Genomic DNA, 43,559 nt, shown 5'->3' with positions numbered 1-43,559 from the left:
CCCCTACACCCGCTATCAAGCTACGCATCCTTGCGCCTTTGCCTACAACTAAGCCAGAATCCGCCCGCTTGTGCGCCTTGTCCCTGGGTTTTATTGTCTTCCTGCCACTGCCCATCAGTGGTCGGGTTTAGTAGCCCAGATGACATCCGGTTGCATGAGTCTCATCAGTTAGGCATTCGCCTGCACTCGATGGTGGCTGTGCGCATGGCGCCCTCGGGCGCGCCGGTTTTAGGTATGTCACCGGTCTACTAACCTGCGCACAGCCGCCACCCATCGTTTAGTAGCGAAATGGTTGCGGCCTAACTGAGAAGACATACCTATGTTCAAAATAACTCCGAATCCGCCAGACGCAGATTCCAGTTCTACCTCCGCAAAATCCAAAGCCAAGCAGCAAGACGAGACCACCAAACGGGTGCTCGATCATTACTTGCTACCGAAACCGGATAAATCCAAAGACGAGCCCAAACCGGGGCAGCTGTACGCCGTCGTGAAAGGCCTCGATAACGAATGCCTGCTCGCCAACCTCACTGAGACGTTGGCTTCGGCTGATGCGATGGTGAGTGATTTGGCGTTTGACCTGGAGGGATCAAGGCGTCACGTGGCGCAGGGGATTCAGCAGTTGATTGAGTTGAGTTCGTTGCTGGCGAATCGGGTGTTGGATAACGTGGAGCCGCGGCAGTAGGATTTTTCCGCCAACGAAAAACCCGACGTTTTGCGTCGGGTTTTGGTTCTTGGACGATTGAGTTTTCTCATGACGATTGAATATCACGATGCCCCTCGGATTTTCAGGCATCCGGAATTTGTAGCAATGCGACGGCGGATGCTCTATGAACCTCACATTGCTCCACTGACGGCCTATGTAGAGAGCCTTCGCGCCAAACACCCTGACTGGGAGTTTCAAGACTTTGACCCCATGGACGGCGGGGTAAATGCGGACACGCTCTTTTTGCTGGAAAAGCCCGGCCCCATGACGTCCCCTCAAGCGAAACGAAAGGGTTCTGGCTTTATCTCGCGTAACAACGATGACTCAACTGCAGAAGCTCTCTTCACCTTCTCCGAAGAGGCGGGAATCGACCGCGAGAGAAGGTGCTGTGGAACGTCATACCCGGATGGAATGGCACTATCAAGATAAAAGCTGGCGAAAGACGTGCTGGTATAGAGGAGCTGGCAAACCTCTTGACCCTGCTACCCAGACTCAAAACGGTGGTGCTGGTAGGCCCTCAAGCAGGAAAGGCTGCAAAGTTCATGCAATTAATGAGCGTGAAAATATTTACGTCTGCACATCCTTCACCCAAAGTCCGGAGTATGAGCCGGGCAATGTGGGATCTAATACCAGGAACATGGGCGGAGGCGAGCCGGGGTCAACGAGATAACGATTCGTAAACGAGTGTCGCGACCGGTTTGAAGGCCTCTTTTCCTAAGATTTTTGCTGTCGACGAATCAGAGCAAAGGGGATTTATACCTCAGATGACCCGTTCGTCTTCCTCGTCTGGCACCACCACGGCGCCAAAAGCATCATCCATGGCTTGATCGGAAATGTAATTGAACGTGCCGCGAGTTATTTTGTTGGCGCGGTTGGTTCGCGCTTCGATAAGGACGGCTTCATTGAGAATCATCCAAATCTGCTCGGCATCGTACCAACTGAAATGATTCATAAAGTGCGGAAAACCAAACTTCTGGTCTTGGGGGATCTGCCCTTGTCCCGTTCTGCTGCCGATTCTCGGCCCCCTAATGTTCGAGGACATAGGACTCCAAAAACTGTAGTGTTCATTGTTGTGTGCCCGACCTAGGCACACAAAGTAGTGCGGGGAGTTACCCCCCAGCACAGTAAATTCTCGCGCGGCGGTGTTGTAAGTGTTGAGGTCTTCGCTGGTCGAGGAAAACTCGGCGATATTTTGCGGGTTTAAGAAAAAAACCCGGCCACGTTTAATGTCTGCAAGTGTCGGCAGTGCCATACAAACTCCTGTGAGTTTAATCACCACACGTCTGGCGTGGCTCATTCAAGGCAAAACAACGCAGAAATCAGCCTAGTAGGCATTTCCTAAAACACAACATGAGGAATAAGGGGACAGGCATAAGGGGATTTATTTTCCGTAGCTTTGCCCCTTCAATAGCATTCGCATGGATGCTTGCTCCTGCTTGTCCACCTTCTGCGGGCCAAGCCAGAACCTGACCACCGCACCTCCAAGCCACGTATCCTCGCGCCTTTGCCTACAACTGCATCAGAATCCGCCGGCTTTGCAGCCTTGCCCTCGGGCGCTATCGTTCCTTACCACTGGCCGAGCCGGTATCGATGACACTCAGGAACGCTAGGAGCCCTCGAAAGTCATTGGCCCGGGAAGTGGGAGGAGGTCCACTCTCTTATCCGTGAAGGACGCTAATGTGGTCTAGCTCGGGCAAAGAAGCGCTGCTATCCACTCTCGTACACCGCCAATCTGCGGCCTTAATACCTGTAGTAAAAAGGAGGTTTACATCGCCATGGAAATCCAGGAAATCAAGCAACGCCTGGCCCGCCCCGCCGTGAAGCTCATTGCCGGCGGCTTTCGTCCTGCGGGCACCGATGAAGAAAGCTGGCTGGGCAATGTCTTCCTGTTCCGACCGGATGAAGAGGTGCCCACTAATCAGGCGGGGCAACAGTTGCTCCCCTATGCGCAGTTTTACCTGCCCGCCCTGCCCATCAACAGCCCTCTGCTAGCAGGCGTTCGTGTGCTGACGGTGTTCATTTCAAACCCGTTCCCCGAGCACTTTGAGCCGATGGGGGATAATTGGGTTATCCGCGAGTACGGGCCGGATGATGTGTTGGTGCGCAAGTCTCTGTCGGTGGCAGGCACATTCCTCAAACCCTTCCCACTGACAGCGCAAGCGGTGCCGGAGGACTTTCCATTGTGGGATGGCGGTGGTGTCCCGGAAGACCTTGAGCAAGCAATCCTCACGCTGGAACGCGCGGGCAAGATCCAGAGCTATTACGACTTGGTCACCCACACCTATGAACACAAGATCGGCGGTTACCCCTCGTTCTGCCAGTCGGGTGTTGATCCGGGTGAAGGCTTCGAGTTTGTGTTCCAGATCTCATCGGACTCGAAGATCAATCTGAACGTGGTCGACAGTGGGAGCCTGATGTTCTGGAAGCATAATGAAACTGGAGAGTGGGCGCTTTATTACGACTTTTACTAGGCGTCGGGGGGCGGATTTATTTTCAGGTTCAATCAGCCCCTTTCTTCCCTACACCAACCTCCTCAAACCGCCGCCGCTTCATGAACAACCCCATCCCTATCGGCACGGCAAAAACCGACAGCAACCCCAGATCAAACCCCAACAAGCGGGTCTGACCGGCCAAAACGCAGCCAACCGCACCCGCGACCACCATCACCACGCCTAGCCACTTGCGTAGCAGATACGGCTTGAGAAACTTATCGAGCAAAAAGGACAACACCAAGGCAATAACCAATTGAGTAATTTCGGACATGTACGGTTCCAGTCAGGTCTTGATGATCAGTATCGAGAGGGTGCGTTAGGGGCCGATGCCGCCGTTTACCTGCGCCTCGATGCTGACTAGCGCGTCACTACAGCGAGCGGATTGGGTTCAGATTGTTTCATTTTACTGGACCAGGGAGCGGGGAATGCCGGTCAGTTCAGCCGCAAAACCTGTGGGAGCAAAGCTTGCTCGCGATTGGGGCAGGTCTGTCGATAACGGGTTTGGCTGGTCTATCGCTATCGCGAGCAAGCTTTGCTCCCACAGATTTTGCGCTGGCTGAGCTTTTGGCGGATTGGCAGTGGATTGGGGGGCTTTTTTGTGAGTGCTTCGCACTGGAGCGCCAGCCCGGTCAAGCGGGAGCAAGCTCCCTCGCCACAAAAGCAGTTTTGTGTGAAGTCAGGGGTGGCGGTCCAGTTTTTTGAGGAACACGGTCATTTCTTTTTCGGCTTGTTTGTCGCCGTGGGCTCGGGCGGCTTCCAGGCCTTGTTGCCAGGCTTGGCGGGCTGCCGGTAGGTTGCCTTGGCCTTGGTGGGCCTTGCCTAGGAGTTTCCAGGCGGCTGAGTATTTGGGGTCGAATTCGACGCAGCGTTGGAGGTGTTCGGCGGCGCGGGGGAATTCGCCTAGGTCGAGGTAGCCCTTGCCCAGGCCGAAGCGCAGGAGGGCGTTGTCCATGCCCTTGGCGAGCATTTTTTCCAGGGAGTCGAGCATGGGGGCGTCCTTATCGGTTGTGTCAGGGGGTGATCGGTTGGCTGTTGGATAGCTATCGCGGGCAAGCCTTGCTTCCACAGAGACCCCCACAGGGACTTCCACAGAGGCTGGGCTGTGGAACATCTGTGGGAGCAAGGCTTGCCCGCGATGAGGCCCGATCCATCACCGCAAAGCCTGGATCAGAAGAAACTCAACCCCACATGGAACAGCTTCTCGACGTCGCGAATGTGCTTTTTGTCCACCAGGAACAGGATCACGTGGTCGCCGGTCTGGATCACGGTGTCGTCGTGGGCGATCAGCACTTGTTCGTCGCGGATGATCGCGCCGATGGTGGTGCCTGGCGGTAGGCCGATGTCGCGGATGGCTTTGCCGATCACTTTGCTGGACTTGGCATCGCCGTGGGCGATGGCCTCGATGGCTTCGGCCGCGCCGCGGCGCAGGGAGTGGACGCTGACGATGTCGCCGCGGCGCACGTGGGCCAGCAAGGTGCCGATGGTTGCCAGTTGCGGGCTGATGGCGATGTCGATGTCGCCGCCCTGGATCAGGTCGACGTAAGCCGGGTTGTTGATGATGGTCATGACCTTCTTCGCCCCCAGGCGCTTGGCCAGTAGCGACGACATGATGTTGGCTTCGTCGTCGTTGGTCAGGGCCAGGAAGATGTCGGCGTCGGCGATGTTTTCTTCCAGCAGCAGGTCGCGGTCCGAAGCACTGCCCTGCAGCACCACGGTGCTGTCGAGGGTGTCGGAGAGGTAGCGGCAGCGCGCCGGGTTCATCTCGATGATCTTGACCTGGTAGCGGCTTTCGATGGCTTCGGCCAGGCGCTCGCCGATCTGCCCGCCGCCAGCGATGACAATGCGCTTGTAGTTCTCGTCCAGGCGGCGCATTTCGCTCATGACCGCGCGAATATTCGCCTTGGCGGCGATGAAAAACACTTCGTCGTCGGCTTCGATGACCGTGTCGCCCTGGGGCAGGATCGGCCGGTCACGGCGGAAAATCGCCGCAACGCGGGTATCCACATTCGGCATGTGCTCGCGCAACTGACGCAGTTGCTGGCCCACCAGCGGCCCGCCGTAGTAGGCCTTGACCGCCACCAGTTGCGCCTTGCCTTCGGCAAAGTCGATCACCTGTAAGGCACCGGGATGCTCGATCAGGCGCTTGATGTAGTTGGTCACCACCTGCTCGGGGCTGATCAGCACGTCCACCGGGATCGCTTCGTTGTCGAACAGGTCGGCGCGGGTCAGGTAGGACGCTTCGCGCACCCGGGCGATCTTGGTCGGGGTGTGGAACAACGTGTGGGCGACCTGGCAGGCGACCATGTTGGTTTCGTCGCTGTTGGTCACGGCCACCAGCATGTCGGCGTCGTCGGCGCCAGCCTGGCGCAGTACCGTCGGCAACGAGCCGCGACCTTGCACGGTGCGGATGTCGAGTCGGTCGCCCAAGTCGCGCAGGCGTTCGCCGTCGGTGTCGACCACGGTGATGTCGTTGGCCTCGCTGGCCAGGTGTTCCGCCAGCGAACCGCCGACTTGTCCTGCGCCGAGGATGATGATTTTCATCCAGTCACTCCTATCGAATCGGTCTTAACCGCGTGCGGCGGCGATCTTGATCAGCTTGGCGTAGTAGAACCCGTCATGACCGCCTTCCTGGGCCAGTAACTGGCGGCCATGGGGCTGCTTCAGGCCGGCCTGGCTGGCAATGTCCAGCTCCCGGGCGCCTGGGGTGCGGGCGAGGAAGGCTTCGATCACTTCGGTGTTCTCGGTCGGCAAGGTCGAGCAGGTGGCGTAGAGCAGCATGCCGCCCACGTCCAGGGTTGGCCACAGGGCATCGAGCAGTTCGCCCTGCAACACGGCCAGCGCGGCAATGTCGTCCGGCTGGCGGGTGAGCTTAATGTCCGGATGGCGGCGGATCACGCCGGTGGCCGAGCATGGGGCGTCGAGGAGGATGCGCTGGAACGGCTTGCCGTCCCACCAGGTCGCGGTGTCGCGGCCGTCGGCGGCGATCAGCTCGGCCTCCAGGCCCAGGCGTTCGAGGTTTTCCTTCACGCGCACCAGGCGCTTGGCTTCCAGGTCCACCGCCACCACGCCGGCCAGCTTCGGCTCGGCCTCGAGGATGTGACAGGTCTTGCCGCCCGGTGCGCAGCAGGCGTCCAGCACCCGTTGGCCGGGCGCCAGTTCCAGCAAGTCGGCGGCCAGTTGGGCGGCTTCGTCCTGGACGCTGATCCAGCCCTCGGCAAAGCCCGGCAAGGCCCGTACGTCGCCCGGGGTTTCCAGGACGATGCCGTCGCGGCTGTACTGGCACGGGATGGCCGGGATGCCCGCCTCGCCCAGCAACGCCAGGTAGGCGTCGCGGGTATGGTGGCGACGGTTGACCCGCAGGATCATCGGCGGATGGGCATTGTTGGCCGCGCAGATGGCTTCCCATTGCTCGGGCCAGAAGGCCTTGAGGGATTTCTGCAACCAGCGCGGGTGCGCCGTGCGGACCACCGGGTCGTGCTCCAGCTCGGCCAGCAGGGTTTCGCTTTCCCGCTGGGCACGGCGCAACACGGCGTTGATCAGGGCCTTGGCCCAGGGCTTTTTCAGCTTGTCGGCGCAGCCCACGGTTTCGCCGATGGCGGCATGGGCCGGGACGCGGGTGTAGAGCAGTTGATAGAGCCCCACCAGCAGCAGCGCTTCGACGTCGGCATCGGCGGCCTTGAACGGCTTCTGCAGCAGCTTGGCCGCAAGGGCCGACAGCCGCGGCTGCCAGCGGGCGGTGCCGAACGCCAGGTCCTGGGTGAAACCGCGATCACGGTCTTCGACCTTGTCCAGTTGGGTCGGCAGAGAACTGTTGAGGGAGGCTTTGCCGCTGAGGACGGCGGCAAGTGCCTTGGCGGCGGCCAGACGTGGGTTCATGAGGCGTCCGTCGCTTGGCCGAGAACGGTGCCGACGGCAAATTTCTCACGGCGGCTGTTGAACAGGTCGCTGAAATTCAGTGCCTTGCCACCGGGCAGTTGCAGGCGCGTCAGGCACAGCGCCTGCTCGCCGCAGGCCACGATGAGGCCGTCCTTGCTGGCGCTGAGGATCTCACCCGGTGCGCCCTTCCCTTCGGCGTAACTCGCCGCCAGCACTTTCAGGGCTTCGCCGTTCAAGGTGCTGTGGCAGATCGGCCAAGGGTTGAAGGCCCGCACCAGGCGCTCCAGCTCAACGGCTGGGCGGCTCCAGTCGATGCGGGCTTCGTCCTTGTTCAGTTTGTGTGCATAGGTGGCGAGGCTGTCATCCTGCACTTCGCCTTGCAAGGTGCCAGCGGCCAGGCCGGCAATCGCCTCGACCACCGCTGGCGGGCCGATCAGCGCGAGGCGGTCGTGCAGGCTGCCACCGGTGTCGTCGGCGCTGATGGGCGTGCTGACCTTGAGCAGCATCGGCCCGGTGTCCAGGCCGGCTTCCATGCGCATCACGGTCACGCCGCTCTCGGCATCGCCCGCTTCCACGGCGCGCTGGATCGGCGCGGCACCGCGCCAGCGCGGCAGCAGCGAGGCGTGGCTGTTGATGCAACCCAGGCGCGGGATGTCCAGCACCACTTGCGGCAGGATCAGGCCGTAGGCGACCACCACCATCAAGTCCGGCTTGAGCGCCGCCAGTTCGGCCTGGGCTTGCGCATCGCGCAGGGTCGGCGGCTGCAACACCTCGATACCGTGCTCCAGGGCCAGCTGCTTGACCGGGCTGGGCATCAGTTTTTGCCCGCGACCGGCCGGCCGGTCCGGCTGGGTGTAGACCGCGACGATTTCATGGGGGCTGGCCAGCAGGGCCTTGAGGTGTTCGGCGGCAAATTCGGGAGTGCCGGCAAAGACGATGCGCAGTGGCTCAGTCATGGGTAGCTCTCAATTACAAAGCAGTCGCAAAAAGAAAAAGGCTTGCCGCGGCAAGCCTTTGAAGGGGGGCATCAAGCATTCTGGCGATGAAGTTTTTCCAGTTTTTTCTTGATGCGGTCACGCTTGAGGGTAGACAGGTAATCCACGAACAACTTGCCGTTGAGGTGGTCACACTCGTGCTGGATGCACACCGCCAGCAAACCTTCGGCGATCAGTTCATAAGGCTGGCCGTCACGGTCCAGGGCCTTGATCTTGACCTTCTGTGGGCGGTCGACGTTTTCGTAGAAGCCCGGTACCGAGAGGCAGCCTTCCTGGTATTGGTCCATCTCGTCGGTCAGGGTTTCGAACTCGGGGTTGATGAACACCCGCGGCTCGCTGCGGTCTTCGGAGAGGTCCATGACGACGATACGCTTGTGCACGTTGACCTGGGTCGCGGCGAGGCCGATGCCTGGCGCTTCATACATTGTTTCAAACATGTCATCGACCAACTGACGCACTTCGTCGTCCACTACGGCCACCGGTTTGGCGATAGTGCGCAGGCGCGGGTCCGGAAATTCGAGAATGTTCAAAATGGCCATAAGCTTGATAAATGCACGTGTGAGGTAAAGTCGGGTGGCTGGCCTGGCGTGTCTTGGGATGCAGGCTACCGTTGTAAAACGATGCGCTTGTGGAGAATAGCTCCTTAAGCAGCGAGCCACGGGGGCTCTGGCGTTTTACGCGAACGCACATAATAAAGGGATTCACCGCATGAGGAAATCACTACTCGCCCTGCTGCTCCTGGCCTCGGCCGGTATCGCGCACGGGCAAGTGCAACTTCGGGAAGGTTTTCCCCAGCAATACACGGTGGTGACGGGGGACACACTGTGGGACATTTCCGGCAAGTACCTGCGTGAACCGTGGAAATGGCCGGAGCTGTGGCAGGCCAACCCGCAGATCGAAAACCCCAACCTGATTTATCCGGGCGACACCCTGTCGCTGGTCTACGTCAACGGCCAGCCGCGCCTGACCCTCAATCGCGGCACCTCGCGCGGCACCATCAAGCTGTCGCCGCGCATTCGCAGTTCGCCAGTGGCCGACGCCATCCCGAGCATTCCGCTGCAAGCCATCAACAGCTTCCTGCTGAGCAACCGCATCGTCGACACGCCTGAAGATTTCAACAAGGCTCCCTACGTCGTCGCCGGCAATGCCGAACGGGTGCTCAGCGGCATGGGGGATCGGGTCTTTGCCCGTGGCTCGTTCGATACGAACCAGACGGCGTACGGCATCTTTCGCCAGGGCAAGGTCTACACCGACCCCGAGACCAAGGAATTCCTGGGCATCAACGCCGACGACATCGGCGGCGGCGAAGTGGTCGCCAGCGAGGGCGATGTCACCACCCTGGCCCTGCAACGCACCACCCAGGAAGTGCGCCTGGGTGATCGCCTGTTCAGTGGCGAAGAACGCTCGATCAACTCGACGTTCATGCCCAGCGCGCCGAAATCGGACATCCATGGGTTGATCCTGGACGTGCCGCGAGGCGTGACCCAGATCGGCGCGCTGGACGTGGTCACCCTGAACAAGGGCCGGCGCGACGGGCTGGCCGAAGGCAATGTGCTGGCGGTGATGAAGACCGGTGAAACCGTACGCGACCGTATCACGGGCGAGCGGGTGAAGATCCCCGACGAGCGGGCCGGCCTGCTGATGGTTTTCCGCACCTACGACAAGCTCAGCTATGGCCTGGTGCTGTACGCATCGCGCTCGTTGGCGGTGCTCGACAAGGTCCGTAATCCGTAACGGGTCTCACAAGTTACCAACAGAGTTATCCACAGCTTGTTCCCGTTTGAACGGGGCTCATAACGATCAAGGATTGATCACATGCCACTGCCTGAATCTGCGCCGGTTTCCCCTGCGGAACTGGAGGCCCGGCTACGCCTTCACCGCTTGCCGGAGCTGGGACCCAAACGTTTCATGACGCTGATGGAGGCCTTCGGCTCGGCCTCCAAGGCCATCAGTGCACCGGCCAGCGCCTGGCGCACGCTGGGCTTGCCGCTGGCCTGTGCCGAGGCGCGGCGCAACCCGGATGTGCGTGACGGCGCCGCCCATGCATTGGCCTGGCTGGAGCGTGCGGGCCAGCATTTACTGATGTGGGACCAACCCGACTACCCGGCGCTGCTGGCGCAGATCAGCGACGCGCCGCCGCTGCTGTTCGTCGCTGGCGACCCCTCGATCCTGGAAAAACCCCAGCTGGCGATGGTCGGCAGTCGCCGGGCATCACGCCCCGGCATGGACACTGCCGCGGCGTTTTCCCGCAGCCTGGCCGGGGCCGGTTTTGTCATCACCAGCGGCCTGGCCCTGGGCATCGATGCGGCGGCCCATCAGGCGGCGTTGGACGTTGGCGGGCGCACCGTCGGCGTGTTGGGCACCGGCCTGGAAAATTTTTATCCACAGCGCAATCGTCGGCTGGCGGACGCGATGATTGCCCAGGGCAGCGCGGTGTTGTCGGAGTTCCCGTTGGACGCGCCGCCCCATGCCAGCAACTTTCCGCGGCGCAACCGGATCATCAGCGGTTTGTCCCTGGGCGTGCTGGTGGTGGAGGCCAGTGTCGCCAGCGGTTCGCTGATCACCGCGCGACTGGCGGCGGAACAGGGCCGCGAGGTGTACGCCATTCCCGGATCGATCCATCACCCCGGGGCCCGGGGCTGCCATCAGTTGATCCGCGACGGTGCGGCGCTGGTGGAAACCGTCGAGCACATCCTCGAAGCGCTGCGCGGTTGGCAGCGGTTGTCGCCGGCCTCGGAGCCCGTGCCCGTCACCCATCCGCTGCTGCGCCTGCTGCATGCCGCGCCGCTGAGCAGTGAGGCGCTGGCCGACGCCAGTGGCTGGGGCTTGCCCAAAGTGCTGGCGGCGTTGACCGAACTGGAGATGGAAGGCCGCGCCACCTGTGACAACGGACGCTGGTTTGCGCGCTAGGTTTTATGGGGAAGATCGGTAAACTGCCCACAGCCTTATTTGCGTTGCGGGAGAATCTTTCATGGTCAACAGTTGGCGTGTGCAACAAGCCGCGCGAGAAATTCGCGCCGGGGCGGTGATTGCCTATCCAACCGAAGCGGTCTGGGGCCTGGGTTGTGACCCATGGAACGAAGAGGCGGTGGAACGCCTGCTGGCGATCAAGTCGCGGCTGCCCGACAAAGGCCTGATCCTGGTGGCTGACAACATCCACCAGTTCGACTTCCTGTTCGAAGACTTCCCCGAAACCTGGATGGACCGCATGGCCAGCACCTGGCCGGGACCCAATACCTGGCTGGTGCCGCACCAGAACCTGCTGCCGGAATGGATCACCGGGGTGCACGACACCGTCGCCCTGCGGGTCAGCGATCACCCCACCGTGCGCGATTTGTGCTCGCTGGTGGGACCGCTGGTGTCCACCTCGGCCAACCCCCAAGGACGCCCGGCGGCGCGCACGCGGATTCGCGTCGAGCAGTATTTCCGCGGACAGATCGACCTGGTGCTGGGCGGCAACCTGGGCGGGCGCAGGAACCCCAGCGTGATTCGCGACCTGGCTACTGGCAAGGTCGTGCGCCCGGACTGATACCGCGTCATCGTTCATCGCGGGCAAGCCTTGCTCCCACAGAGTAAAACCTGTGGGAGTGAGGCCTACTTTCACAGAGCATGGCCTGCGGGAGATCTGCCTCCACAGAGCATGGCCTGTGGGAGGCCTACCTCCACAGAGCATGGCCTGTGGGAGATCTACTTCCACAGAACATACCCTGTGGGAGATCTACTTCCACAGAACATACCCTGTGGGAGATCTACTTCCACAGAACATACCCTGTGGGAGATCTACTTCCACAGAACATACCCTGTGGGAGATCTACCTCCACAGAGCATGGCCTGTGGGAGATCTACTTCCACAGAACATACCCTGTGGGAGATCTACTTCCACAGAACATACCCTGTGGGAGCAAGGCTTGCCCGCGATGAGGCCATCACAAACACCCTGTAACTCAAGGCAGGAGAGTGGTCGACCCCGTCGTGCGCCGCGCCGACAACTCGGTATGGGCCTTGGCCGCTTCCGCCAGTGGGTAACGCTGGTTGATGTCCACCGTGAGTTTGCCGCTGGTGATCATTGCGAACAGTTCATCGGCCATGCGCTGCAGGTTTTCGGCGTTGTTGGCGTAAGTCGCCAGGGTCGGGCGGGTGACGTAGAGCGAGCCCTTGGCCGAGAGAATTCCCAGGTTCACCCCGTCCACCGCACCCGAGGCGTTGCCGAAGCTCACCACCAGGCCACGGGGGGCGACGCTGTCCAGCGACGTCAACCAAGTGTCCTTGCCAACCCCGTCGTACACCACGGGCACCTTTTTACCGTCAGTCAGTTCCAGCACCCGCTGTGCGACGTTTTCCTTGCTGTAGTCGATGGTTTCCCAAGCGCCGTGGGACTTGGCGATGGCGGCTTTTTCCGGCGAGCTGACGGTGCCGATCAGCTTCACACCCAAGGCCTTGGCCCACTGGCAGGCCAGGGAACCCACACCACCAGCGGCGGCGTGGAACAGAATGGTTTCGCCACCCTTGAGTTCATAGGTCTGGCGCAGCAGATACTGCACGGTCAGGCCCTTGAGCATCACGCCCGCCGCCTGTTCGAAACTGATGGATTCGGGCAGATGCACCAGGTTGGCCTCGGGCAACACATGCACATCACTGTAGGCCCCCAGCGGGCCGCTGCCGTACGCCACTCGATCGCCGACCTTGAACCGCGTGACGTCCGAGCCGATCGCTTCGACCACGCCCGCGCCTTCGGCGCCCAGGCCCGATGGCAATGCCGGTGGCGGATAAAGGCCGCTGCGGTAGTAGGTGTCGATGAAATTCAGGCCGATCGCCTTGTTGCTGACGCGCACCTGCTGCGGGCCGGGCTCGGCAGGCGAGTAATCGACGTACTCGAGCACTTCGGGACCGCCGTGGGAATTGAACTGGATACGTTTGGCCATCTTCACTTTCTCCTTGTCGCAGGACTTTTACCAAGCCCGCTATCGGACTCCTAAGCTTGACCGTCGTCAACTGTGGTGTGGGCAAGTGCGGTGGTATCCTGTGCGCCCATTTGCCACCGGCCCGCCATACGCCGCGTAGCGTAGCCCTGATCAAGGTGATGTCATGTCCACTCGCACCGAGGCCGTGAAAGCCTACCTGCTCGACCTGCAAGACCGTATCTGCACCGCCCTGGAAACCGAAGACGGCGGCACGCGCTTCGTCGAAGATGCCTGGACCCGGCCGGCCGGTGGTGGCGGTCGCACGCGGGTGATCGAGAACGGCACGGTGATCGAAAAGGGCGGCGTCAACTTTTCCCACGTCTTCGGCAGCGGCCTGCCACCCTCGGCCAGCGCCCATCGGCCAGAACTGGCCGGGCGCGGCTTCGAAGCCTTGGGCGTGTCGCTGGTGATCCACCCGCACAACCCGCACGTGCCAACCTCCCACGCCAACGTGCGTTTCTTCATCGCCGAAAAGGAAGGCGAAGAGCCGGTCTGGTGGTTTGGCGGCGGCTTCGATCTGACGCCTTACTACGGCGTCGAAGAAGACTGCGTCCATTGGCACCGTGTCGCCGAGCAGGCCTGCGCGCCGTTCGGCCCCGAGGTGTACCCGCGCTACAAGGCCTGGTGCGACAGCTATTTCCACCTCAAGCATCGCAACGAGCCCCGGGGCATCGGCGGCCTGTTTTTCGACGACTTGAACGCGTGGGATTTCGACACCTGCTTCGCCTTCATCCGCGCCATCGGCGACGCCTACATCGACGCGTACCTGCCGATCGTGCGCCGCCGCAAGCATGACGCGTTCACCGCCAAACAGCGGGAATTCCAGGAGTTTCGCCGTGGGCGCTACGTGGAGTTCAACCTGGTCTACGACCGCGGCACCCTGTTCGGGCTGCAATCGGGTGGACGTACCGAATCGATCCTGATGTCCCTGCCACCGCAAGTACGCTGGGGCTACGACTGGAAAGCCGAGCCGGGCAGCGAAGAAGCGCGGCTGACCGAGTACTTCCTGCAAGATCGCGATTGGCTGGCGACGGCCTGAACGAGGATTGTCCATGGACCGCTACGTTGTAATGGGTAACCCGATCGGCCACAGCAAGTCGCCGTTGATCCATCGCCTGTTTGCCGAGCAGACCGGGCAAACCCTGGACTACAGCACGCTGCTGGCGCCCCTGGAGGATTTCGCCGGTTGCGCCCGAGAATTTTTCCGCGAGGGACGTGGGGCAAACGTCACCGTGCCGTTCAAGGAAGACGCCTTCCGCCTGGCCGACAGCCTGACTGAACGGGCCCAGCGGGCCGGGGCGGTCAATACGTTGAGCAAACTGGCCGACGGTAGTCTGCTGGGTGACAACACCGACGGCGCCGGGCTGGTCCGGGACCTGACCGTCAATGCCGGCTTCAGCCTCAAGGGCAAGCGCATCCTGTTGCTCGGGGCCGGCGGCGCGGTGCGCGGCGCCCTGGAACCGCTGCTGGCCGAAGCGCCGGCCTCGGTGATCATCGCCAATCGCACGGTGGAAAAAGCCGAATTGCTGGCCGAGTTGTTCGCCGACCTGGGCCCGGTCTCCGCCAGCGGGTTCGACTGGCTGCAAGAGCCGGTGGACCTGATCATCAACGCCACTTCCGCGAGCCTGTCGGGGGATGTACCGCCGATTGCCGCCAGCCTGATCGAGCCCGGCAAGACGGTTTGCTACGACATGATGTATGGCAAGGAACCGACCTCGTTCTGCCGTTGGGCCAAGGAACACGGCGCGGCGGTGGCGATGGATGGCCTGGGCATGCTCGCCGAACAGGCGGGCGAAGCGTTCTACCTGTGGCGCGGGGTACGCCCGGACACCGCGCCAGTGCTGGCCGAGCTGCGCCGCCAGTTGGCGCTTTAAGCTGTTGTGGGAGCAAAGCTTGCTCGCGACGCAGGCGCCTCGGTTTCCAAAAGACCGCGTCGTATTCATCGCGAGCAAGCTTTGCTCCCACAAGTCCTCTTGCACCAAGTTTTGTGTACCTGAGCCCTTTCAGTCTTCGAAGTGAATCGGGCACTTCTGCGCCCCCTCCAGCTTCAACAACTCCTCCACCACCTGCGGCCGGGCCATGCGCAAGGTCAGGCTACGTCCTTGGCTGCGCAGGCGCCGGGCTTCCTGGTGGAGCATTTCCACCCCGGAATAATCGATGAAGTTGATCTGCTGGGCATCGATGACCACCCGCTGCGCCTGCAACCGTTGCAGGCGTGCTTGCAGGTAATGGCTGGCGCCGAAAAAGATCGAGCCGCCGACCCGCAGGATCTCCGCCTCCCCTTCGCGAAAATGCTGCACCCGCGGCTGTGAAGTGCGCTTGAGGTAAAAGAACAACGAGGCCAGTACGCCAGCGTAGATAGCGGTTTGCAGCTCCAGCAGCAACGTGGCCAGGCAGGTCAGGCCCATCACCACGAATTCGGCGCGGCTCACGCGGTACAACGCCCGGATACCGCGGTGGTCCACCAGCCCCCAGGCGATCAGCAAAATGCTGCCGGCCATGGCCGGAATCGGGATGTGCGCAATCAGGTTCGCCCCGGCGACCGCAAACAACGCCACCCACAAGGCCGAGAACACCCCGGCCAGGGGCGAGCAGGCCCCGGCTTCATAGCTGAGGCCGGAACGGGTAAAGGAACCGGCCGACAATGATCCGGAGAAAAATCCTCCAACAATGTTGGAAAGCCCCTGCGCCCTCACCTCCTGGTTCGCATCGAGCAATTGCCCGGAACGTACCGACAGCGAGCGGGCGATGGACAGGCTGGTGACCAGCCCGAGCATGCCCACCGCAACCGCACCGGGCAGCAGGCGCAGGATCAGCTCCAGGTCCAACGGCAACAACGTGAGCGGCGGCAGGCGCCCGGCAAAGGCACTGACCAGCGCCACATGCGCGAACATCGCCGGCCACAACCAGACCACCAGGCTGCTGATGACCAAAGTTATCAACAGGCTCGGCCAGCGCGGCAGCAAGCGCTTGAGCACCACGCCCAGGAGCAGGGTCCCCAACCCCAACAGCAGTGACGGCTTATCCACAGCCCCGATGTGGTCGACGAGCATCAGCAGCCCCCTCAGTGCCGTGGCTTCATTCGGCAGGTCGAGACCCAGCAGGTTCGGCAACTGCCCCAGGGCGATGACCACCGCCGCGCCCAGGGTGAACCCCAGCACCACCGAATGGGAGACGAAGTTCACCAGCGCCCCGAAACGCAACAAGCCCAGCAACCATTGGAAAATGCCTGCCAACACCGTCAGCAGCAGGATCAAGGTGATGTAGTCCTGGCTGGCGGGCACGGCCAGCGGACTGACGGTGGCGTACAAGACGATGGAAATCGCCGCCGTGGGCCCGCAGATCAGGTGCCACGACGAACCCCACAGGCAGGCGATCAGCACCGGCACGATCGCCGCGTACAAGCCGTATTCCGGTGGCAAACCGGCAATCAGGGCGTAGGCAATGGACTGCGGCAACGCGAGAATCGCGCCGCTCAGGCCGACGATCAGGTCACGGCCGACACTGGCGCGGGTCTGCCGGGGCAGCCAGCTCAGGAAAGGCAAGAGTGAACGGCGCGTGGGGATTGCCATGGGGCCTCAGGGATGGGGTTTGCAAACAAGGGTATCAGGACAAGGCACCGTTCTCCCTGTGGCGAGGGGATTTATGTGGGAGCAAAGCTTGCTCGCGAAACAGGCACCTCGGTCTCTGAAAGACCGAGTCGTCTTCATCGCGGGCAAGCCTTGCTCCCACAATAATCCCCTTGCAACAGTGCTCCGCCGTCAGAGCTTGGCCTTCACCGCCACCAGCGCATCCTTGCCATCGAGGGTCTTGACACCGTCCAGCCATTTATCCAGGACCGCCGGGTTGGCCTTGATCCAGGCCTTGGCCGCATCGGCGTTGCTGACCTTGTTGTTCACCACCTCAGACATGATGCTGTTTTCCATGTCCTGGGTGAAGCTCAGGTTGGTCAGCAGCTTGCCCACATTCGGGCAGGCCTGTGCATAACCCTTGCGCGTCAGGGTGTAGACACTGCCCGTGTCGCCGAAGTATTTCTCGCCGCCCTTGAGGTAGTGCATTTTCAATTGCACGTTCATCGGGTGCGGGGTCCAGCCGAGGAAGGTCACGAACTTCTGTTTCTTCACCGCCCGAGAGACTTCCGCCAGCATCGCCTGCTCGCTGGATTCCACCAGTTTCCACTCGCCCATGCCGAAGTCATTGGTCTTGATGATTTCTTTCAGGGAGAGGTTGGCCGGAGCGCCAGAGCCGATACCGTAGATCTTCTTGTCGAACTTGTCGGCGAATTTGTTCAGGTCGGCAAAGTTATGCACACCGGCGTCCCAGACGTAGTCCGGGACCGCCAGGGTGAACTCGGTGCCGTCCAGGTTCTTGGCCAATTGCGTGACGTCGCCATTGGCGACGAACTTGTCATAGAAACCCTGCTGCGCCGGCATCCAGTTACCCAAAAACACATCCACCTGGCCATCCTTGAGGCCACCGAAGGTGATCGGCACCGCGAGGGTGTCGACCTTGGCCTTGTAGCCCATCCCATCCAGCAGGAAACCGGTGATGGCATTGGTGGCGGCGATATCGCTCCAGCCCGGGTCGGCCATCTTCACCGTTTCGCAGCTTTGCTCGGCCCAGGCCGAAACACTGCTCAACGCCAACAGCCCAGCGGTCAGTACTGTGGATAACTTTTGCATGGCTTGCCCCTTACGTTATTGGTTTTGGCAGGGTTGTGGATAACGGGCCTTGCGCTCCAGATCGTCGAGGTCGATGTGGTTACGCATGTACTGCTGGCTGGCGTCCACCAGCGGCTGGTGATCCCAGCTCTTGAGTTTGCCCAGGCTCAACGCCTGGGCGACAAAACGGCGGCGTCGCTGGCTGGCGAGCACCTGTTGATGAATCGTCGGGATGTCCCACTTGGCACGCGCCTCGGCGAGAAAATCGGCGAACAAGGATTGATGCTCAGGGGATTGGCGGAGATTTTCCAGTTCCTTGGGATCGTTGCGTACGTCGAACAGCAGGCACGGGTCATCTTCGCTGTAGATGAATTTCCACGGGCCGCGACGGATCATCATCAACGGGCTGATGGTGCCTTCGGCCATGTATTCACCGAAGACTTCGTCATGCCCGCCCTGCCCTTGCAGATGCGGCACCAGCGAACGGCCATCCAGCGGCAGGCCCGGTTCCAGCGTGCCACCGGCCAGCTCGACCAGGGTCGGCAGTAAATCGGCGGTGGACACCGCCGCGCCCACCCGGCCGCTGGCGAACTGCCCCGGCGAACTGATCAGCAACGGCACGCGGGCGGCCATTTCGAACCAGTGCATTTTGTACCAGAGGCCCTTTTCGCCGAGCATGTCCCCGTGATCGCCGGAGAATACGATGATCGTGTCGTCCAGTAGACCGGTGTCTTCCAGGGTTTGCAGGAGCTTGCCGACGTTGCTGTCGATGTAGCTGCACGCGCCGAAATAGGCGCGGCGGGCATCGCGAATCTTATCCACAGGCAGTGGTTTGTCCCACAGGTCATAAACCTTCAGCAGCCGCTGGGAATGGGGATCGAGCGCCGTTTGCGCCGGGGTCTGCGGCAAAGGGATGTCGTTGTCGTCATACAAATCCCAGAACGCCTTGGGAATCGTGTACGGGTCGTGTGGGTGGGTCATCGATACGGTGAGGCAAAACGGCTGGTCACCGTCCTCGCGAATGTGGTCGAACAGGTACTGCTGGGCCTTGAACACCACTTCTTCATCGAAATCCAGCTGGTTGGTGCGCACGCACGGCCCGGCCTGCAACACCGACGACATGTTGTGGTACCAACTCGGCCGCACGTCCGGTTCGTCCCAGTTCACCGCCCAGCCGTAATCGGCCGGGTAAATGTCGCTGGTCAGGCGCTCCTCGTAGCCGTGCAGTTGGTCCGGCCCGCAAAAGTGCATCTTGCCGGACAACGCCGTGCGGTAGCCGAGGCGGCGCAGGTAATGGGCGTAAGTCGGCACGTCCGCCGGGAAATCCGCCGCGTTGTCGTACGCACCGATCTTGCTCGGCAACTGGCCGCTCACCAGGGTAAAACGCGACGGAGCGCACAGCGGGCTGTTGCAATAGGCGGCATCGAACACCACGCCCTCAGAGGCGAGGCGCGACAGGTTCGGCAGCTTGATCGGCGAAGGACCGTAGATCGGCAACATTGGCGCGGCCATTTGATCGGCCATGATGAAAAGAATGTTCTTGCGCTTCATGTATTCGCGGCATTCCATAGTAGGCAGTTATGCGACATTGCTGCGATTGAGCATGTAGCCCCCGGGTTTTGGGGTAAAGCCCATGCAGGATAATGACTAGGATAAGCACAGCTTATGTATGACGCCCTGGGTAACCTGTCCCTGGAACTGTTCCGTGCCTTTGAAGCCGCAGCTCGCCAGCAAAGCTTTACGGCGGCAGCGATTGAGCTGGGCACCACGCAACCGGCCATCAGCCAGCAGATCAAGCGCCTGGAAGAGCAACTGGGTACGCGGTTGTTCGACCGCATCTACCGCGGCATCGAACTGACCGAGGCCGGGACGATCCTGTTCGAGCAGGTCCAGGCCGGCTTGCAAAGCATCGATGCCGGGCTGAGCGCAATCACCGCCCAGCACCAGCATGAAGTGCTGCAAGTGGCCACGGACTTCGCCTTCGCCGCCTATTGGCTGATGCCGCGCTTGCATCGCTTTCACGCCGCCAACCCCCAGGTGGACGTCAGCCTGGTGACCAGCGAACGCAACCACAACATGCTGCGCACCGATATCGACGTTGCGGTGCTGTTCGGCGACGGTCGCTTCAAACAAGGTGAAAGTCGTTGGTTGTTCAGCGAAGAAGTCTTTCCTGTGTGCAGTCCGCTGCTGCTCAAGGATCGTCCCCTGCCCTTGTCCGCCCAGGCCTTGGCGGAGTTTCCGTTGCTGCACCTGCGCGCGGGCAACAGCAACAGCTGGTTCGACTGGAGCGGCGTATTCCGCGAGCTGGGCATCACCTCACCGCCGGCGCCCGGGCAACTGCGCTTCGACAACTACACACTGCTCATCCAGGCGGCGATTGGCGGCCAGGGCGTCGCCATCGGCTGGCGGCACCTTGTGGATAACTTATTGGCCCAGGGGCTGCTGTGTCGTCCTATCGCTGAAACGGTGCTGTCGCGGCTGGGGTATTACGTGGTCTTGCCCCAACGTAAACGCCGCGGTGTGTTGATCAGGCAATTCGTCGATTGGCTGATGGAAGAACAGGCCAACAGTGCAGAATCGCTCACGGGGCTGCCGTTGCCGTCGATTGCTGTTTGAGTGCGTGGGTAGATGATGGTTTTTTTGGGGCCGCTTCGCAGCCCAGCGGGGCGGTGCGACGTTTCGCTAAATCCCCTCGCCACGGGATGTCCACAGCTAGTTGGCGGCGACGAAGCTGACGTGCTCGCCCACGTGCAGGTTCAGGCGCAGCTCATCGGCGATGCCGACCGCCACCCGGCTGAGCCGCTCCAGGGATTCGGCCATGCCGGGTTCGAGGCTGGTACTGACCTGGCTGAAATGTTCGATACCCAGGCCAGGCGCGGCATAGGGGGCGTTGATCAAGGTCCATTGCAGGGTGCTGTTCTTCAGGGCATCGAGGACTTCTTCGGCGGCATGGCGCTGCAAATCATCGTCCGCCTGCTCTTCGTCGAGCATCGCAAAGTCGCCCACCAGAAACAGCCGGGGAATATTCACCGCCTGCATGCCAGCGATCAGGGCATCCACGGCCAATACTTGCTCCACCGGGCCGGGAATCAAGGTGCGCTCCACGTGTTCGCTGTTCATCGGCAACCCCGGCGCGTTGAGCAGACACACCACGGCGCTGGCACCGGCAACACTTTGCTTGACCCGCTCGGGATCGAAAAGATCACCAGTCTTGGTCCGCAGGCCCGGGCGTGGAGCCAGGGCGGTAAGATCGTCGAGAATGGCGATGACTTCGTGCTGGCGCCGCAGCATTTCAGCCATCAACGCACTGCCGAGGCTGCTCATGGCACCATAGAGCACCACTTTGGTGACCGGGGTTTCGGCGTTTTTCATGGCTGCTTTCCTCTTTATCCCGCGTGTAAAGGCTCTGACCTGCGGCAAACGGCGAGGGTTCGGCCTCTTTTCAAGGAGTGACAGATGCAGCGGATCAAGGGCTACCACGCCCACGTGTATTTCGACGCCAGCACCCTGGACCAGGCGCGGGCCTTGTGCGAGGAAGCGGCGCAGCTGTTCCCGCTGAAAATGGGCCGCGTTCATCAACGCCCGGTCGGCCCGCACCCGGACTGGAGCTGTCAGTTGGCGTTCGATCCGCAGTACATCGGCGTGGTCCTGCCGTGGCTGGCGCTCAATCGCAAGGGCCTGGTGATTTTCCTGCACCCGGAGACCGGCGATGACCTGATCGACCACACCGAGCATGCGATCTGGATGGGCGCGGTGCGGCCGTTGAATCTTTCAGCATTTTGATTGACCGGTGGAGCACCGATTTTCTGTGGGAGCAAAGCTTGCTCGCGATAAAGACGCCGCGGCTCTCAAGTGGGAATGTGTCAGCTTCATCGCGAGCAAGCTTTGCTCCCACAGGTGAGCTGTGCCCCACAGATAAATTTTGCTCCCACAGGTGAGCTTTACCCCACAGATAAATTTTGCTCCCACAGGTGAGCCTTGCCTCACAGAAAAACTCCATTGCCTGCAACGAAAGCTGACTGAAAGCTTGCGCGATTAGGATCACCCCACTTCCGGCAAAAGACCGGTCGGCCAAAAGCGAGTTTTCAAGGCTCGCTCGGCCCTTTTAACAACAACAATGGTGATTCTGATGTCCGCTGCTACCCGTCCCGCTGCACCCACTCCATCCGTTCCCCTCGTGCTCTGCATCCTGCGCTGACCTGTCCGGTTCGCCTTTCATAGCCGCGCCACGCCTGGAGTATTTCCCATGCTGACTTTCCTTGGCTTCGCCATGGTCATCACGTTCATGTTCCTGATCATGACCAAGCGCCTGTCCGCGCTGATCGCCCTGATCATCATCCCGATCCTGTTCGCCCTGTTCGGTGGCTTTGCGCCGAAAATCGGCCCGATGATGCTCGAAGGCATCACCAAGCTCGCCCCGACCGGGGTGATGCTGATGTTCGCGATTCTGTATTTTGCCCTGATGATCGACTCCGGCCTGTTCGACCCGGCCGTGCGCAAGATCCTCAAGCTGGTCAAGGGCGACCCGTTGAAAGTTTCGGTCGGTACCGCCGTTCTGGCGCTCGTCGTTTCCCTTGATGGTGACGGCGCGACCACTTACATGATCTGCGTGGCCGCGATGCTGCCGCTCTACAGCCGCATCGGCATGAGCCCGCGCATCATGGCTGGCCTGATCATCCTCGCCGGCGGCGTGATGAACATGACCCCATGGGGCGGCCCGACGGCCCGTGCGGCCAGTGCGCTGCATGTGGACCCGTCCGACATCTTCGTGCCGATGATTCCCGCGATGCTGGCCGGTGTGGTGGCGATCCTGGCGATTTCCTACATGTACGGTAAGCGCGAGCGTGCGCGCCTGGGTGAACTGCACCTGGTCGGAGATGAAATCGACCACAGCGAAATCAGCGTTTCCCAGTTCCCGGACGCTCGTCGTCCAAAGCTGATCTGGTTCAACGGCGCATTGACCCTGGGCCTGATGTGCACCCTGATCGCCGGCCTGTTGCCGCTGCCGGTGCTGTTCATGGTGGCGTTCAGTATTGCGATGATCGTCAACTACCCGTGCCTGCAACAGCAGAAAGACCGCGTTGCGGCCCACGCCGGCAGCGTGTTGGCAGTGGTCGGGCTGATTTTCGCGGCCGGTATCTTTACCGGCATCCTGTCCGGCACCGGCATGGTCGACGCCATGTCCAAGAGCCTGCTGGCGGTCATCCCGGAGTTCCTCGGTCCTTACCTGGCGGTCATCACCGCCCTGGTGAGCATGCCGTTCACGTTCTTCATGTCTAACGATGCATTTTATTACGGGGTGTTACCGGTTCTCGCCGAGGCAGCCAGCCATTACGGCATCACCGCCGTTGAAATGGCCCGTGCCTCCATCGTCGGCCAGCCCGTCCATCTGTTGAGCCCACTGGTTCCGTCGACCTACCTGCTGGTAGCCTTGGCCGGGATCGAGTTCGGCGATCACCAGCGCTTCACCTTGAAGTGGGCAGTACTGGTTTGCCTGTGCATAATGTTCGCCGCCTTGCTGATGGGGATTTTTCCGCTGTTCAGCACTCTATAAAAGCAACGCCCGCTGCGCCGCCATCAGCGGCGCGGCCTAACACTCGCTCAAAGGAACTCACATGGAATGGCTGACCAACCCGGAAATCTGGGTTGCCTTCTTTACCCTGACCGCCCTGGAAATTGTCCTGGGCATCGACAACATCATCATGATCTCGATCCTGGTCAGCCGCATGCCCAAGCACATGCAGGCGCGCACCCGGATCTTCGGCCTGGCGCTGGCCATGGTCACGCGGATCCTGTTGCTGCTGTCCATCACCTGGGTCATGCGCCTGACGGCCGATTTGTTCGAAGTGTTCGGCCAGGGCATCTCCGGTCGTGACCTGATCCTGTTCTTCGGTGGCCTGTTCCTGCTGTGGAAAAGCTCCCAGGAGATGTACCACGCGCTGGAAGGCGAAGATGAAACCAACGACGAACCTTCGGGCAAGGGCGGCAACTTCATCTACACCATCATCCAGATCGCGATCATCGACATCGTGTTCTCCCTGGACTCGGTCATTACCGCCGTCGGCATGGTCTCCCACGTGCCGGTCATGGTGGCAGCGATCATCGTCGCCGTGCTGGTGATGATGCTGGCTTCGGCCACCATCAGCGAGTTCATCGACAAGCACCCATCGCTGAAGATGCTGGCGCTGTCGTTCCTGCTGGTGGTCGGTACCGTGCTGATCGCCGAGTCGTTCGACGTGCATGTGCCAAAAGGCTACGTCTACTTCGCCATGGCATTCTCCCTGGCGGTCGAAGCCGTCAACATCAAGATGCGTACTGCCATGGCGCGCAAGCGCAAGCAGCAGGATCCGGTGAAACTGCGCAAGGACATGCCGGGTCAGTAACGGCATAGGGCAATGAATGAAGGGGCTCTTGGAGCCCCTTTTTCATGCCCGCAGAAAACTGGCCGCTCGATCAGCTTGATTGAGCAACTGTGGGAGCGAGCCTGCTCGCGAAAGCGGTCTGTCTGAACCGGTGATGTTGGATGTGCTGCCGCCATCGCGAGCAGGCTCGCTCCCACAGGGGGTTGTGGTGTTTTTGATGAAGCGGATTTTATGACGGATTTGTTTCAAACGATTCTTTAGCTGTGCAATGCTGGCGCCCGAACCGTTCGCCAACTACAGCTTAAGTACAAGAACGAAGAATGTGGCATCGCCAATTTGTCCCTTTGGGACGCTAACAGGGGGCTCCTCATGCTGACCCTGCTGAATTTGCTCTCCGCCGTCGCCCTGCTGATCTGGGGCACGCATATCGTGCGTACCGGCATCTTGCGGGTCTATGGCTCTAACCTGCGCCATGTCATCGGCCAGAACATGTCCCGGCGCTGGCTGGCGTTTGTCGCCGGCATCATGGTCACGGCCATGGTCCAGAGCAGCAACGCCACGGCCATGCTCGTCACCTCGTTCGTCGGCCAGGGTCTGATGGCGCTGACCCCAGCCCTGGCGACCATGCTCGGCGCCGATGTCGGCACCGCGCTGATGGCACGGGTGCTGACCCTCGACCTGTCGTGGCTGTCGCCGCTGCTGATTTTCCTCGGGGTGATTTTTTTCCTCTCGCGCAAACAGACCCGCGTCGGGCAAATGGGTCGGGTCGGCATCGGCCTGGGCCTGATCATCCTGGCCCTGCAATTGATCGTCGAAGCCGCGGCGCCCATCACCCACGCCCAGGGCGTGAAAGTGATCTTCGCCTCGCTGACCGGCGACATCCTGCTCGATGCCTTGGTCGGCGCGTTGTTCGCGATGATCTCCTATTCCAGCCTCGCCGCCGTGCTGTTGACCGCGACACTGGCCGGCGCCGCGGTGATCAGCCTGCCGGTGGCCATCGGCCTGGTGATCGGCGCCAACATCGGCAGCGGCATACTGGCGTTCCTCAGCACCAGCATGCAGAACACCGCCGGGCGCCAGGTGGCACTGGGCAGCCTGCTGTACAAGTTGATCGGGCTGTTGTTGATCATTCCAGTGCTCGACCCGCTGGTGGGCTGGCTCGACAGCCTGGATTTCAGCCCCCAGGAAACGGTGATTGGTTTCCATCTGCTCTACAACACCGTGCGTTGCCTGGTGCTGCTGCCCAGCGTCGGCCCCATGGCGCGGCTTTGTGCCTGGTTGCTGCCGGAACGTCCAGACACCAACGGCACGGCCAAGCCCCGCCACCTGGACCCCGCGGCCCTCGCCACCCCGAGCCTGGCGCTGGCGAACGCGGCCCGGGAAACCTTGCGCATTGGCGACCTGATCGAAAACATGCTCGAAGCCATGCTGGACGTGCTGCGCGGTGCGCAAACGGCGGTGACCCAGGACGTGCGGCGCATGAGTGACGACGTCGAAGCGTTGTGCAGCGCAATCAAGTTGTACATGGCGCAAATGCCCCGCGAGGACCTCAGCGAACAAGACAGCCGCCGCTGGGCGGAAATCATCGAGCTGGCGATCAACCTGAAACTGGCCAGCGACCTGATCGAGCGCATGTTGCGCAAGGTCCAGCAGCAGAAGACCTCGCAACGTCGCTCCTTTTCCGAAGTAGGCCTGGAAGAGTTGGCGGGGCTGCACAGCCACCTGATCGCCAACCTGCGCCTGGGGCTGTCGGTATTCCTCAGTGCCGACCGCGAAAGCGCCCGTCAGTTGCTGCGTGAGAAACGTCGCTTTCGGGCGCAGGAACGGCGCATGGCCCATGCCCATGTCAGCCGCTTGCAGCGCAAGGTCGTGCAAAGCCTGGAGACCAGTTCCCTGCACCTGGAGCTGATCGCCGACATGAGGCGCCTCAATTCGCTGTTTTGCGGCAGCGCCTATGTGGTCCTGGAGACCGCCGAGATCGGCGCGCTGGCGGCGGATGAAATTAGCGACATTACCCATTCGCCGTGAACGACTGGCGCATTGGTCAGTCAGTAACAATGTCAGTCAATAACAATGGCTCGGGCCTGAAAGCGTTCGCCGGCCCGCCTGCTCCCGTTGTCATGAAAAACGCATAGATTCGATAGGGGAGCGAGCCGACTCCGGGCAGCGATCCGCCGATGACGGCCTGCCCGGCACCATGGACCCCACTCAGTCGCCAGGAAGCCCTTATGCGTTGTCTGTTGTTCGCCTTTCTTTTGCTCGGCTCACTGCCCGTGGTCGCCCTGGACCGGTTCCAGGTCGAAGGCTATATGTTGCCCAACGGCATGCAACTGCTGCTCAAGCCCGGCACCGAGCGCGGGCATGTGGCGATCCGCTTGGTGGTCGGCGTGGGCCTGGACGACTTCAGTTGCGCCGACAAGGAACTGCCGCACCTGCTCGAACACCTGCTGTTCAGCGGCGTCGATGAGAGCGGTGAAGGCGGCCTGGAGGAGCGCATGCAGGCTTTGGGGGGCGAGTGGAATGCCTTCACCAGCAATGCCGACACCACGTTCGTCATCGAGGCGCCGGCACGCAATCAACGCAAGGTCCTGGAGCTGCTGCTGGCGCTGTTGACCCGCACCCGCATCGATGAAAAAGCCCTGGAGGCAGCCAAGCGGGTGGTGGAACGCGAGGACGGTGGCCACTACACCCACCTGCAACGCTGGCTCGATCACCAGGACCTGGGCCACAAGGCCAGCAACCAGCTGGCGGTTGAGTTGGGCCTGCGGTGCGCGGAACGGGCCGAGGTCGAGCGCCATACCCTCGCCCGCCTCGAACAAGTGCGCAAGGCCTGGTATGCGCCGAACAACATGACGCTGATCGTGGTCGGCGATCTCGACCGACTGCTGCCGGCCTATCTGGAACGTGCCTTTGGCGAACTCGAGCCGGTGGAGCCCAGCGCGCACGAGGCGTTGCCGCAGATCCGCTACAAGGCGGTCACCAAGCGCAACCTGATCCGTGGCCTGTCCGGCGACAGCGCCAAGCTTCATTGGCTGTTCCCGGAACCGGTGCTGGACGAGCAGCATGACGAAACCTTCGACCTGCTCAAGGATTACCTGGACTGGGCGCTCTATCGCCAATTGCGCCTGGCCCATGGCCTGTCCTACGGGCCGTGGACCGAACGCGAGGTGCTCGGCGGCGTCGGCTTCTTCAGCCTGAACGCCGACCTGTCCCGCGAAGACTTGCCCGAAGCCGAACAGGCGCTGGAAGCGCTGCGCAAGACCTTGCTCAAGGATGGCCTGGACCCCGCCGATTTCGTGCGCATCAAGCGCGCGGCCATTGCCCATCAGTCTTGGGCGGTTCAAGGCAACAGCGCACTGGCCGATTACTACTGGGGCGCCCTGGGCGATTATGAAGACGGCCGTTTCGCCAACCCGGCCCTGCGCCTGCAGGGGGTGAGCCTGGAACAAGCCAACGTGGCCCTGCGCGAACTGCTCAAGGACCCGGGTTACCTGCGCATCGAGAAGCCGTTGCTCAGTGACGATGAGCTCGTCTGGGGGCTGGGCGGTTTGCTGGGGGTGCTGTTGCTCGGGTTGGTGGTGTGGCAGGTGCGACGCAAGGCTCGACCGAACGAAGAATGATCTCGGGGCGGCACACATTTGTGGCGAGGGCATCTGTCTGCTGTGTGGGAGCAAGGCTTGCCCGCGATGGACGCGACGCGCGTCTTTCAGAAACCGAGGCGCCTGTTTCGCGAGCAAGCTTTGCTCCCACAGCAAATCCCACTTGCCACAGAGCACTCGTCACATCGATGTCCTGACGATACTCTGTCAGGGATATTTCCTACGACTTACTGTGAAACCACCGAATGCAGAACCTGACTCTCTACATCCAGCGCATCCTTGAACTGATGAAGCGCTATCCAGGGGTCATTGCGCTCGGTGGTTTCATTTCCGGGGTCGGCAGTTTCATGCTGGTGGACCGCCAGCAGGGCCTGGCGACCTGGATCGCCATCATGATGCTGGTGAGCTGGCTCTGGCTGATGGTCGAAAACAGCATGACCCGGCTGTTCACGCGGATTTTCAAACGGGAAATCCCCCAGCCGCTGCTGCGCTACGCCACGCAGATGATTCACCAGGAGAGCCTGTTTTTCGTCCTGCCGTTTTTCTTCATCACCACCACCTGGAACAGCAGCCAGTTGATTTTCACCGGCCTGCTGACCGTCGCGGCGCTGATTTCGATCACCGACCCGCTGTACTACAAATGGCTGGCGCCCCGGCGCTGGGCATTCCTGGCGTTGCACACGCTGACGCTGTTCGCCGCCCTGCTCACCTCTTTGCCGGTCATCCTGCACCTGACCACCGACCAGAGCTTCAAGCTGGCGCTGGGCATTGCCATGCTGCTGTCGTTCCCCAGCCTGGCCTCGATCTTCCCGATCCGCACTGTACGCAACGCCTTGGCGATCCTCTGCATCACCCTGGGGATTGGCGCCGCCGGCTGGGTGCTGCGCTCCTGGGTGCCACCGGCCACGCTGTGGATGACCGAAGTGGCGATCAGCACACAACTGGAGGACCGCACGCCGGGCGCCAGCCTCAAGGAGGTCAGTGCGGCCCAGATCCGCGGCAGCGGCCTGTACGCCTACACCGCCATCAACGCGCCGCGAGGGCTCGATGAGCGGATTTATCACGTCTGGCAGTTCAACGGCAAAGAAGTCGACCGCATCGCCCTGGACATCCATGGCGGACGCAAGGAAGGCTATCGCGCCTGGACCCACAAGCAGAACTTCCCGCAAGACCCGACGGGCAAATGGCAAGTGCGGGTGCTGACGGAAAATGGCCAGATGATCGGTGTGCTGCGTTTCACTGTGAACGCCGCCACACCCGAAGCAAAATAACGGCGGTCGTGCTATTAGGTAGCGCTGTTCAAGTCGAACGAGCATGGAGCTTATGACCCCCGGATCCCCCACCGGCACTGCCCGGCTGGACACGTCTAGCGCCCCCGCGCAGCTATGGGTCAGCGGCGACTGGACGCTGGCCCACTACGCGCAGCTCAAGCGCTTGAGCGAATCCTTGCGCGGCCAATACGACGAGAACACCCTGATCGACCTCAACGGCCTCGGCGCCCTCGACACCGCCGGGGCTTCGTTGCTGGTGGAACTGCTGGGCTCCGAACGGCTGGGCAAGACCGCCGAGCACCCCGATTGCAGCTTGCCGGCCGCCGAGCGGGCGCTGTTGCAGACGGTCTATTGCTCGCTGACGGACTTCTGCGTGCCGGTGAAAGAGCAGCCCGTCAGCGTGATGACACAGTTGCTGACGCGTATCGGCCGCGCCGTGGACAAAGTCTGGCAAGACACCCTGCAACTGCTGGGTTTTGTCGGCCTGATCCTCGAAACCCTGGCCCGCAACCTGTTTCGCCCCAGGCGCTGGCGCATGACAGCGATGGTCGTTCACATCGAACAGACCGGCCTGGACGCGGCTCCTATCGTCGCCCTGCTGACGTTCCTGGTCGGCGCGGTGGTGGCGTTCCTCGGCGCGACGGTGCTGGCCGACTTTGGCGCCAGCATCTTTACCGTGGACCTGGTGGCATTCTCGTTCCTGCGTGAATTCGGCGTGTTGCTCACAGCGATTCTCATGGCGGGCCGCACCGCCAGCGCGTTCACCGCGCAGATCGGCTCGATGAAGGCCAACGAAGAAATCGACGCGATCCGCACCCTGGGCCTTGATCCGGTGGAGTTGCTGGTGGTGCCACGGGTGCTGGCGCTGTTGGTGGCGCTGCCGATGCTGACCTTCCTGGCCATGCTCTCGGGCATTATCGGCGGCGGTGTCGTGTGTGCCCTGTCGCTGGGTATTTCCCCGGCCATGTTCCTGTCGCTGTTGCAGTCGGACATTGGCGTGCAGCATTTCCTGGTGGGGATGGTCAAGGCGCCGATCTTTGCCTTCCTGATCGCCGCCGTGGGCTGCCTGGAAGGTTTCAAGGTCAGTGGCAGTGCCGAATCGGTCGGGGCTCACACCACGTCCAGCGTGGTGCAGTCGATTTTCGTGGTGATTGTGCTCGATGCCGTGGCCGCGCTGTTTTTCATGGAGATGAGCTGGTGAGCCAACCCCCGCGGCCGCCCACCGAGGCGGTGATTCAAGTGCGCGGCCTGTGCAATCGCTTCGGCCGCCAGAGCGTGCATGAAAACCTCGACCTGGACGTGTACAAGGGCGAGATTCTCGCCGTGGTCGGCGGCTCCGGCAGCGGCAAATCGGTGCTGCTGCGCAGCATTGTCGGCCTGAACCGGCCCAGCGAGGGTTCCGTGCGGGTGTTCGGCCAGGACTTGCCGAGCCTGCCTGCGGAGCAACGTTCGCGGGTGGAACGGCGCTTTGGCGTGCTGTTCCAGAAAGGCGCGCTGTTTTCGTCACTGACCGTGACAGAAAACGTCGCCCTGCCACTGATCGAACACGCCGGGCTCAGCCGGGCCGACGCCGAGCACCTGGCAGCGGTGAAACTCGCGCTGGCCGGGCTGCCACTCTCGGCCGCAGACAAGTACCCCGCCTCGCTGTCCGGCGGCATGATCAAGCGCGCCGCCCTGGCCCGTGCGCTGGCCCTGGACCCGGACATCCTGTTTCTCGACGAACCCACCGCCGGCCTCGACCCCATCGGTGCGGCGGCGTTCGACCAGTTGATTCTGACGCTGCGCGATGCCCTGGGCCTGAGCGTGTTCCTGGTCACCCACGACCTGGACACCCTCTACACCATCACCGACCGGGTGGCGGTGCTGGCGCAGAAAAAAGTGCTGGTGGCCGATGTCATCGACAAGGTGTCGGAAACCGACGACGCCTGGATTCACGAATACTTCCATGGCCCTCGCGGCCGCGCGGCGTTATCGGCCGCTACACAATCCAACGAGGTTTGACATGGAAACCCGAGCCCATCATGTGCTGATCGGCCTGTTCACCGTCATTGTGGTGGCCGGCGCCCTGCTGTTTGGCCTATGGCTGGCCAAGTCCAGCGTGGACAGCGAGTTCAAGGATTACGAAGTGGTGTTCAACGAGGCGGTCAGCGGGTTGTCCCGGGGCAGCTCGGTGGAGTACAGCGGGATCAAGGTCGGCGACGTCGTCAACCTGCGCCTGGACCCGAACGACCCACGCCGGGTGCTGGCGCGGGTGCGCTTGAGCGCAGAAACACCGATCAAGCAAGACACCCAGGCCAAGCTGGCACTGACCGGCATCACCGGCACTTCGATTATCCAGCTCAGTGGCGGCACGCCCCAGAGCCCGGCGCTGACCGGGCACGACGGCGAACCGCCGGTGATCATCGCTGCGCCCTCGCCTATTGCCCGCCTGCTCAACAACAGCGATGACTTGATGACCAGCATCAACCTGCTGCTGCACAACGCCAATGAGGTGTTTTCCTCGGACAACGTCCAAAGCCTGGGCAAGACCCTCGAGCATCTGGAACAAACCACCGGGGTCATTGCCGAGCAGCGCGGCGATATTCGCCAGGCCATGCAGCAACTGGCGTCCATCGGCAAACAGGCCAGCGCCACGCTGGAGCAGACCACGGCGTTGATGCGCAACGCCAATGGCTTGCTGGACGATCAAGGCAAAGAGGTCATGGGCAGCGCCGGGCAAGCCATGCAATCGCTGGCCCGCAGCACGGCAACCTTCGACAAACTGCTGAACGACAACCGCGACTCGTTGAATAACGGCATGCAGGGCCTCAATGCCCTGGCGCCCGCCGTGCGTGAGCTGCGCGAGACCCTGAGTGCCTTGCGGGGTATTTCCCGACGGCTGGATGCCAACCCCAGCGGTTATTTGCTGGGCAATGACAAGGACAAGGAGTTCACGCCATGAAGCCGTCCAATCGATTCCTGCGCCCTGGCCTGTTGCTGGCAGGATTTATCCTGATGGCGGGCTGCTCGATTTTGCCCAAGACCGAACCGGCGGACGTCTATCGCCTGCCCGCCACCCAGGCGCCGGCATCTGCGGGCACGGCGGTGAACTGGTCGTTGCGCCTGGCCAGCCCGCAAGCCAGCGAAGTGCTCAACAGCCCGAAAATCGCGGTGATCCCCCAGGGCAATCTGTTCAGCAGCTACGCCGCCTCGCGCTGGAGCGACCCAGCCCCGGTGCTGTTGCGCAACCGCCTGCTCGATGGCTTCGCCCAGGATGGACGCGTGAGGTTGTTAACCGTCGCCGACAGCAACCTGCAAGCGGACCTGGAACTGGGCGGGCAATTGCAGGCGTTCCAGACCGAATACCAGGGCACAGCGGCCAGCGTGGTGATTCGCCTGGACGCACTGCTGGTGCGCGGGTTCGACCAGCGCATCCTGGCCAGTCGCCGGTTTGAAGTGCGCCAGCCGTTGAGCGATGCGAAAGTGCCGGCGGTGGTGGACGGCTTCGGTCGGGCCGGTGACCGGCTGACCGCCGAAGTGGTGGCCTGGACAGTGGAGCAAGGCCAGCGTTTCGCAACGCCGACCCAACCCTAGGGGCCGCGGGGCGACTCAGGTCAACCGAAGAACCAGTAGCAAACGCCGATGGCCGCCACGACCCCGGCCAACTCCGCCAGCAGCGCACACCCCACGGCGTGGCGCGCCCGCTGGATGCCCACGGCGCCGAAATAGACCGCCAGCACGTAGAACGTGGTCTCGGTGCTGCCCTGGATGGTCGCCGCCACCAGGGCCGGGAAGCTGTCGACGCCGGAGGTCTTCATGGTCTCGATCAACATGGCCCGGGCGGCGCTGCCGGAGAACGGCTTGACCATGGCGGTCGGCAGGGCATCGACGAAACGCGTGTCCAGGCCGGCCCACTGCACCAGGTGCCGGATGCCGTCGAGGCCAAAATCCAGCGCCCCCGAAGCCCGCAGCACGCCGACGGCGCAGAGCATCGCCACCAGGTACGGCAGCAACGTCTTGGCGACGTCGAACCCCTCCTTGGCGCCCTCGATGAAGGCTTCATACACCTTGACCTTGCGCAGCGCGCCCACCACCAGGAACAGGATGATCAGGCCAAACAGCGTCAGGTTGCCGAGAATCGACGACAGCCCCGCCAGTGCCGTGGCCGAGAGTGTGGCCAGCAGCGCCATGAAACCGCCCAGCACCAGCGCGCCCGGAATCAGGTAAGCCAACACCACCGGATCCCACAAGCGCAGGCGCTGCATGAACGCCACCGACAGCAATCCCATCAGGGTCGAGGCGCTGGTGGCGAGCAGGATCGGCAGGAACACCAGGGTCGGGTCCGGCGCGCCTTGCTGGGCGCGGTACATGAAGATTGTCACCGGCAGCAGCGTCAGCGACGAGGCGTTGAGCACCAGGAACAGGATCTGCGCGTTGCTGGCGATGGTTGGGCTGGGATTGAGATCTTGCAGGGCGCGCATGGCCTTGAGGCCGATGGGGGTGGCTGCGTTGTCCAGGCCCAGGCCATTGGCGGCGAAGTTGAGGGTGATCAGGCCGATCGCCGGGTGGCCGGCGGGCACTTCCGGCATCAAGCGCAGGAACAGCGGGCCGAGGGCCTTGGCCAGCCAGTCGACGATGCCGGCCTTTTCGGCGATGCGCAGGAAGCCCAGCCACAGGGTCAAGGTGCCGAACAGCAGGACCATCACCTCCACCGACAGCTTGGCCATGGCGAAAATGCTTTCCACCATGGCCGCGAAGATCCCGGCGTTGCCGCCGATCAACCACTGCGCCAGCGCCGACACGGCAGCCACGATAAAGAAGCCAAGCCACAGGCCATTGAGCATCAGTTAAATCCCCCGGAAGATGCCGCGAATGATAGCGGGGCTGGCAGAAACGACAAACCCCGGATTTCTCCGGGGTTTGCTTGGCACTGCGCAGGTGATTAACGAACCCCCTGTGGAAGACCCTGTGGGAGCTAAGCTTGCTCGCGATGGCGGTGGATCAGCCAACATCAATGCCAACTGATCCGACGCCATCGCGAGCAAGCTCAGCTCCCACAATGGATCTCAACGGCTGGAAGTTTCCCCCGCCGGCAGCGGCTCTTTGCTGCGCCAGTGCGGCAGGGAGTTCCAGTAGCGCTGGCCCTTGGCATCGTCGTACATGCCTTCCCAGCGGGCGATGACCAGTACGGCCAGGGCGTTGCCGATGACGTTCAGCGCGGTACGGGCCATGTCCATGATGCGGTCGGCGCCGGCGATGAAGGCCAGGCCTTCCAGCGGAATGCCCACGCTGCCCAGGGTCGCCAGCAACACCACGAACGACACGCCCGGCACACCGGCGATGCCTTTGGAGGTGACCATCAAGGTCAGCACCAGCAGCAATTGCTGGCTGATGGACAGGTCGATGCCGTACAGCTGGGCGATGAAAATCGCCGCGATGCTCTGGTACAGGGTCGAACCGTCGAGGTTGAACGAATAGCCGGTGGGCACCACGAAGCTGCAGATGGCTTTCGGCGCGCCGTAGGCTTCCATCTTCTCGATCACGCGCGGCAGCACGGTTTCGGAACTGGCGGTGGAGTAGGCCAACACCAGCTCATCCTTGAAGATGCGCATCAGCTTGAGCACCGAGAAGCCGAACAGGCGGGCGATCAGGCCCATCACCACAAAGGCGAAGAAAGCGATGGCGACGTATACCAGGATCACCAGTTTCGCCAGCGGCAGCAGCGACGCGAAGCCGAAGTTGGCGACGGTCACCGCGATCAGGGCGAACACGCCGATCGGGGCGTATTGCATGATCATGTGGGTGACCTTGAACATGCTTTCCGACACGCCCTGGAACATCTTCACCAGCGGCTCGCGCAGGTCCGATTGCAGGCTGGACAGACCCAGGCCGAACAAGACGGAGAAGAAAATGATCGGCAGCATCTCGCCACGGGCGACGGCGGCAAAGATGTTCGACGGGATCAGGTTGAGGATGGTCTCGATGAACGCGTGTTCATGCTGGACTTCCGCCGCCGTGGCCTGGTACTTGGAAATATCCACGGTACCCAGGGTGCTCATGTCGATGCCGCTGCCCGGCTGGAAGAAGTTGGCCAGCAGCAGGCCGACGACGATGGCGATGGTGGTGACGATTTCGAAGTAAAGGATGGTCTTGAGACCGATGCGCCCGAGCTTCTTGGCATCACCGACCCCGGCAATGCCGACGATCAGCGAGGAAATCACGATCGGGATCACGATCATCTTGATCAGACGGATAAAGATATCGCCCGCCGGTTGCAGCACATTGCTGATCCACCAGGCCTTCTCGGCACTGAAATGGTTGAGCAGCGCGCCCAATGCAATCCCCAGCACCAGACCGATGAGGATCTGCCAGGCGAGGCTTAGTCGTGCCTTCTTCATATCGTTACCCTTACTTCAGTTGGACTCGGGCAGTGGCGCGAACAGATCGTCGATGACGAAAAACATTCGCGCCCCTGCCCCCGTATAAGGTCACCCCGAGCGCGTTAGCGGCTTACTGGCAGGCGAAAAAAAGGCGCAACTATTGCGATGCAGGGGGGGCTCGTCTAATGCCGTAAACGCCTACCCTATGCCGAATCGGCATGAAGATTTGCAAACGAAACCCGCCTTCCAGGCAGATCGAACACGACATTTATGCAGGCATAAGTGCCGTGAAACGGCCATTTCAGCGTAGCTGGGCTTTCTCTCGCAACGGTGGGGGACCGATGAAACAACCGCGAATCGAGACGCGGCCCATGGGAGAAATTGCGCCAGCATTCTCCGATATACGGTCAGGAAAAGGGGGATAAATCGGTGGGAGGAGACAATATGCCGCATCGCCGGGTGGCTTGCGGCGCCCCAATCAGCCAACCGCTCTGGCGCACGCATCTGGCGACATAAAGCTCTACGCAAGTTCGCCAAGCCGTGATGGCTTTGCGAACTTGCGTCGCAGCTTTTACCTGACCCGGCCCTTTCGCAGGCACCCCTTGTGCCCGTAGGTCACTCCGACGCTCATCCGTCAGAACGTCCCGGCCCCCTGGTCATGCACCGGCCCTCCTCGGGCTGTGCAGCAGAGAAAAGCAGGGCTGCTTTTCCCATTTTCAGAATCAGTACCAGTTCGGATCTTTCTTGAGTTGTTCCATTAACAGTTTCTGCATACCTTCATCGGGCTTGCCGAGGAACCGGTAGTTGGCATGACGGGTCGGGGACTTGTCGGCCGGCAGCCCCGCAGGGACTTCCACCAACATGGCATAGGCCTCGTCCTTGTCGAAACTGAAGGCGACGAACAGGCGTGCGCTGCGACACGTCGCCTGGGTTTCGCACAACGGTCCCACCAGGTACTTGTCGCCATCTTCCTCCACAGCATTCATCTGCTGCGAATCGCCTGACAGGTTCATCACCCATTCGGGCAGGCGCTCTTCTTTTTTAACGACGTGCTGCCAAGTCTCGCGGTATTGCGGGTCGGCCTCCAGCAACTGGTTGACGCGCATCTGTCCGTCATTGGCAGCCATTGCCATGGCACTGCCGCCCAGCAACAGGGCGGCGGCCAGTCCTTTAAATGAAACGCTCATGGTCAGCCTCGGCCACGACGGCCAAAGAAGAAGGAAGCAATGAACATCACCAGAAACACGACAAAGAGAATCTTGGCGATGCCCGTGGCGGTGCCTGCGATACCACCGAAGCCCAGTACAGCGGCGATGATGGCAATGATCAGGAAGGTAATTGCCCAGCTCAACATGGTGATTCTCCTTACGCTTTTCTATTTAGTGAAGGTCTTGCGGTGATGGTTCCGGCGCAATGGACGACCGGTTCATCGGGTTAAAACACCCAGCGCTCTTCACGCGGCATGGTGCTCAATGGCTGAGCCTGGTCGACATCCATCATGCGCATTGAAGCGGACGCTTCTTCAAGGCTGCTGACAGCGCTGAAATGGGTTTGCGGAGCACGCTGAATCGACACCTCTGGCGCTTCTGGCTGTTGACGCTCGTGCCAGAGCAACCATTGCTGGCCCGTTACGAGGGTGACCAGCAGCGCCAAGGCAGCCCATAGGCCCTGCTGGATGTGCAGGGAAGAGAGGCGCAATTGAGCGGCACTTTGACGATTCATCCTGGAATTCCTCCACACCCGGGTGCGGTGATCTGGTTGAGGCGCGCGAACGCCACGTTGACCAGAGCATTGCAGCCTGCGTGCCAGGATTTTTTGTTAAGTAAAAATCTTTAAAATCAATAAGTTAGTAAATAAATGCAACGTGCCGGGAGCGCATCCTGCACGATGGCGCAAGCGCCGGTCGTGCGTATTGCACGAATCAGGCGGAAAAGACGTTAGATTGTTTTTGAATTGGCTGTCAGACACAGCTGTCGGAATGAGCGATACGAACCGTCTGAACCAGACGATTCATAAAAAAAGGAACTCAAATCAGGCTTTTAGGAGTCACACGTCCACAGGGTCATTCTCGGTGAGTAATATCCCCTCAGAATCGACCATGCAACTTGCCCGATTTTTCTGACACTAACCAACATCATTCATTAAAGGAGCGTAGGAAAAATGGAATCCGCCACTGAGCATCAAGGCCGCATTCTGCTGGTAGACGACGAGTCCGCCATCCTGCGTACGTTCCGATACTGCCTGGAAGACGAAGGCTATAGCGTTGCTACCGCCAACAGCGCCGCACAGGCCGACGCACTGCTGCAACGCCAGGTGTTCGACCTGTGTTTTCTCGACCTGCGCCTGGGCGAAGACAACGGCCTGGATGTGCTGGCGCAAATGCGTATCCAGGCTCCCTGGATGCGCGTGGTCATCGTCACCGCCCACTCGGCGGTCGATACCGCGGTCGACGCGATCCAGGCCGGGGCCGCCGACTACCTGGTCAAGCCGTGCAGCCCCGATCAATTGCGCCTGGCGACCGCCAAGCAATTGGAAGTACGCCAACTGTCGGCAAGGCTTGAAGCCCTTGAAGGGGAGGTGCGCAAGCCCAAGGACGGTCTCGACTCCCACAGCCCGGCGATGAAAGTCGTCCTGGAAACCGCCCGCCAGGTCGCCAGCACCGATGCCAACATCCTGATCCTCGGCGAGTCCGGCACCGGTAAAGGCGAGTTGGCCCGCGCGATCCATGCCTGGAGCAAGCGCGCGAAAAAATCCTGCGTCACCATCAATTGCCCGTCACTGACCGCTGAACTGATGGAAAGCGAATTGTTCGGCCATAGCCGTGGGGCCTTCACCGGCGCCAGCGAGAGTACGTTGGGGCGCGTCAACCAGGCGGACGGCGGAACGCTGTTTCTCGACGAGATCGGCGATTTTCCCCTGACGTTGCAACCAAAATTATTGCGTTTCATCCAGGACAAGGAATACGAGCGGGTAGGGGACCCGGTCACCCGCCGCGCCGATGTGCGGATTCTCGCCGCGACCAACCTCAACCTCGAAGACATGGTGCGCGACGGGCGTTTTCGCGAAGACCTGCTGTATCGCCTGAACGTCATCACCCTGCACCTGCCGCCACTGCGTGAGCGCGCCGAAGACATTCTGACCCTGGCCGACCGCTTCCTGGCCCGCTTCGTCAAGGAATACGCGCGCCCGGCCCGGGGCTTCAGCGACGAAGCGCGCGAAGCGCTGCTAGGCTATCGCTGGCCGGGCAACATCCGGGAACTGCGCAACGTGGTCGAGCGCGCCAGCATTATCTGCCCTCAGGAAAAAGTCGAAATCAGTCACTTGGGCATGGCCGAGCAGCCGGTCAACAATGCGCCGCGCATCGGCGCCGCACTGAGCCTCGACGAATTGGAAAAAGCCCACATCGGCGCGGTGCTGGCCACGGCCGACACCCTCGACCAGGCGGCCAAGACCCTGGGCATCGATGCTTCCACGCTGTATCGCAAACGCAAGCAGTACAACCTGTGAGCGACACCTTATGAAACTGGCGATGAAGCTGCGCACACGACTGTTTCTCAGCATCTCGGCCCTGATCACCGTGGCCTTGCTGGGACTGGTGCTTGGCCTGGTCAGCGTGATGCAGATGGCCAACACCCAGGAACAATCGGTACGCGACAACTTCATTCTGCTGGACCTGGGCCTAAAGCTGCGCCAGACCCTCGGCGATCAGTTGATCATCATGCTCGACGACAAGCCCGACCTGGCGGCGCTGGAGGCCTCCAAGCAGCAATACCTGGCGCTGATCGACGAAGGCATCGCCCACGAACGAGGGTTGGACGATGCGGCAGTCAGTTTCAGCAGGGCCAAGGCCGACTACATGGAGTTTCTTGAGGCCTTCACCGCGTCTCGCCAGCCGCCGAGCCAGCTCACGAACATCAAGGACCTCACCGAAAAATTCAACGTGCTGCGCAATGGACTGATCGAAGGCTATCGCCAGGCCCTGACCAACATCAGTGAAACCCAGGACCGCACCCGTGAGCGCGCGATGTGGATTTCCGGACTGCTGGGGTTGGTGGGGTTTGCGGTGCTGATCATCGGGTTTATCACGGCCCATGGCATTGCCCAGCGTTTCGGCGCGCCGATCGAGGCACTGGCTGCAGCGGCGGACGACATTGGCCAAGGCAATTTCGAGGTCACGCTACCCGTTTCCTCGGCCGCTGAGTTGAATCTCCTGACCCGTCGTTTCGGGGTCATGGCCCAGGCCCTGCGTGAGCATCAGGCCACCAACGTCGATGAGCTGCTCGCCGGCCAGCAACGTTTGCAAGCGGTGCTCGACAGCATCGACGACGGCTTGCTGATGATCGACCGCCAAGGCCAGCTGGAGCACCTCAACCCGGTGGCCCAGCGTCAATTGGGCTGGGATGAGGAACGCCTCGGGCAAGGACTGGGCGAGGCGCTGGGGCGCCTTGAACTGGATGAAGAATTGCACCTGGTCCTGCGCGGTGGAAGCCTGGAGCGCGCGCCGGAAGACCTGAGCATCGAAGTCGACGGCGAGTCGCGGGTGCTGACCTACAGTCTCACACCAGTCAGCCATACCCAGGGCCACATCCTCGGCGCGGTCATGGTGCTGCATGACGTGACCGAACAACGCGCCTTCGAACGGGTGCGCAGCGAGTTCGTCTTGCGTGCCTCCCATGAACTGCGCACGCCCGTGACGGGCATGCACATGGCGTTCGGCCTGTTGCAGGAGCGCCTGCATTTTCCAGAGGAGTCGCGCGAGGCCGACCTGCTCAACACCGTCACCGAAGAAATGCAGCGGCTGATGCAGCTCATCAATGACTTGCTGAACTTCTCTCGCTACCAGAACGGCCTGCAGAAGCTGACCCTGGCACCTTGCTCCATCGACGAGCTATTGGAAGCGGCCCGGCTGCGGTTTGCCGAGCAGGCCCAAGCCAAGGGTATCGAGCTGCTCGTGGCGATCCAGGGCCCGCTCCCGCGACTGCATGCCGACGCTGCGCAACTGGATCGCGTGCTCGATAACCTGATCGACAACGCCATGCGTCACACCGGCGAAAACGGCCAGATTCGCCTGCAGGCCCGGCGCCATGGCGAGCGGGTGATCATCAGCGTCGAAGACAACGGTGAAGGCATTGCCTACGGCCAGCAGGGACGGATCTTCGAACCTTTCGTCCAGGTCGGACGCAAGAAAGGGGGCGCCGGCCTCGGCCTGGCGCTGTGCAAGGAGATCGTCCAGCTCCACGGCGGGCGCATGGGCGTTTATTCAAGGCCGGGGCAGGGCACGCAGTTCTACATGGCGCTGGCGGTCTGAGCTCACGGCCTGAGCGGACTCAGGCTTCGTCATCGAGGCGGCGTCCACGCAGGCGCCGACCACGGGTAATCAATTCAATGAGCTGCACCGCGCTGAGGGCATGGGCGAACAGCCAGCCCTGGCCGAACTTCACCCCTTCGCTGCTCAAATAGGAAGCCTGGGCTTCATGCTCGATGCCTTCGGCGATCACCTTGAGCTGCAGGGCGTGGGCCATGCGAATGATGTGCGGGGCCACGCCGCTGCTGGCGGCATCGTGGCCCAAGGCGTCGATGAAGGCCTTGTCGATTTTCAGGCAGTCCACCGGCAGGGTTTGCAGGTAGGCCAGGCTGCAATAACCGGTGCCGAAATCGTCGATCAACACCTGATGCCCGACGTCGCGCAGCGATTGCAGGTTATCCCGGGCGACCAACACATCGACCAACCCACGCTCGGTCACTTCGAAGGCAATCTGGTGCGCCGACACCCGATGCAGCGCCAGCAGGCGGGCGATCACTTCGCCAATACGCGGCACCATCACATCGCAGGCCGCCAGGTTCACCGAGATGTACAACTGTGGATTGGCCCGCAACAGTTGGCCCAATTGATCGAACAGCCGCTGCAGCACGAAATCGGTGATCTGGCGGATCTGCCCGGTGTTCTCGGCCATCGGGATAAACAGGTCCGGGCTGGTCAGGGTGCCGTCCGGTCGTCGCCAGCGCAGCAAGGCTTCGGCACCTACGCAGTTGCGGCTGCTCAAGTCGAAAATCGGCTGGTACAGCACCTGCAACTCACCGCGCCGGATGGCCCCGTGCAGTTCGGCATCCATGGACTGGCGGTGGCGCGCCAGCAGAAACACCTGGAAACCAATCCCCAGGCCCAGCACCAGGCTGACGGGCAGCATCCACCAGGCATTGGCCGGAATATCAAAAACGTTGCGCCGAGCGATCAGCACCAGTTGATATTCCGGGCTGTCGGTGGGCATCCGATAGATCAGCCGGGTCGGCGTCACTTGCAGGGCATTCTGGCTTTTCGGTGGCCAAGGCTCCGCGGGCGGCCAATGTTGATCCGTGCCCAACACGGGAATGGCTCGTTCACCGTGGTCCAGGACCACCAGCAGGCTGCTGCCCGGGGGCAGATCGACCACGTCGGCCAAATGCCCGCGGGAGGTGGCGACTCGAAAATTGCCGCGCCCCAGCATTAACGCCGCGCGGTCTTCGTTGGGTTCGGTGGTGGTATTGAGCCAGTAATTGTAGGTCGGCCCTCGGAGGTCGGGCGGGCGGGTCACCGACAAGCCAGTCTGGCGCGGGCGATTGGAACAGACACCACTGCCATCGATATACACCGCTTCATAAACGAAACGGTAATTGAAGCTGACCTCGCGCAAGGTCGCGATCATGTCATCGTCGCATCCGCGCAGCGGCTGGTTTTGCAGGTCGTCGAGGCTTTCACGCAATTGCCCGAAAAGCTGTTCCAGCCGTTGCAGGAAGCGCTCGCCCTGGGCATTCATCTGGTCGCTTTCACGCTGCTGGATCTGCTGCACGACCACAAACAGACTCCCCGCCAGCAGCAGGACGGTACTCAGGGCAGCCGCCATCATCGCCAGGAAAAGGGGGCGATGGAGCCAGCTCTGCAGGGTTTCGCGGGCAGCCGTCATCATGGGTAATCCGAAAGTTACCAATGAGTTATAGCTTCTGATTTGGATTTGGCCCGATTAGTCGGACGGGCGTCATTATTTTGTCTGGTTGAGCACCTGCAGGATCGCCGCGCTTTGCGCGTCCGGCGTGCCATCGAAGCGGGTCGGCCGGTAGTGCATCTGGAAGGCGGCCAGCACATGGTGGGTGGCCACGTCCCATTCGCCGGTCTGGGGCGTCGGGTAACCGAGGCGGGCCAGCTCGGCCTGGAACCAACTGGCAGGTGGCAGCTGTGGCGCGAAGACGGCCTGCTGGCGGGCGACGGCCTGTTCATCCGGCCACACCCCCAAGCCGGCTTGTGCCAGGCGCTTCCAGGGGAACAGCGGGCCCGGATCGAGCTTGCGCAGGGGCGCGATGTCGCTGTGGCCGATGATGCTGCGCGGGTTGATCCCGTTGCGCTGGATGATGTCCTTGAGCAAGACGGTCAAGGCCTGGACCTGGGCTTCGCTGTAGGGATACCAGAGGCGCCCGGTGGGCGTGTCGACAAACCCCGGATTGACGATTTCGATGCCGATCGAACTGGAATTGAGCCAGGTCCGGCCTTCCCATTCACTTTCCCCGGCGTGCCAGGCGCGTCGACCTTCATCCACCAGCTTATAGATGGTCGCGTCTTTATCATCGCCGATCAGGTAATGGGCACTGACTTCGCCATGGGTCAGCAGGGCCAGTGAGCGTTCCTGGGAAGCCGAGGTGTAATGCACCACCACAAATTGGATGCGGTTGTCATGGTTGACGGAAGGGTGGCTGGTGTCGAGCCGCGGGCCGCTGGTGCAGCCGGCCAGGATAAATAAAGCAGCAATGAGCGAAAAAAATTTCATGGCGGAAGGCATTACACGCTGGAAGTAATGCAACAGTGTAACGTATCGCCTCGCGATGATCCGGTGCGCGCGGCGATATTAAACAAATTGGAACAATTAGCCCCTCAGCCCAATTCTATGCGGTTACGCCCGGCATTTTTCGCGCGATAAAGCGCCTGATCGGCTCTTTTAAGCACCGAATCGCTGTGTTCGCCCGGCTTGAAGGCCGTCAGGCCAATGGATACCGTCACCGTCACCGGCTCGCCCTTGAAATGGAACGGACAGGCTTCAACGGCCAGGCGCAGCGCTTCGGCCAGCTTGGCGCCGGCAGCCAGGGGCGTATTGGGCACCAACAGGATAAATTCCTCGCCACCAAAACGCGCAATGAAATCGCCGCCACGCAGGCGTTTACGCAGGACCGAGGCGATCAGTTTCAACACCCGGTCACCGGCCAGATGGCCGTAGTTATCATTGATGCGCTTGAAATGATCGAGATCGAGCATGG

General features: G+C 61.6%; 41 protein-coding genes (1 of these 41 only partly in view). 21 read left to right on the top strand and 20 right to left on the bottom strand.

Features of this window, described 5'->3' with window-relative positions; translation table 11 throughout:
- Positions 1–319 precede the first annotated feature (319 nt).
- Both B0E42_RS18555 and B0E42_RS31515 read left to right on the top strand, forming a co-directional pair.
- A complete protein-coding gene (locus B0E42_RS18555) occupies positions 320–682 on the top strand; it encodes a DUF6124 family protein (RefSeq protein WP_053177418.1) in 363 nt (120 codons plus the stop codon).
- A gap of 69 nt (positions 683–751) precedes the next feature.
- Complete coding sequence (locus B0E42_RS31515) at positions 752–1,132, top strand: hypothetical protein (protein WP_253278516.1); 381 nt, start codon at positions 752–754, stop codon at positions 1,130–1,132.
- A gap of 331 nt (positions 1,133–1,463) precedes the next feature.
- Here B0E42_RS31515 and B0E42_RS18545 read toward each other — a convergent pair whose 3' ends face one another.
- Positions 1,464–1,955, bottom strand: a complete 492-nt coding sequence (locus tag B0E42_RS18545) for a hypothetical protein (RefSeq protein WP_053177416.1) — start codon at positions 1,953–1,955, stop codon at positions 1,464–1,466.
- A 523-nt stretch (positions 1,956–2,478) separates the two neighbouring features.
- On the opposite strand from B0E42_RS18545, the gene B0E42_RS18540 reads away from it, so the two are divergent.
- On the top strand, positions 2,479–3,174 hold the full coding sequence (locus B0E42_RS18540; protein WP_077507002.1) for a DUF1963 domain-containing protein: 696 nt from the start codon (positions 2,479–2,481) through the stop codon (positions 3,172–3,174).
- A gap of 28 nt (positions 3,175–3,202) precedes the next feature.
- Here B0E42_RS18540 and B0E42_RS18535 read toward each other — a convergent pair whose 3' ends face one another.
- From B0E42_RS18535 to def, 6 genes are all read right to left on the bottom strand, one after another.
- Positions 3,203–3,466: a hypothetical protein gene (locus B0E42_RS18535; protein WP_077507001.1), complete on the bottom strand. Its 264-nt coding sequence runs from the start codon at positions 3,464–3,466 to the stop codon at positions 3,203–3,205.
- A 405-nt stretch (positions 3,467–3,871) separates the two neighbouring features.
- Positions 3,872–4,183, bottom strand: a complete 312-nt coding sequence (locus B0E42_RS18530) for a tetratricopeptide repeat protein (RefSeq protein WP_053177412.1) — start codon at positions 4,181–4,183, stop codon at positions 3,872–3,874.
- Between the two features lie 179 nt (positions 4,184–4,362).
- Entirely contained in the window at positions 4,363–5,736 is a 1,374-nt protein-coding gene (gene trkA / locus B0E42_RS18525) for a Trk system potassium transporter TrkA (RefSeq protein WP_014335854.1), read from the bottom strand.
- Positions 5,737–5,760: 24 nt separating this feature from the next.
- On the bottom strand, positions 5,761–7,071 hold the full coding sequence (gene rsmB / locus B0E42_RS18520) for a 16S rRNA (cytosine(967)-C(5))-methyltransferase RsmB (protein WP_077507000.1): 1,311 nt from the start codon (positions 7,069–7,071) through the stop codon (positions 5,761–5,763).
- Positions 7,068–8,027: a methionyl-tRNA formyltransferase gene (fmt, locus tag B0E42_RS18515; RefSeq protein WP_077506999.1), complete on the bottom strand. Its 960-nt coding sequence runs from the start codon at positions 8,025–8,027 to the stop codon at positions 7,068–7,070. The genes rsmB and fmt overlap by 4 nt, the downstream gene beginning before the upstream one ends.
- 71 nt (positions 8,028–8,098) lie before the next feature.
- Positions 8,099–8,605, bottom strand: coding sequence for a peptide deformylase (gene def, locus B0E42_RS18510; protein ID WP_003196300.1), 507 nt, complete (start codon positions 8,603–8,605; stop codon positions 8,099–8,101).
- Between the two features lie 169 nt (positions 8,606–8,774).
- Here def and B0E42_RS18505 point away from each other — a divergent pair, with 169 nt between their 5' ends.
- The 3 genes from B0E42_RS18505 (at position 8,775) to B0E42_RS18495 (ending at position 11,595) form a co-directional block, all read left to right on the top strand.
- Positions 8,775–9,800, top strand: coding sequence for a LysM peptidoglycan-binding domain-containing protein (locus B0E42_RS18505; protein WP_018603589.1), 1,026 nt, complete (start codon positions 8,775–8,777; stop codon positions 9,798–9,800).
- A gap of 81 nt (positions 9,801–9,881) precedes the next feature.
- A complete protein-coding gene (gene dprA / locus B0E42_RS18500; RefSeq protein ID WP_077506998.1) occupies positions 9,882–10,976 on the top strand; it encodes a DNA-processing protein DprA in 1,095 nt (364 codons plus the stop codon).
- Positions 10,977–11,037: 61 nt separating this feature from the next.
- Positions 11,038–11,595 (top strand): L-threonylcarbamoyladenylate synthase, encoded by a 558-nt coding sequence (locus B0E42_RS18495; RefSeq protein WP_018603585.1) that lies wholly within the window; start codon positions 11,038–11,040, stop codon positions 11,593–11,595.
- Positions 11,596–12,010: 415 nt separating this feature from the next.
- Here the strand turns inward: B0E42_RS18495 and B0E42_RS18490 are convergent, their stop codons facing one another.
- The gene (locus tag B0E42_RS18490; protein WP_077506997.1) at positions 12,011–12,988 is read right to left on the bottom strand and encodes an NADPH:quinone reductase; all 978 of its coding nucleotides are present in this window, start codon (positions 12,986–12,988) and stop codon (positions 12,011–12,013) included.
- Positions 12,989–13,151: 163 nt separating this feature from the next.
- Here B0E42_RS18490 and hemF point away from each other — a divergent pair, with 163 nt between their 5' ends.
- Both hemF and aroE read left to right on the top strand, forming a co-directional pair.
- A complete protein-coding gene (gene hemF, locus B0E42_RS18485) occupies positions 13,152–14,066 on the top strand; it encodes an oxygen-dependent coproporphyrinogen oxidase (protein ID WP_077506996.1) in 915 nt (304 codons plus the stop codon).
- A 13-nt stretch (positions 14,067–14,079) separates the two neighbouring features.
- Positions 14,080–14,901 (top strand): shikimate dehydrogenase, encoded by an 822-nt coding sequence (gene aroE, locus B0E42_RS18480; protein ID WP_077506995.1) that lies wholly within the window; start codon positions 14,080–14,082, stop codon positions 14,899–14,901.
- 129 nt (positions 14,902–15,030) lie between these two features.
- Here the strand turns inward: aroE and B0E42_RS18475 are convergent, their stop codons facing one another.
- The 3 genes from B0E42_RS18475 to betC form a co-directional block, all read right to left on the bottom strand.
- On the bottom strand, positions 15,031–16,599 hold the full coding sequence (locus B0E42_RS18475; protein WP_077506994.1) for a SulP family inorganic anion transporter: 1,569 nt from the start codon (positions 16,597–16,599) through the stop codon (positions 15,031–15,033).
- Positions 16,600–16,788: 189 nt separating this feature from the next.
- Positions 16,789–17,709 (bottom strand): choline ABC transporter substrate-binding protein, encoded by a 921-nt coding sequence (gene choX, locus B0E42_RS18470; RefSeq protein WP_077506993.1) that lies wholly within the window; start codon positions 17,707–17,709, stop codon positions 16,789–16,791.
- A 15-nt stretch (positions 17,710–17,724) separates the two neighbouring features.
- Positions 17,725–19,239: a choline-sulfatase gene (betC, locus tag B0E42_RS18465; RefSeq protein WP_077506992.1), complete on the bottom strand. Its 1,515-nt coding sequence runs from the start codon at positions 19,237–19,239 to the stop codon at positions 17,725–17,727.
- 114 nt (positions 19,240–19,353) lie between these two features.
- Between betC and B0E42_RS18460 the strand changes: the two genes are divergently transcribed.
- Positions 19,354–20,304, top strand: a complete 951-nt coding sequence (locus tag B0E42_RS18460) for a LysR family transcriptional regulator (RefSeq protein ID WP_024617332.1) — start codon at positions 19,354–19,356, stop codon at positions 20,302–20,304.
- A gap of 96 nt (positions 20,305–20,400) precedes the next feature.
- On the opposite strand, the gene B0E42_RS18455 is transcribed toward B0E42_RS18460, so the two are convergent.
- On the bottom strand, positions 20,401–21,060 hold the full coding sequence (locus tag B0E42_RS18455) for an NAD(P)-dependent oxidoreductase (RefSeq protein ID WP_077506991.1): 660 nt from the start codon (positions 21,058–21,060) through the stop codon (positions 20,401–20,403).
- An 84-nt stretch (positions 21,061–21,144) separates the two neighbouring features.
- Between B0E42_RS18455 and B0E42_RS18450 the strand changes: the two genes are divergently transcribed.
- From B0E42_RS18450 to B0E42_RS18405, 10 genes are all read left to right on the top strand, one after another.
- Positions 21,145–21,471 carry a DOPA 4,5-dioxygenase family protein gene (locus B0E42_RS18450; RefSeq protein ID WP_018602685.1) on the top strand — a complete coding sequence of 109 codons (327 nt, stop codon included), beginning with the start codon at positions 21,145–21,147 and terminating at the stop codon, positions 21,469–21,471.
- Between the two features lie 463 nt (positions 21,472–21,934).
- Positions 21,935–23,242: a CitMHS family transporter gene (locus B0E42_RS18445; protein WP_014335839.1), complete on the top strand. Its 1,308-nt coding sequence runs from the start codon at positions 21,935–21,937 to the stop codon at positions 23,240–23,242.
- Between the two features lie 61 nt (positions 23,243–23,303).
- On the top strand, positions 23,304–24,071 hold the full coding sequence (locus tag B0E42_RS18440) for a TerC family protein (protein WP_077506990.1): 768 nt from the start codon (positions 23,304–23,306) through the stop codon (positions 24,069–24,071).
- 348 nt (positions 24,072–24,419) lie between these two features.
- The gene (locus tag B0E42_RS18435) at positions 24,420–26,078 is read left to right on the top strand and encodes a Na/Pi cotransporter family protein (protein WP_077506989.1); all 1,659 of its coding nucleotides are present in this window, start codon (positions 24,420–24,422) and stop codon (positions 26,076–26,078) included.
- 200 nt (positions 26,079–26,278) lie between these two features.
- Positions 26,279–27,670, top strand: a complete 1,392-nt coding sequence (locus B0E42_RS18430; RefSeq protein WP_077506988.1) for a pitrilysin family protein — start codon at positions 26,279–26,281, stop codon at positions 27,668–27,670.
- Positions 27,671–27,894: 224 nt separating this feature from the next.
- A complete protein-coding gene (locus tag B0E42_RS18425; protein WP_024617274.1) occupies positions 27,895–28,920 on the top strand; it encodes a DUF5924 family protein in 1,026 nt (341 codons plus the stop codon).
- 52 nt (positions 28,921–28,972) lie between these two features.
- A complete protein-coding gene (locus B0E42_RS18420; RefSeq protein ID WP_018602697.1) occupies positions 28,973–30,121 on the top strand; it encodes an ABC transporter permease in 1,149 nt (382 codons plus the stop codon).
- Positions 30,118–30,921 (top strand): ABC transporter ATP-binding protein, encoded by an 804-nt coding sequence (locus B0E42_RS18415; protein WP_053184799.1) that lies wholly within the window; start codon positions 30,118–30,120, stop codon positions 30,919–30,921. The genes B0E42_RS18420 and B0E42_RS18415 overlap by 4 nt, the downstream gene beginning before the upstream one ends.
- Before the next feature lies 1 nt (position 30,922).
- A complete protein-coding gene (locus tag B0E42_RS18410; RefSeq protein WP_018602701.1) occupies positions 30,923–31,861 on the top strand; it encodes an MlaD family protein in 939 nt (312 codons plus the stop codon).
- The gene (locus tag B0E42_RS18405) at positions 31,858–32,493 is read left to right on the top strand and encodes an ABC-type transport auxiliary lipoprotein family protein (RefSeq protein WP_077506987.1); all 636 of its coding nucleotides are present in this window, start codon (positions 31,858–31,860) and stop codon (positions 32,491–32,493) included. The genes B0E42_RS18410 and B0E42_RS18405 overlap by 4 nt, the downstream gene beginning before the upstream one ends.
- 20 nt (positions 32,494–32,513) lie before the next feature.
- Here B0E42_RS18405 and B0E42_RS18400 read toward each other — a convergent pair whose 3' ends face one another.
- The 5 genes from B0E42_RS18400 to B0E42_RS18380 all read right to left on the bottom strand — a co-directional run bounded on the left by B0E42_RS18400 (position 32,514) and on the right by B0E42_RS18380 (position 37,001).
- On the bottom strand, positions 32,514–33,743 hold the full coding sequence (locus B0E42_RS18400; protein ID WP_077506986.1) for a nucleoside recognition domain-containing protein: 1,230 nt from the start codon (positions 33,741–33,743) through the stop codon (positions 32,514–32,516).
- 222 nt (positions 33,744–33,965) lie between these two features.
- Complete coding sequence (gene gltP / locus B0E42_RS18395; RefSeq protein ID WP_077506985.1) at positions 33,966–35,297, bottom strand: glutamate/aspartate:proton symporter GltP; 1,332 nt, start codon at positions 35,295–35,297, stop codon at positions 33,966–33,968.
- 704 nt (positions 35,298–36,001) lie between these two features.
- Positions 36,002–36,466 (bottom strand): inhibitor of vertebrate lysozyme family protein, encoded by a 465-nt coding sequence (locus B0E42_RS18390; protein WP_018602710.1) that lies wholly within the window; start codon positions 36,464–36,466, stop codon positions 36,002–36,004.
- Between the two features lie 2 nt (positions 36,467–36,468).
- Positions 36,469–36,633, bottom strand: coding sequence for a DUF1328 domain-containing protein (locus tag B0E42_RS18385; protein ID WP_003177151.1), 165 nt, complete (start codon positions 36,631–36,633; stop codon positions 36,469–36,471).
- Between the two features lie 80 nt (positions 36,634–36,713).
- Complete coding sequence (locus tag B0E42_RS18380; RefSeq protein ID WP_077506984.1) at positions 36,714–37,001, bottom strand: hypothetical protein; 288 nt, start codon at positions 36,999–37,001, stop codon at positions 36,714–36,716.
- A 438-nt stretch (positions 37,002–37,439) separates the two neighbouring features.
- Between B0E42_RS18380 and algB the strand changes: the two genes are divergently transcribed.
- Positions 37,440–38,786, top strand: coding sequence for a sigma-54-dependent response regulator transcription factor AlgB (gene algB, locus B0E42_RS18375; RefSeq protein WP_018602742.1), 1,347 nt, complete (start codon positions 37,440–37,442; stop codon positions 38,784–38,786).
- Positions 38,787–38,796: 10 nt separating this feature from the next.
- Positions 38,797–40,587 carry an ATP-binding protein gene (locus B0E42_RS18370; protein ID WP_024617282.1) on the top strand — a complete coding sequence of 597 codons (1,791 nt, stop codon included), beginning with the start codon at positions 38,797–38,799 and terminating at the stop codon, positions 40,585–40,587.
- A 19-nt stretch (positions 40,588–40,606) separates the two neighbouring features.
- On the opposite strand, the gene B0E42_RS18365 is transcribed toward B0E42_RS18370, so the two are convergent.
- The 3 genes from B0E42_RS18365 to B0E42_RS18355 all read right to left on the bottom strand — a co-directional run.
- Positions 40,607–42,220: an EAL domain-containing protein gene (locus tag B0E42_RS18365; protein WP_018602746.1), complete on the bottom strand. Its 1,614-nt coding sequence runs from the start codon at positions 42,218–42,220 to the stop codon at positions 40,607–40,609.
- 75 nt (positions 42,221–42,295) lie between these two features.
- Positions 42,296–43,075 (bottom strand): N-acetylmuramoyl-L-alanine amidase, encoded by a 780-nt coding sequence (locus tag B0E42_RS18360; RefSeq protein ID WP_053184783.1) that lies wholly within the window; start codon positions 43,073–43,075, stop codon positions 42,296–42,298.
- A gap of 104 nt (positions 43,076–43,179) precedes the next feature.
- Positions 43,180–43,559, bottom strand: partial view of a GGDEF domain-containing protein gene (locus B0E42_RS18355; protein ID WP_077506983.1) — the end only. The gene runs 1,702 nt beyond the window's last position; the window shows 380 of its 2,082 coding nt (coding positions 1,703–2,082); its start codon lies off the right edge, out of view — the gene reads right to left on this strand; the stop codon is at positions 43,180–43,182.

Origin of the sequence: Pseudomonas sp. A25(2017) (assembly GCF_002001065.1) — a bacterium.
In the GTDB taxonomy this organism is placed as follows: Bacteria; Pseudomonadota; Gammaproteobacteria; order Pseudomonadales; family Pseudomonadaceae; genus Aquipseudomonas; species Aquipseudomonas kilonensis.
The sequence above is the reverse complement of the archived record's forward strand: the minus strand, read 5'-3'. Positions and strand labels throughout refer to the sequence as shown.

What these genes read in the sequence shown, in the direction of transcription:
- B0E42_RS18555 (WP_053177418.1), top strand. Translation starts at nt 320, where the DNA reads ATGTTCAAAATAACTCCGAATCCGCCAGACGCAGATTCCAGTTCTACC.
- B0E42_RS31515 (WP_253278516.1), top strand. Translation starts at nt 752, where the DNA reads ATGACGATTGAATATCACGATGCCCCTCGGATTTTCAGGCATCCGGAA.
- B0E42_RS18545 (WP_053177416.1), bottom strand. Translation starts at nt 1,955, where the DNA reads ATGGCACTGCCGACACTTGCAGACATTAAACGTGGCCGGGTTTTTTTC.
- B0E42_RS18540 (WP_077507002.1), top strand. Translation starts at nt 2,479, where the DNA reads ATGGAAATCCAGGAAATCAAGCAACGCCTGGCCCGCCCCGCCGTGAAG.
- B0E42_RS18535 (WP_077507001.1), bottom strand. Translation starts at nt 3,466, where the DNA reads ATGTCCGAAATTACTCAATTGGTTATTGCCTTGGTGTTGTCCTTTTTG.
- B0E42_RS18530 (WP_053177412.1), bottom strand. Translation starts at nt 4,183, where the DNA reads ATGCTCGACTCCCTGGAAAAAATGCTCGCCAAGGGCATGGACAACGCC.
- trkA (WP_014335854.1), bottom strand. Translation starts at nt 5,736, where the DNA reads ATGAAAATCATCATCCTCGGCGCAGGACAAGTCGGCGGTTCGCTGGCG.
- rsmB (WP_077507000.1), bottom strand. Translation starts at nt 7,071, where the DNA reads ATGAACCCACGTCTGGCCGCCGCCAAGGCACTTGCCGCCGTCCTCAGC.
- fmt (WP_077506999.1), bottom strand. Translation starts at nt 8,027, where the DNA reads ATGACTGAGCCACTGCGCATCGTCTTTGCCGGCACTCCCGAATTTGCC.
- def (WP_003196300.1), bottom strand. Translation starts at nt 8,605, where the DNA reads ATGGCCATTTTGAACATTCTCGAATTTCCGGACCCGCGCCTGCGCACT.
- B0E42_RS18505 (WP_018603589.1), top strand. Translation starts at nt 8,775, where the DNA reads ATGAGGAAATCACTACTCGCCCTGCTGCTCCTGGCCTCGGCCGGTATC.
- dprA (WP_077506998.1), top strand. Translation starts at nt 9,882, where the DNA reads ATGCCACTGCCTGAATCTGCGCCGGTTTCCCCTGCGGAACTGGAGGCC.
- B0E42_RS18495 (WP_018603585.1), top strand. Translation starts at nt 11,038, where the DNA reads ATGGTCAACAGTTGGCGTGTGCAACAAGCCGCGCGAGAAATTCGCGCC.
- B0E42_RS18490 (WP_077506997.1), bottom strand. Translation starts at nt 12,988, where the DNA reads ATGGCCAAACGTATCCAGTTCAATTCCCACGGCGGTCCCGAAGTGCTC.
- hemF (WP_077506996.1), top strand. Translation starts at nt 13,152, where the DNA reads ATGTCCACTCGCACCGAGGCCGTGAAAGCCTACCTGCTCGACCTGCAA.
- aroE (WP_077506995.1), top strand. Translation starts at nt 14,080, where the DNA reads ATGGACCGCTACGTTGTAATGGGTAACCCGATCGGCCACAGCAAGTCG.
- B0E42_RS18475 (WP_077506994.1), bottom strand. Translation starts at nt 16,599, where the DNA reads ATGGCAATCCCCACGCGCCGTTCACTCTTGCCTTTCCTGAGCTGGCTG.
- choX (WP_077506993.1), bottom strand. Translation starts at nt 17,709, where the DNA reads ATGCAAAAGTTATCCACAGTACTGACCGCTGGGCTGTTGGCGTTGAGC.
- betC (WP_077506992.1), bottom strand. Translation starts at nt 19,239, where the DNA reads ATGAAGCGCAAGAACATTCTTTTCATCATGGCCGATCAAATGGCCGCG.
- B0E42_RS18460 (WP_024617332.1), top strand. Translation starts at nt 19,354, where the DNA reads ATGTATGACGCCCTGGGTAACCTGTCCCTGGAACTGTTCCGTGCCTTT.
- B0E42_RS18455 (WP_077506991.1), bottom strand. Translation starts at nt 21,060, where the DNA reads ATGAAAAACGCCGAAACCCCGGTCACCAAAGTGGTGCTCTATGGTGCC.
- B0E42_RS18450 (WP_018602685.1), top strand. Translation starts at nt 21,145, where the DNA reads ATGCAGCGGATCAAGGGCTACCACGCCCACGTGTATTTCGACGCCAGC.
- B0E42_RS18445 (WP_014335839.1), top strand. Translation starts at nt 21,935, where the DNA reads ATGCTGACTTTCCTTGGCTTCGCCATGGTCATCACGTTCATGTTCCTG.
- B0E42_RS18440 (WP_077506990.1), top strand. Translation starts at nt 23,304, where the DNA reads ATGGAATGGCTGACCAACCCGGAAATCTGGGTTGCCTTCTTTACCCTG.
- B0E42_RS18435 (WP_077506989.1), top strand. Translation starts at nt 24,420, where the DNA reads ATGCTGACCCTGCTGAATTTGCTCTCCGCCGTCGCCCTGCTGATCTGG.
- B0E42_RS18430 (WP_077506988.1), top strand. Translation starts at nt 26,279, where the DNA reads ATGCGTTGTCTGTTGTTCGCCTTTCTTTTGCTCGGCTCACTGCCCGTG.
- B0E42_RS18425 (WP_024617274.1), top strand. Translation starts at nt 27,895, where the DNA reads ATGCAGAACCTGACTCTCTACATCCAGCGCATCCTTGAACTGATGAAG.
- B0E42_RS18420 (WP_018602697.1), top strand. Translation starts at nt 28,973, where the DNA reads ATGACCCCCGGATCCCCCACCGGCACTGCCCGGCTGGACACGTCTAGC.
- B0E42_RS18410 (WP_018602701.1), top strand. Translation starts at nt 30,923, where the DNA reads ATGGAAACCCGAGCCCATCATGTGCTGATCGGCCTGTTCACCGTCATT.
- B0E42_RS18405 (WP_077506987.1), top strand. Translation starts at nt 31,858, where the DNA reads ATGAAGCCGTCCAATCGATTCCTGCGCCCTGGCCTGTTGCTGGCAGGA.
- B0E42_RS18400 (WP_077506986.1), bottom strand. Translation starts at nt 33,743, where the DNA reads ATGCTCAATGGCCTGTGGCTTGGCTTCTTTATCGTGGCTGCCGTGTCG.
- gltP (WP_077506985.1), bottom strand. Translation starts at nt 35,297, where the DNA reads ATGAAGAAGGCACGACTAAGCCTCGCCTGGCAGATCCTCATCGGTCTG.
- B0E42_RS18390 (WP_018602710.1), bottom strand. Translation starts at nt 36,466, where the DNA reads ATGAGCGTTTCATTTAAAGGACTGGCCGCCGCCCTGTTGCTGGGCGGC.
- B0E42_RS18385 (WP_003177151.1), bottom strand. Translation starts at nt 36,633, where the DNA reads ATGTTGAGCTGGGCAATTACCTTCCTGATCATTGCCATCATCGCCGCT.
- B0E42_RS18380 (WP_077506984.1), bottom strand. Translation starts at nt 37,001, where the DNA reads ATGAATCGTCAAAGTGCCGCTCAATTGCGCCTCTCTTCCCTGCACATC.
- algB (WP_018602742.1), top strand. Translation starts at nt 37,440, where the DNA reads ATGGAATCCGCCACTGAGCATCAAGGCCGCATTCTGCTGGTAGACGAC.
- B0E42_RS18370 (WP_024617282.1), top strand. Translation starts at nt 38,797, where the DNA reads ATGAAACTGGCGATGAAGCTGCGCACACGACTGTTTCTCAGCATCTCG.
- B0E42_RS18365 (WP_018602746.1), bottom strand. Translation starts at nt 42,220, where the DNA reads ATGACGGCTGCCCGCGAAACCCTGCAGAGCTGGCTCCATCGCCCCCTT.
- B0E42_RS18360 (WP_053184783.1), bottom strand. Translation starts at nt 43,075, where the DNA reads ATGAAATTTTTTTCGCTCATTGCTGCTTTATTTATCCTGGCCGGCTGC.